This window comes from Nocardia sp. NPDC051832, from assembly GCF_040681285.1.
Lineage (GTDB): Bacteria > Actinomycetota > Actinomycetes > Mycobacteriales > Mycobacteriaceae > Nocardia.
This window is the reverse complement of record NZ_JBFAYL010000001.1, coordinates 341,117-398,787: the sequence shown is the minus strand read 5'-3', so window position 1 is coordinate 398,787 and position 57,671 is coordinate 341,117. Positions and strand designations below refer to the sequence as shown.

Sequence of the window (57,671 nt, the reverse complement as noted above, 5' to 3'; positions counted from 1 at the left end):
GTGCCGGATCCGGCGGATGACCCGGCCACCCCGGCCGGGAAGAACAGAAGAGTGCGGGATTGGCTGCGCTCGCACCTCGGCAGTCACGGCACCGGACGCCCGATTCAGTACGCCCTAGGGTCCGAGAACAACAGCGACCACTACAACGCTCAGGTCGCCTCGGCCGAGGTGCTCAGTGGCCAATCGATCGCCGACGTCGACGGGATGAATTGGGATCCTGCGTTCTTCGCGCTGCAGGCGAAGAAGCTGTGGGACGGACGTGAGCAGTTCATTACCATGCTGCGCCGGAGGTTCCCGGCGAGCACCAAGGTCGATGAGCCGCAGCCGGCCGCGCCGCCCGAGCGGGCCGACCTGCACGACGACGTCGCGCCGCCCGTCGACGACGCGACACCGCAGGGACCGGTTGCCGACGCTGAGTTCGCCGAACGCGCCGATGAGCTGGGCGTGGCGATCGACGATCGCAAGTCCGCAGGCACCGCGCTCTATGATGCCGCGGCCGCGCTGTCGCTGCCCTTGGCCGACCTGAGCCCGGACGCGGTCCAGCGGGCGGTCGACGAGGCACACCACCGAGCAGTGCGGCAGGCGGGTCTGGCCGTCGCATACGCGGAAGCCGCCACGCGCTACCACCACGAAAACGACCGCATGCGGTATCTGGCGACGAACTACAACCGTCCCGACCTGCTCGAACGCAACCGCAGCGAGCAAAACCGAGCCCAAGGGCTGCCCGAGCTCAGCGCCGACGCCAACAGCGTCAACAACAATCCGACGAAACTGAAGTTCTGGTGGGATCCGGAGGGCAATCCGAGCCCGGAGGCACTGCAGGCTTTCCGGGAGGCGTTGCAGCGCGACCAGGTTCGCGCCGAGAACAACTCGCTGGCGGAAGTGCTCGATCTCGATTCGACCGAGCACAGTCCGGAGCAGGTGGCGGCGGCACTGACCGCTCTGCACGACAAAGCGGCTGAAATGGCTGACCAGGCCGCCGCGTTCAAGCGCCTGGCCACGGCCTATACCGCCGCCGACACCGCCTTCACCGCGCTCGCCAACGAGATGGCGGTCGACGCCGGAAGCCGGTGGATCACCGAGGCCGGCGGCGAGGTGCTGGCTCCGGGCATCGGCCGGTTGCCCGGCAGCCCGGATCGCCTGGTGGTGATCAACGACGGTGGCGGCCACGATCAGCAGCTGGCGAGCCTGCTCGCCGATCCGGACCACGCCCAGATCGCGGAACAGCTCACCAACGGCGCATTGGAACTCGAGTACCGGGTCGCCTGGGCCGACCGCAACGGTGTCGTGCACGTGGGCGAGTTGCCGGCTCCGCAGGTGCGCCACTACTCCGGTACCGAGCTGGGCCGCGGACTCGAAATCACCGTGGCTCAGGACGCCGACGGCCGCTGGCGCGTCATCCCGACCGAAGTGTCGATGACACCGCCGGACAACCGGATTCCGGCGCCCGATCCGGCCACCCTGTCGACCGCGCAGCTCGTGGCCCGGGTGGAGGACGCCGCGGACCGCCTCGACTTGCCTCTCGACGAGCTCGCTCCGGACCGGGTCAATGCCGCCCTCGACGCGCTGCGTGCCGCGAACACGCTGCGTGCGGCTCGTATCGAAGCGCTCGCCGATCTCGCCCGCCTGCACTCGGAGGTGGCCCGCTACAACGCTTTCAACGTCGCGCTGCACGAAGCGAAGGTGCTGCGCGCCGACCTGCGCGGCCGCCCGCTCGAGGCATTGAAGGAATTGAAGACGGCGCATCCTGAGCGTGCGGCGAAGTACGACAAGCTGGCCGCGATGCTGAGCGCCGATCCGGATCTCGTCGATTTCGACCCGAATCTCTACGATGCGAACGACCGGCGCCGGCCGGGCGGCATGCCCATGTACCACCCCGACGCCTTCGACCAGGTTTCCCCGCTGACCGGGGAGCTCGCCGATTTCCTGGCCTTGGCGCGGGAGGGTCTGCCGCTCCCGGAGTCGTCGCCGGATATCCAGAACCCGGACAGCGACTGGATTCGCTTGCTCGGCGTCGATATCGACAACGCAACGCCCGCGGCGGCGGAGGCGATGTACAAGAAAATCCGGGCGGGCGATCTCGCGGGCGCGGCGCTGCGCAGCCCGGAACAGATCGTCCAAACGCTCCAGGAGCTGCGTAACGAGGTGCGGCAAGCCGCCACCGACATCGCCGCCCTGGAAGCGCTCGCTCCGGCATACCAGCGGCTGCCCACCGGTGGCCTGCCGGTCAACCACTGTGTGACAACGGCTTTCGCGCAGCTGCTGGCACGCCATCCCCGGCTCGCCGCGGCCTTCTCGGCCGACCCGGGTCGGCTCGGCGGTGTTCCGTGGAGCGAGATCGCGCAACACCTCGATGCCGAGCCCGCACCGTTCCAGGCGTCGGCACGCCGCAGTGCGCACGCGAACTTCCTGCTGGTACTGGCTCGGCAGGATCCCGGTGCTTCGGGGCTGCTGCTCGACCAGCGCTCGACGGTCGATGATTACGGCGTCGGCGGCCACCTGACCACGACCACATACCTGGGCCGCAAGCTCTACGAGGTCGACGGCCGGGTGGTGCTGTTCGACGGCGTCGACGACCAGGGCCGGGAACGGCTGTTCGAGATCGATCTCGACCCCGACGCCGCACTGCCCGCACGCATCGAGATCGATCCCGACGCGGTCCCGATGACCCTGGCCGAATTGACCGGCGGCACACCGCAGGAGACCACGGCGACCTGGGCGTTCATCGTCAAGAACAACGCCATCGTCTCGGGGCTGGGCCATGACGGACCGATGCCAGACGCCGCGCTGCGGGTCGGCCAGGATCCGCCCCCGGTGCGGCGGCCCAACGATCCGGTGCATCAAGCCGCGCGGTTCTTCGACGAAACCCCGTCGCTACGTACCGAACCGGACCAGGCGACCACCCCACCGGCGCCGGGCGCCGCCTATACCGCGGCGCTGTCGGCGCGCCTGGGGCTCACCGAAACCCTTGGTGCGCTGCCTGATCCACAGGCCGCACTGCTCGACATGGCGCAGATGGCGCTGATGCGCAGATTCCTGGACAGCACGGCCGGTGGCCTGGCCGACCAGCACATGGTATTTCCGCAGAACTTCGAGCCGCTGACGGCCGACGAGCGGCACCCCGGCGAACGCTACTGGCGTTATCCGCCGAACCGGCCGCCCGGCATGTCGGCGACGGATTACGTGGCGCTGCTGGACGAATTCTTCGCCGAGCGCGACGCGGCCGTCGCCTTCCAGCGCGCCGACCACACGCTGCCGGATGAGCAAGCGGCGCCGCCGCTTCCCGAGGCGGACCCGAAAGCGATCGCCGGACCGTTGCAGTCGCCGCCACCGGCCGGCGCCCCGCGCCCGCTGACGGCCGCCCAGGTGCAGGACTCGCTGGCGGATCAGCTCGGTTTGACCGCCGAGCAACGGGATCCGTCGAATCTGGCGACGACCGTCGCGCAGGAGCGGTACCGGATCCTGTTGCGGGCCGGGGCGATCGAAGCGCTGGAAACCGCCGTCAACCGGCACGAGGCCGCAGTGGACCGGGCTCAGCGAACCGAGATCGAGCAGGTCCGGGATCGCTGGAAGAATCTGCTCGGCGTACCCGCAGACGGTCTGGACCCCGCGAACCTCGGCGCCACGCTGGCCCGGCTGCGCGCCGAGACGCTGGCCCGCGCGCAAGCGGTAGTGGATCTGGCCGATGTCACCCAGCTGACGCAGGCGGGTTCCACCCCGGGCGACCCGGTGCGGATCGACCTGGAAATCGGCGGCGACCGGGTGCCGGTCCGGCTGACACCGGACGGTTCCGGCGGTTGGCGCGTCGAACCGGCCGAACGCCTGGCCGCCCCCGAGATTCCCGCCACCGAGGTGGCGAAGGCTCCGGGTAAGAAGCCGAATCTGTGGCAGCGCATGCGCAACCGCATGATGCAGCGGGACGTGACCAACCCGGTGCATCCGCCGTCCGAGCTGGTTCCGGAGGGGCAGTCGGCCGCGGTGCAGGGCGTCGGGCATGTGGTCGACAGTGACTTCTTGACCGGCTTCGAGGCCAACCCGGCACTGACCCTGCGCGAACTGGTCAACCTCAAGCGCAACTGGCCCAAGATCTGGAACTTCCTGCGTGGTCGCCACACCGGGGCGGAGTCGCAGGGGCCGGTCGGCCGGACCGGTGAGGTCTACGACTACACCCGCGACGACGTCGACCCGAATGCCCTCAGAGAGACCGACGCCGAACTCGACCGGCTCGGCCTCAAGGAGCGACTGGTTACCAAAGCTCCTGAGCGCCAGCAGCTTCCGGCCCCGCCAACGGCCCGTGTCGACGCCTCGCTGGAACCGGGTGTTGCGGCCGACGCCGAGCACGACCCGTCCGCGCGGGTGCACGACGAACTGGCCGAATGGGGCCGGGAAGTCCAGCAGGCCGCCCGGGAGCTGGACGACGAGGCAAAGGCGTTGCCGGCGTTGGCGGGTGCGCTGGGTATCCGGCTGCCGGACCCGCTGACGCCGGAGGCGGTGCAGGCCGCCGTCGATCAGGCCAAATATCTGCTGACTCGCCAAGCGGTTTCGACCGAGGAATTGCGGGCGGCACTGGCCCGGTACGACGCGGAGAACGCTGACATTCCGTTCCGGACCGACGTCGATCTTTCCCATCTGCTACCGGCGGCGGTCGTCAACCGCCCCAGTCCACAGGAGCGGTACGCGCTCGAGGTCGCGGCCAAGCTCGGCGGCCGGATCGGCACGCTCAGCTGGACCGGAGTCAACAACAACATGCAGGGCGGCCGTATGTGGTGGGACCTGTCCCATCGCGACACGCCCGAAGGCCGCAGATTCAACGAGGAAGCGCTGCGCCGGCACCACATTCGCACCGAGGTGGACCAGCGGGCCCACCTGCTCGGCGTCGACGCCACCGATCCGGACGCGCTGACCGAGTTGCAGACCCGGCTGGACAATCTACAACGGGATGTCGCGGCCTTCGAGCGGCAGGCGCAACGGTTCCTCGACGCCGGGGACAATTTCGGTGAGCACGCCGAGGTGATGGCCGGCATCGCCGCCGACGAATGGATTCAGGTCCACGGTGGCCGGCTGCTCGACCCGGTCAACCACCCGGGCGTCGGTTTGGTCGGTTCGCCGCTGCGGCTGGTGCTGATCGGCAATGACGGGACACACGACGCGGCGCTGGCGAAAGCGCTCGCGGATCCGGCGAACGCGCGGCTGATCGACCTGATCAACACCGGCCAGCTCGCGGTCGAGTACCGGGTGGTGTGGCCGCGCGAGGCTCCGGACGGCACCTGGAAGGTGGCCTCGGCCATCGTGGGCGCGCCGGAGGTACGGCACTTCTCCGGCGACTTCGACGGCCGGGACCTGACCGTCACCATGGTGCGCACCGGCGAGCAGCCGTGGCAGATCGTCACCGCCGCGGCGCCGGCGCCGCCCAGCGACCCGGCGGCCGAAATCGCCAAGCTGTCGCGGGCCGAAATCGAAACGGCCATCACGGAATTGGTCGGCAAGCTGCCGGTCGGGCGAGTCGACCTGACGCCCGGTCACCTCGACGCCACCCTGGAGCGGCTGCGTTTCGACAACCAGGTCCGCGCCGCCCAGATCGAGGCGCTGGCCGAATACGCGCGGATTCTGCACGACCTGGACGACTATCACAAACTCGACAGCACGCTGGACAAGCTGATGGTGACCCGGGACGACTTGCGTACCGACCCCAAGGCCACCCTCGAGGCGCTGAAGAAGGCGAAGCCGAAGCAGGCCAAAGAGATCGACGCACTGCTCGCCCGGCTTGCCGCCGACCCGAACCTGTTCACCCGGGACCCGCGCGTCGCCGACGACATCGCCCCGATCCGCCAGACCGACGCTCCCGCACACCTGGCCGCGCTGATCCCCGATGTCGACCTGCTCGTCCTGCAACTGCAACTGGGCGGCCCGGTTGTGGTTCCGGGACAGCCGGTGCCGGACCAGGATTGGATCCGGCTGCACGGCGCCGATATCTACGGCATGACCGACGCGCAAGCGAAGGCGGCCTTCGGAAAGTTCAAGGCGGAGAAGTTCGCCGACCTGTTCGTGCGCGACCGCGCCGCACTGGCCACGCTGCACGAACAGCTGCGGGCCGAGGTCCGCCAGACCGCCAAGGAGATCGAAGCCCTTGCGGCGCTGGTGAATCACTACACCACCGAGATCGACCCGCGCGGTCCGGCCGCGATCAGCACCTGTGTCTCGGAGGGGTTGAGCCGCCTCGTCGCCGACCAGGGCGACCTCGCCGATGTCCCGAACCCGTTGCCGGACAACCTTTCCGGTCTGGAGTGGCGTGAAGTTCAGGCGCGATTGCGCGGTGCGCGCCCCGGGGGATTCGACAACACCGACGCCCGCGGCCATGCCAGAGTCGTCGAGGCGATGCGCACGCAGGGACCCGGCACCTTCGTGGTGCTGATCGACCAGCGCTGGACCGTCGATCAGCATGATGTCGGCGGGCACCTGTCCACGGTGAAGTTCCTCGGTGGCACCCAATACGTAGTGAACAACCAGCGGGTCACCTACGACGAGATCGAATCCAGGCGGACCGGCCTGGAATGGTTCATCACCGCCGATGGCGACCGGGTATCGCTGGCGGAACTGACCGGCGGCACCCGGTCGGAAACCCGCGAAGTCTGGGCCATCGGGTACGCCAAGGGCGCCGTGCTGCCGAACTTCGGTGACCAGAACGCGGCGCTACCCGCCGACGACCTGCGGTTGGGCCAGACGCCTGACCAGAATCCGGCTCAGCCCCCGCACCGGCAGCCCCCGGCCAACGCGCCACCGGACGGCCGGCAGGTATTCGGGGAGATCCGCGCGGCGCTGGACGCGCGGATCGTGATCGACACCGAGGTCCGGGAACTGACGGCGCAGGCGCTGGCGCTCGGCGAGCTGGCCGAGGCCGGCGACCCGATCCCGGCGCGGCAGCAGGCCGATCTCGATCAGCTGGCCGATCGGATCGAGGCGCGCAACGCCGAGGACCGCGCCTTGCGTGAACATGCCGAAGCGCTGCGCAAGACATTTGTCGACCTGCAACTGTCGAACCTGGACGCGGCGCAGCAGGCGGTGCTCGACAACCGGCAGGCATTGCGGGACAGCCTGATCGAGGAATTCGGCGACACCGGCACGGTGGACCGATTCCGCGACGATCTCGAGCTGATCAATCGCATCGACGCGCTCACCCAGGACCTGGAGGGTGCGCAGATCGTCCGCGAGTACGCGCAGGACCTGCTTTCGGCCGCCGAACGGCAACTGGAGACCGGCCGCGAGAAGCTCGGCGACCTGCGGGCGGAACTGGAACGGGCACAGGACCTCACGCCCGCCGAACGGCGGACCGTCGAGCGGGCGGCCAGCGTGGCGAACTTCGAACTGACCAAGCTGGAGATCGCCCACTCCGACCTGACCACCAAGCAGGCCCAGGCGCAGGCACGGGAAGCCGAGCTCGCCGAACAGCTCGCCGAGAGCCGGCAGGCCGCTGATCGGGTCGCCGAACGGTTCGGCGACATCGACACCGCGGAGCTGAACCCCCGCTACCGTGGCGAACGGTCCGAAGGTGCCCAGCGGGTAGCCGCGCTGCGCGACGCCGTCAACCAGATCCGCCGCGACGACGAGCAACTGGATCGTATCGACGCGCGTGGCTACCAGCTCATCGCGATGGATTCCCTTGGACTGATCCCCATTACGGATCGCGTGGGTGTGCGTCCGGCCGCCAACCCGAGCACTGTCTTCCCCTACAGCGAGATCGTGGTTTTCGGCACGGATACCGATACGGTCGGCTACCGGCAAGCGTTGGGGCGCGCCATGCGCCCGGGCACCGACGTCCAGGGCCTGCTGAATATCGCCGCCGGAGCGAATATTCCGCTCGATATCAAGTTCGCGCAAGTCGTGCCGGATCCCGACGCTCAGCCGTCGACAGCCGATCCCCGCCCGGACTCGGCGGGCAACCCGAAGGGTCCGGGCGAGCACCCGCGCAAGCACGAGCGCACCGAGTGGAAGTACCAGCAGCCGCCGTTCCTGCTCAAATACGGCTCCGACGGCTTTTTCGACGGGGTGATGGCGCCCCTGCACGAATACGGGCCCGGCCAGCAGTCGGAACTGGGTTTCCCGCAGAACCTTCCGTTCTCGGAGGAGCTACGGTCGGTTCCCGGCGGCCTGGACGTCTACTCGTCCAGTCTCGGCGAGGACGTCTTCCAGATCCGCACCGTTATCTCGGTCGCCGGCCAGGCCGGGACACATCCGGCTTTGCTCCAGATGGTGCAGAACCGGCCGTGGATCGGTCAGGCGATGCTGAACATCGCCAAGGCCTTGCACGTGCCCGCCAATGTCGGGCCCAGAGCGGTCCAGGTCCAGCTGACGCCGGAGTTCATGGACCGCCATCCCGCGCTCACCCGGTCGATCGCCAATGTGACGCAATGGGTTCCGACGGTTCGCAACGGCCGCTGGATTCAGCTGGTTCCGCTGCTGCGCGGCATGCGCACCTACGCCTGGCTCGGCAGCGGTCAGGCCCGGCCCGCCCCGCTGATGGACGATCCGCTGCGGCCCTCGGCCCGCCCGCTCGCGCCGCATTTGGTGGACGGCACCGAGTTCCCGATCACCTCGGCCCAGTCCCTGCCCCTGTCGGACGCCGAACTAGAGCCGCTGCGTGCTCAGGAGGAGCAGGCGAAGCGAAACCGGGCGTGGACCGACAGCGAGTACGACCGCTTCGAAGCCGACCGGGTCGGCAATAACGACGCGATCCTGAACAAGATCGTCGACAACGCTCTGAAAGACCCGGACCGCTACTCCGGCGGCGACCCGAAGAGCTGGGTACGCGGCGCGGACGGCGCCTGGGTACAGGATCCCGACGGCTCCACCCTGCCCAAGAATTCCGACGGATCGACACTGCTGCGGAATCCCGATGGCAGCCTGCGCTCCAAGTCAGAGGTGCTCGCCGACTTCAGCCGGGTACGCGACTACCTGATGCGCGGTGATCTGAACCGCATCCCGGATGTGGCCGAGATGTGGAACCGCCTCGAATCCGGAAAACCGAAGCGCGGCGACATCATCGGAATCCGAGCCGCGCTGTTCGAACTGACTTTCCTGGCCGTGCACCCGAATGCCGACTGGCACGCCGCGCACGCGGCCGCCAAGAAGGCGGGCCTGGACTGGGATCAGCAACGTGAGCACCTGACCGGAGACCGTGCGGGCCGCAGTCTGCTCGGTCTGCTCACCGGGCGTCAGCCCACCACTTTCCCGTACAGCCACGAACCGACGGTGGCCCAGCCGGATCCGGCGGCGACCGGCCGGGTCAATATCGACTACAGCCCCGGTCGGCAGAGCATGGCGCAGGTCGAGCGCAATGTCGCCGCGGTGATGTCCGGCTGGCCGAGCGCCAAGGTCGCCCAGGCTCAGGCCGAGGTAGCGGCGGCCGCGCGCAAGGCGGTGAAGACCTATCGAGGCGATCACGAGATCTCGTTCCGGCGCGTTGCCGTAACGGCGAAGGTCACCGGCGAAACCGGCTCGCGCCAGGTGGAATTCACCGTTCAAGGTCGCCGGGGCGACCTGATCACCCGCACCGTCCGCGTCAAGGTGCCCGAACACGACAACGACTGCGCCCAGGTCGCCGGTAAGAACGTGCGCGCCATCCAGGGCGATGTCACCTGGGCGCATCACCTCACCCCGGACACGCTGGCGGGCGTCACCTTCGCCGAGGTGCAAGCGGCGATGGACGGCACGCCATTCCACGGCTTCCACCTCCCAGACGGGACACCCGCGCCCGCCCTGCTCGTTCAAGGCATGATCGATCAGGGCCCGCTCACCACCGCCTACGGCGTCGAGGTGCGCAGTACCGCGGACAAATACGGCGCCATCGGCCACGCCTTCGAGATCACCTACCTCGGCACCGATCGCGACGGCGCGCAGCGGTTCCTCGTCAACGGCGAAGAAGTGACGATGGTCGGCACCGATGAGGCCGGTCAAGCATGGTTCGTGCGCCCGGCCGACGCGGGTACGGAACCTGTGCGACTGTCGTTGTCGCAGTTGATCGGTGGTCATCACGCGGACTCGGTCGCGCTCTCCGCGGCGACCTGGCAGACCTCACGCATCGGCAAGCTCGGCCGTGCCGTCACGCTGAGCACCGCGGATGTGGACGCACCCCTGCCCGCCGCCCTCCAGGACTACATCGGCTCGAACCCGGCGAACCAGCCTGGCGAAACCTCCATAACGCCAGCGGAAATCGTGCGGAAGCACGGTATTCCGCTCGGCCGCCAAGCACAGATACAAGCTTTCGTCGAAGCCGAAAACCTGCATGTCTGGGTGCGTCCCACCAACGCCGACTCGGTGCCGTGGATCATGCGCGGTTCCGCGGACAAGCCGGAGTTGATGAAGGCCAAGACCATCAACAAGTACGACGTGGCACTGGGCGCGCCTCCGGGGGCGGTGGGGCTGGTGGGTTTCTTCCAGTTCCCGGAGGACGGGCCACACGACCTGCGAATGCCCCAGCGCACCAACGAAACCGCCGCGGAGTGGGCGAAGCTCGGGCAGCGCTACGACCAGCGCGTCGCGGAATATCTCGCGCTGCGCGAGAAAATGGCCGTCTACGGTCGCCAGGGCCGATTCGTGGTGGTCGACAACGTAGTCCAGGGCTACACCAAGGACGGTGCGCTGGAGCCGCTCACCGGTGATCACGATCTCTTCGACATCCGGCATGCGGACGGCACGCGACTGCGACCGGAAGAGAACTTCGATCTGTCCGACGACATGATCGTCTTGGACATGGGTGTGCAGCATCCGCCGCTCGCGTACTGGAACCCCACTTCCGCCGGGGACTGGGCCGCCTATGTCGGGATGATGAACAAGCACTCGGCGGAGGAGCCGCTGGTGCTGTTCCGTAAGGGCCGCATGCCGGTGCTGGTGTATGTCACGCCCGAAGAACGCCTGGCGATCGCGCGCGAACGGCACCGGGTGCTCGCGGACGGCCTGCGCGACGCGCAGAGCAAACTGGCCGAGCTGCGCGGCCAGGCGGGCACCGTGCCCAATCGCCGCGTCGCCGAGTTGCAGCGCCAGGTCGCCGAGATTCAGGCGATGCTGCGGCGCAACTCGGCAGAACTCGGCGGGGACGATCCGTACCCGGGCGCGTTCTTACCCGATCCCGGCCCCCGGTCCGACGGGCCCGTCTCCGGAGCGCGACCGGAAACTCCAGGCACCGCACAGCAGGTCACCGGCGCGGTCGACCCGGCCAGCACCAGGTTCTCCGGCTCCATCGAGTTGCATTCGCCGCAGTCGATCGCGGGGATAACCGGTCCGGTGCGTTATTCGGTGACCGGTCTGGTGACCGCCGTCGATATCGAGGTGGATGCGGACACCGCCGCATCGGCTATGCGGGCCGTTGAGGTCCGGGGGCCCAACCACAATCAGCTGGAGGCAGCCCTTGGCGGGCCCGGCCTGCTGAACATCGAAGTCGCCGGGCTACTGGTGAAATGCAAAGTCCTGTATCGGATCTTCGACAACGGGAACATCCGGGCCACCCTGATCTTCCAGCAGCCGGAGTTGGACGATCCCCGATTCGCCACGGTTCGCGCACTGATCGACGCCGCTCTGATGTCCCGGTTCCCGGGTGAGACGATCGAAGTCGGCGAGATGTACGACTACGGCGACCGGACCGATTTCGAGGAACGCGAGCTCGTCGCGCCGGAGATCGCCGAAGCGACGACTCCGGAACCGGATACGACCGCACCCGGCGAAACCGCTGCGACCGAGCCGGACGCGGACTTCGACGCCGACCAGTACGACTCGGTCGCCGCACTCGCGGACGCGCTGGGCGAGCTCCACGATCTCGACATCCACGGGTTCGACGATTCGATATCCCTGGACCGAGCCCGCGAATTCGCGCAGGCCGTACATGACCTCCTCACGGCGTACCCGGAGGTCGACCTGCACGAGATCGGTATCGCCGACCTGGAATCCGATGCCGAGACGGTGCCGGGCACCGAACCGGACGGACCGCTGTTCACCCAATCGATCACCCTTGCGGCGGATCTCGCGACGGACGCCGCGCTGCCGGCCGGCCAGGTGTACGACACGATCGTGCGTGAGTTCGGCCATGCGATGGTCTACGCCGGGCGGTGGCGCGCCGAGGTGCACGTGCTGCCCGAGCTGGAGCAGGCCTACGCCGAGGAGTTCGGCCCGGTCACCGAGCCGCAGTTCACCCGCTGGCTGCGCACCCAGTTCGGTCCGGATTGTTTCGATTCACTCGGTCAGTTCGATGTCCGGGCCGCGCTGGTGGAAGCGTTCGACGCGGTCGAGGGGGAGAGATCACGCGTCAGCGACGGGCATGAGTTGCTGTTCGACGTGCTGACCGAGCAGGCCGAGAAATGGCACGACCGTGGCCCGCACGATGCGGACGCGCCTCCGCCCAACCCGGCCGCCCGCCGTGCGATCACCGCGGCGATGGCCGAGCTCGGGGCCGAATTCGGTTTCGGGACAGCCGGATTCGACATTGCCGATGTGCATCCCGACGCGGTGCGGGAGTACGCCGCGGCGGTGCGCGACATGCTCACCCAGTACGGCGCGATCGACCTGCGCAGCGCAACGGTCGCGCCGCTCGCCGACAACGAGTTCGCCGAAGCACAGGGCATGATCGTGGACGGACGGATGAGGTACACCCATGCCGTCGTCCTCAACGAGCGGTACGCGATCAACCCGCGGCTGCACCGGGCGCATATGGCGGTGGAGATCGCCGACCGTCAACTGGCGGGCGATCCGCGCCGGGCGACCTACACCAGCCTGGTGCACGAAATCTTCCACGGCCTGCATTACGCCACCGGCTATGAGGATTCGGCCGCGGCCGCGCGGAACGATGAGCGCGAGGCCATGCGCGAGCTGGTGCAGGCGTTCGAGCAGCGGCATGGTCGCGGGGACCGGGACGCCTTCGAAGCCTGGCTCGATACCCAGCTGACCGGCTACAGCTTCCTCGCCGACGGCACCCTCGATCTCGGCGAGGCCTACGCCGAGGCCGGTGTCGCCAAGGTGTTCGGTCAGGAAACCGAGGCGACGCGAGTTCTGTTGCGCCGGTTGACGCGGCAGGTCGAGGCCGAGGCCCAGCGCCGGAGTGCCGAGCCCGCCGGCCCGGACCAAACCGGGCCCGACAATTCGCACCTGGACCGTAAGGCTCAGGCCCGTTCCGGTGACCACGCGACGCCGCCTCCGCCGGACGGGCCCGAGGCTGTCCTCGGCCGCGTCGAGATCACTATCCAGGGCCAGGAATTCGCCGATCCCCGCGGGGCCCTGCGCGAGCTGACCGGCGATTGGACGGATCCGGCTCAGCTGGATACCGCGCTGCTGGTCACGTCGGAGATCGCCGGAAACGTGCCCAAACATGCCAAGACCGACGGTCAGGTCCTGATCACTGTGGTCGAGCGCGACGGCCAGCGGGTGCTCCGGATCGAGGTCTCCGATCGCAATGCCGCCTTGCCCGCGCGTCGCGGTACCGCCCTGGGCTCGGAGTCCGGTCGTGGCATGGGGTTCCTGGAGACCCTGACTCACCGCTCAGGAATCCGAGTCGAGGACTCCGGGCCGTGGGCCAAGACGATCTGGTTCGAATTCGACGAGAACGGCGGCGATCCCGCCGCCGGTTCGGCCGAACCTCTCGCGCCGGCGCTGAAAGGTAAGGCGTTGGACGCGGCCCTGGCCGCGATCCCGGACGAGTTCGACATCCCCGAGTTCGACTTCTCCGACGATTCCGAAGCCGACCCGCCGGTGCACCAGCCCGGCCGCACGAGCACGGAGCTGGTCCTGCCGACCGGCCCGCTCGCCGAGGGCGACCGGTTGCGGGTAGCCGCGGACGGCTGGGATTGGCTGGGCCGCCAGCTGTCCGGCTGGCCCGCGGACAAGGTCGACGACGCGGGATCCGAACTCTCCGACCTCATCGACTCTGCCTTGGCCACCGCCGGAGATCCGGTGCGAGTGGTGCTGGAGCAGACCGGCGAACCAGGCGAACGCCAATTGCGAGTCTCGGTCGCGGACGCCGGTTTCGAGGTGAGCGAATCCGACGCGGCCGCGAACGCGGCGGCCGTCGCCGCGCTGTGGGAAGCGATCGCGTCGGTGCGGCATGTGCCTGTCGCGGTCGAGGGTGAACTCGCGATCGCCATCGACGCACGCAGGATTCCCCAGCTCGCAAAGGCTCTGGCGGCACACCATCCGCGCGGTCTTCCGGCGGAGGTAGCGCAGAACAACCGCGAGATCGCCCTCAATCACGCGGCCAGAATCAACCGCGGCCGGCTGCACGGCTTCCAGACCGACGTCGAAGGCGAGGACATCGAGTGCCGCTTCGGCGACACCACCGTGGCACTCACCGTCTACGCGTTCTGGGATCAGGACTTCCGCGACGGCAAACGTGAGCTCGGCCTGACCGGCCGGGATGACCGGACGGTGCCGCTCGGCGATCTGACCTCAGCGATTGTCGCCGAGCTAGAGCAGCGGCGCGCCAAATGGCTCGCGGCCCAACAGGACACAGCGGCGGAGGTCCCGCAGGCGCAGGCGAACCCGGAAGCCCCTGCCGTTCGGTCCGATTCGCCGCACGCCGAACTGGCGGCCGCGATCGGCGCCGACCCGGACGGTTTGCGCGATGGTTCGCTGCGCGAAGCCGTCGTGCTGGTGCAGAACCAGGTGCGGGAGATGCCGGAGTCGGCGTGGCCCGCGCTCGTCGAACCGGAGCAGCTGCGGCGGCTCACCGACTGGATCGGGCGTCTCATGGCGTGCGATCGGGACGCGCATGACTTGCAGATCCGCGCGCTGATCGAGGATGACCTCGACCCCGTGGCACAGCGTGAAGTGCAGAACCGCCGGATCGAGCTCGGCCAAGAGCTGTCGGGGCTGCTCGGCGTGCAGATCGAGTCGCTTATCGCCGCGCCGGGTGACCCGGTAGCGGTCTTCCGGCGCGTCGCCGCGGTGACCGGATCCACCGACCTGGCGCACTTCGCGGATCTGGTCGGCGCCTACCTCGATCCCCCGCAGTCGAATTCGGCGGCAGCGACACCATCCGGCACCGACGCCGACGTGCTGGATCGCCCGGCCCGGAAGTCCCGTGACCGCCGGGATCCGGGGACTGTCTTCGCTTTCGATCCGGAAGGCCCGCACGGGATCCACGCGCAGCGAGCGCCTGGCACGGGGAAGCCGGCGCCCGGCCCGCTGGACAGTTCGACTCCTCTCGCCCGTCCCAGCTCGGTAGCGCTGGGGCTCAATCCATTGCTGGACAGCCCCACTGATCCGGTGGCGGTGGTGCGGCAAGTGCTCGGGGCCGATCCTCAGCGGGTAGGCAACCTGCTGGCCTGGCTGAGCGTGGAGCAGCGCGTGGTCTTCCAGCTGCGCACGTTCGAAGGTTTGCCCGACGCGGCTATCGCTGCTCGGGTCAACGACGACGTGGATTCGGTGACGCGGGCCGGCGACAGCGCGGTGGAGCTGGTGGCGAGTTGGCTCACGGACACCGAGCACGGGCCGGCGATGCCGGAACTGGAGCTGCTACGTCGTATCCAGCACGCCGATCCAGGGTTCCTGGCCGCCAAGCTGGACGATCCGCGGATCAACGGGCTACTGTCCGACACCGAACAGCGGATCCTGCGGCAGCATTTCGTCGAAGGTCGTACTCCCGCCGACGCCGCGGCGGCGCTCGGTGTCTCGCCTGCTGAGGCGCTGAACCAGCTGGAGAACGCGGCGCGGCGATTCGCCGCGACCACGACGGCGATGGACCGGTACCTCCGGATCCTGGCGGACGCGGACCCAGCGCAGTTCGAACGCGCCCTCCAGGTGGTTACCGATCGGTCCGCGCGGATCGGCGAATTGCACTATCTGCACGGGCTTTCCATGGAACAGGTGCAAGCTGAACTGGGCTTCCGGCCCCGCTCCTTCCACACCGACCATCGGAACGCCGTCCGCGCGTTGTTCGACGTCCTGACCACCGGGGTATTCCTGTCGACCAGTGACGCGCTGTCGATGGTACGTGCCACACAGGCGGACCACGCCGAGATCTTGCGGGACGCCGTCGCGCGCATGCGCGGAGTGCACCGCGCCTTCGCGGCGCTGCGGTTCGTCGACATGCGGAGCATCGTCGAGGTCGCGGAGCGCCTCGGCCGGTCGCAATCGGACACCCAAGCCCTGCAACAACTCACGGTGCGCAGCGTCGTGGCGGCGTTGCGCGCGGAGGTCGGCGACCCTGATTGGGCGCCGACGCCTTCCGCGCTCTCGACCTCGTCGGGGGTTGCCGACGGCACCGCGCCCAGCCGGCCGAGCCCGTCCGGCGCCACCCCGGTACAGGCACAGGCGACGCCCGAAGCGTCTGCGGAAAGCCAGGTTCCGTACCCAGAAACCGGAGTCGACCCCCGAATCGCCTTGGCAGCGGTGCGAGACGCGCAGCGGGACAACTTCGTCGAGTTGCAGAACGCCATCGATGATCTGCCCGGTGCGTACCACGTCTTCGCGACGCTGCGCTTCCTGCAGGGGCGATCGGTGGCCGACATCCAGCACCGGCTCGGCCTCCGCCAGGATGAGATCGCGGCGCGGCAGCGCGCGGTCGTCCGTGCCCTTTTCTGGCCGTTGACGGTCGAACTTGCCGCCGCCGACCCGCAGCGGCCGCGTCAACTGCCGCTGCCGGACGACGCGGGACTGGCACCGCTGCGTCAGTTGCGGCGCGCACATCCCTCCACGTTCGAGCGGATGTTGGTGCGGCTGAGCCCCGATGAGCGGCGGTTGCTGCAGCTGCGCATCGTCGAGGGCAAGAGTCTGGCGGAAGCCGCACGTCCATTGCGCCGCAACATCTTCTGCGTCGCCGAATTGCAGGTCGACCTGCTCCGGCGGCTGCCGCAACTGATGCCCGATACGTTCGGTGAGCAGGGCTCGGCGCGGACAGGCAGGGCTATCCCCGGCTCGGCCGGTGCGCGCCCGGCGGAGAATGTCTGGCGACCGGATCCGGCGGCTCGCCCCAGCGTGGATCCGGCGGTTGGCGACGGCGGCGCCGGATTCCGTGCACCGGACGGCCCGCTCACCGCACCGGAGCCGGCCAGCCCGAACAATTGTGCCCCCGAAGCACAGCGCTTCACCCGCCTGATCACCGGCAACACGGGCATCCGCCCGCTACCCGATTCCGTCGAAACCGACTTGGCCGGCGTGGCTCCCGATCGCTATGCCCGCAGTATGGGCGCCGACTGGCACCGCGGCGGCTTCCCCTCGCTCGACGCGGCGGCCGCGCTGGTTCGTGACACCGGCGCGACGGTGAACGCGGTAATCGAATTCCGCAGCAAACTCGCCGATGGCGAGCTGGTCGGCGCCCACGCGCTGGTGCTCTACTCCGACGGCTACGGCCGGGTGATGGTGCACGAGAAGGTGGACGGTCAAGTCCTCGAATACGAGTACCAGCCAGGTCAACAGTCCGCCGATGTCGCCGGCGTATACGGCATCGTCTTCGACAACAACGGCGTCGCCGAGCGACCCCTCGCCGACGATCAGGATCCCGCACAGCGGGCGGGGGTGGATCGGCCGCTCACCAATATCGGTGCCCGCGAATCGGATTCGGCGGGCCTGCCCCCGGCGATCCGGCAAGCGCAGATCGAGAACTTCGCCACGCTGCGCAAGTCGGTCCGGGCGCTGGTCCCCGCGCACCTCCGTTCCTTCGCCGAACTGAGTGTGCTGCACGGCCGTTCGATCACCGATCTCGGCGAAATGCTGGATCTCGCATCGGCTCAGGTCGAACAGCGGCAGCGCGAGGTCGTCGCACTGCTGGAGCAGCCGCTGGCCGACGCCATCGCCGCCGAGACCGCGAAGACTCGGCCGTTCATGCACGGTGACCCGCTGGGGCAGGCACGGCAATTGCAGCGCCGGGATCCCGAGGCGCTCCAGGTGCTGCTGGGTCAGCTCAGCCCCGACGAGCGCACCCTGGTGGAATCGCTGGTAGTCGAGGGTAAGTCGACCGCCGCGACGGCTGCGGACATGGGTCGTCCCGAGAACACGGTCCGTGAGCTGGCGGAGTATGTGGCGAAGCTGCTGACGCCGCGGCTACCGACGCCCCGACCCGAGCCGGGGTCGCTGGGCGCACTGCTGGCCGGAACCGGGGTGCACGGCGTCGAAATCGTCGGTGTGGATCCGACTGCGCGGCTGCGGCCTGAGGAACTCGAGGCCCTCGGGGTCACAGATCCGGAGGCCGGCTGGGCCGTCGAATCGGCGAATGCGCGGACCGCGGCACATGTCGCGCTGAACGATCTCGGCGCACCGGACGTGCCGATCCTGCGTTGGCGCAAGAAGGCGCCGCTGTGGCCGCAGGGCGTTGTCGGCGCCATCACCCACAAGCGGGGCTACTACGCCGCGGCGGTAGCGGATGCGACGCAGGTGCGCTCGGTCGGCATCGACGCCGAGAGCAACGAGCCGCTGCTGCCGGACTCCCGGAACGCGGCATTGCGGCCGGAGGAGCGGGCCTGGCTCGAACAGGTCGGCACCCGTGACGGTGTGCATTGGGACCGAGTTATCGCCTCTGCCAAGGAAAGTGTCTACAAGGCCTGGTTCCAGCTGACCGGTAGTTCGGCGATCGGCTTCCAGGACGCGCTGCTGACCTTCGACCTCGACGCGGGAACCTTCGAGGTCCGTATCCTCATCGACGGCACCGCCCTCTCGGGCCCGCCGGTCGAGACCATGTCCGGCCGCTTCATCGTGCAGGACGAGCGGATCCTGACCGCGGTTACCGTTGCACACGAGAGCTTGGACCCCACACCGAATTTCGACGACCGGCGGCGGTCCGACTCGGACCTCGAAGACGCGGCGCAGCGGATATTCGGGCATACCGCGCGGATCGCGCGCTACGAGACCTCCGACGGCGCCACGATCTGGTACAGCGCGCAACGTCACCGGCCTGATGCGCAGGATCCGCAGTATGCCTTGATCAGGCGTGCCTTCGAGATTTTCGCCGAGGCGCCCGGCGGGCGTGAAGTCATCGCACTCAATGAAAAAGACGAGATCCCGGACGCCAAGGTACGTGACCTGAGCCTGGACGAGGTCATCGTATACAACCAGGACGGGGAAAAGGGCGGCGATCACTGGCATATCAAGCGCCTCGCCGTCGAGCACGGTGTTCGCGGTGAACGAGCCGATATCGATCCGCTCGATTTCGCGCTGTCCCTGGATCCCGGGCGGGAGCGGCTCCATCACCTCTACTCCTTCCTCAACTATGTGAAGCATTGCCAGATCAGGCAGTCGGTCGACGCGAGCCAGACGGACGCCGACACGCAGTCGATGCTCCAGGATTGGGTGGTCAGAGAAGAAGAACGTTTGCGGGCGACCGGGGCGTGGCCGCAGGCAGCTGGGCCGCAGCGGCTGACCTACGACGATCTTCTCGCCTGGCACGAGGAATACCTCGGCGTGCCTTTCGATATCGGCACCGATGTGCGGCCGATGCTGAATCCGAACAATATCGACCGCACGAATCCGGTGAACGAAATCTCGCGCTATCGGGCCGATGCGCGTGAACTGGCCATCATGGACGGGATTGCCGCTTGGACCGCCCGTGGTGCGGATGTATTCGCCGGTTTCGGTGCCAGTCACTTCACCTTGCAGCAACCGATCCTGCTCCAGCAGTACGGCGAACCGGTGATCTATCGACACGGGCAGATGAGTGGGGATCTGCTGCTGGGGCAGGCCGATATCACGCGGGCGGATATCCGCCGGCGGATCGCGGAGATCGAAGAGCAGGCCGCCCAGGCGGACGATCTGGAACGGCAGCTCTGGGCGGAGGAATTGCGCACCCTCCGGCACGAACTGGACGAGCGGGGCGGGCCACAGCTCTGGACGCCGCCCGAGGGCACGCCCGACGAGCGGGCCCTGATGCGGAATGCGCTGTCCCGCTTGGGTGCTGACGCTGAGCCGGCGATTCTGCTGCATCCGGCGCAGTTCTCCGATCTGCTCGGCGAAGCCGGCGACCGCGCCGCCCGCAACCGGCAGTGGTGGGACACCCTGGAACCAGCTGAGCGACAGGTGCTCATCAAGCTCGCGCCGCGTGAAATCGGCAACGCCCCGGGGATTCCCGGGCCGGTGAGTGATCAGGTCAACCGGGAACTCGTCGCGCACGACCTCCGTGTGCTCACCGATCGGGCTGACCTGCCCCCGGCTGCGGAGCGACTGCGGAAAGCACTGTCGGAATTGCGCTTCGACCTGCACGAGATCGAGGCGGTCAGCGCTGACCTGACCGGCGCGCCGCCGGTGCGGTTACACGCCTACGACCCGGCCCTCGACGGTGAACTGCGGAGCGTCGTGGTCGTCGGCGACCTCGACGCCGCCGACTCGGTCTCGGCGCTGGTATCCGCCCCCGATACCGCTGAGACGACCGCTACCACGGTGCCGGACAACCTGATCCACGCCACGCAGCTCTTCGATGCCGCGACCATGGCGGACGCGGAGCGCGGGTACGCCGTGGTGGCCTGGCGCGGGTACGGAAAGTCCGTGACCGCCGACGGCGAGCTGCTGGCACGGGACCTCGCCGCTCTCAACGCCGTTCGGGCCGGGCAAGCAGTGCCCGCGCAGGCCCACGTCTTCGGGCTCGACAGCGCCGGGTCTCTCATTGCCGCCACGGCATGGTCGAATCTCCCGGCCGGGCATACCCAGGTTGCCGATCTCGTGATCGTCGGCTCGTCCGGACTTCCGCTCGCGCATGCCGCCGAGACCGGTATCGACCCCGAAAACGTCTATGTCGCAGCGGCATCCCGCGACCAGCAGACCTGGTTGGGCGCGGACGAAGCGGGCGCGACGGGCCGATACGCCGGCTACGGGACCGGGCTGGACCCGGCGACAGCGGGTTTCGGCGCCAAGCGCCTCGCGGCGGAGATCTCCTCGGCGCAGGATTACCAGCATCAGGAAATGGTGCGCAGCAGCTACTTCGACTACGACCCGCGCACCGGCAGCCCGACCGAAGCACTGCGCAACTTCGGCCGCATCGCCGCAGGCAAGGTCGACGAGCTGACCCTCGACGAGCATCGCCCGGGCGTGCCCGACCCGTCGCCGATCGAGACCCGGACCAACGTCGACATGCCCATCGATCCCGCCAGCGGCCGGATCGTCGAGCTGGAGCAGGACCTCGGCTCCGACACCACCGAAATGATCCTGCAGGAGACGCTGCGCTGGGATCCGACGCCCGTCCAGCCCTTCGCCGGTGTCTGGTACGACGGGCATGTCGGCAATTGCGTCGACCTGTCGCTGCGCACCGGCCGGGACGACCTCGGCCTGAACGTAGACGTCCCCGATGACCGCGCCGGACTGGCCGGCCGCAGCGCCGACCAGACGGAGTTCTACGCCGGTGGCCGGCTGCGGGTGCACGCCGACCGGGACGCGATCGCCCAGCAGATCGGTGACCCGGACAATCCCATGACCGCGGCGTTCGTCGTCGTCGATTACGGCGGCGCCGCCCACATGTTCCTGCTCGCCAACGTGGACGAGAAGGGAAATATGGTCGAGTCGGGTGGCCGGCTCATGATCAGCGACCCGAATGTCGACAGCGGCGCGTGGCAGCCCTATCGCTGGAACGAGTCCACACCGGATGTCTTGTTCACGACCGCGATCGGATTCGGTGCCGACGGTAATCCGGTGCAGCCCAATGCCGATCATTCGGTCGACCCGGAAACCCGGACCGGCAGTCCGATCGCCGAGATGACGGCACAGCCGGGGACCGAGGCGGACGACCACCGCGTATTCCCGGCCGATCCCGGGTTCACCCCGGCCGACCGCCTGCGTGCGGATGAGATCCTCGCGATGCATCCGTCCGGCCGGGCCACCAGCCCGGCGGTGCTGCTGCATCCGTCGGAACCGACTGCCGACGTGGTGGGGGAGGCCCGCCTGCTGACCGCCGAGAACACGGCGTTCTGGACTTCGCTGTCGCCCACCGATCAGGACGTGCTGCTGCGGGTGTACCCGGAGGTGATCGGCAATGCCGACGGCCTGACCGCCGAGGTACCGATCCAGCACGACGCGCAGCGAACCGGTCTGCGCGACTACGCGAACCGGCTCGCTATCGCGCGCGAACTGCGGCAGCTCGGTGCGCTCCCCGCGACCGAACTCGACGGTCCGCAGCGGTCGCGGCTGACCGAGCTGCGCGCCACCGCCCGATCACTGCTGCGCGCGGAGGCGTTGGCGCGGACCGTGCACGGGTCGCTGCTGCCGCCGCCGGTTCAGGTTCTGTCCTACGGCGCGGGCCGGGCGCTGATCGCCTTCGGTGATGTCAGCGTCGCGCAGTCGGTGAGCTGGATCGTGCCGCCGGCGGGCACCACGCTGACCGGCTTGGATCCGGTACTGCTCGCGGCGCGCAATCACTACGACGTCACCACCAGGACGCTGCGCCACGCGGGACAGTCGAACGAGTCGCCGGCCGCGGTGCTCGCCTGGGTGGGCACCGATCAGCAGCTCGGTGCGCGCCCGGACACGGTCGCGTCGCGCACCGGGCAAGCAGGCGACCTGCTGCTGCGTGATATCGCCGCCTTCCATATGGGCCGGGAGATGAACGGCTCGGAGATGCCGTCGAACTACCTGTTCGGACATGACACCGGGGCGGTTGTCGTGAACGCGGCCGGATCCCACGGCCGGTTCCTCGCCGGGCGACTGGGCAGCGAGGATCCCGCGGCCCGCCTGGTCGAGGCCGTAGTGCTGGTCGATCCGGCGGGCACCGGTCCGGTCGGCAGCGCAACGGAATTCGGATTCGCCGACGCCGTCGCCGCCGAACTGGACATCGAGACCGAGCAGGCGGAATCCTTCGGTGCGCCGGTCTATGTGCTGTCGCGATCCGGCGACATGGTCGCGTGGGATGGCGGACGTCCGCCCGGTCTCGGTCGAATGGTGTTCCAGCCCCTGGGTATCGGAATGTCGGTGGAGGCATTCTCGGCGCAGCGGGTGGGCGTGGACCCGGCCGCCGCACCGCCGGTCGAGGCCCGGCACGGGTTCGCCGACACCGCGACCCGCGTCCCGAACTCGAGCCAGCGCAAGCTCGCACTGATCGCCGCCGGGCTGGGGCTGACCGTGACCGAGACGCCGCCCGGCTGGCAGGCGAACGCTGAATTCCGTACGCCGGACCGGGTTCTCGCCGAAGCCACCGCGCCGAGCTATCCGGACGGCCCGCCCGGTAACCCGCACCGCCCGCCGGAGGGCCCGGGCCCGGACACCTTTACCTGGCAGCAGGTGCTGCGCGACCTCGATGCGGAGATCCCGGACGAGTCGGAAGCCGAGACCGCGGTGCAGGCACTGCGAACACAGTTGCAGGTGGACAGTGACGCCGTTGGCGCCCACCCGATGCTCAACCTGGACAGCGCGACGCTGGCCCTGCGGCGCGCCCAGTGGTGGCATGGATTGACCCCCGCACAGCAGGTGCGGATGGTCCACGACCATCCGCAATTGCTGGGCAACACCACGGGCGTGCCCGCGGACGTCCGGGATCTCGGACATCAGCGGACGCTGCGCGGCATCCTGCACTACTTCGCCGCCGAGACCGGCCTGTCCGTGGACGACGCCGCCCGCTTGCGCTACGCCGAGGTCATGTGGAAGGCCCTGCACCGTGCCGAGCAACTGGCGGCGCAGGTGCGCACCGACCCGCCCGAGGTGCGGATCCGCTCGTACCAGGTGCGGGCGAATTCGGTCCGGCCGCACGCGGAGTTCTCGGTCGGGCCGGTGGACACCGCCGAGCATGTGCTGTGGTTGCAGTTCGGCGACACCGATCTCGCCGACGCGGACAAGTACCTGCACGCGATGATCAACCTGTACGAGGCGGCCATCGCCGAGCACGGCAGCAGCGCGGTCGCGGTGATCGCGGAGGTCGGCACGCCCACGGACGATCAGGCGCTGCGCCTGCGGGATCGCCTCAGCGGTTACAACGCGGTGCGTGCCTTCGCGAACCTCGCGGCCGGACAGCAGAACTCGATGCCGCGCAACCACATCGTCGCCATGGGCGGCGATGTCGCTACGGTCCGGGCCGCGGGCGCCGGGGGCGGTCTCTCGGGTGTCGTTGCCTCGGTGGTGGCGCTGGACCCGCCCCGCCTCGCCGATGTTCCCCCGGCTACCGAACTCGGCCTGCCCGGCCGGGTCTTCCTGGGCACGGGCCGGTTGAACCAATGGCTGGGCATGGGCCTGCGACAGCTGGCGGGCGGCTTCGACGCGCGCGTGCTGGGCGGTACCTCGATCGCCCGGCAGAATCTGCCCGCGATGGCGCTGGGTAGCCCGGCCGAACAGGGCCACCTGCGCTGGTTCGGGCACGCGGATCCGGAAACCCGGACACCCACCGAGGGTTTGGCGAATATCGCCAGAGTCGGGACCAGCCGATATGGGGCGGTCACGCCGGAATCGACCGTCAACGTCGACGGTACGACCACCGCGGTGCCCGCCGACGTCCCGCGGCCGCATGAGCCGGCCGACTGCGTCGACAAATCCCTCGGGGTGATCAAGAAGTCGACCAAGAGCAAGGTCATCGAGGACTTCACCGCACCGGCCGGGCTCGCGGGCCGCAGCGGCGCGACAACCGAAGCGCACGGCGGCGGTCGCCTGGCCCCGCTCGCCTCCCGGGACGCCGCGGCGCTGCGTCTGCTCGACGCTATCGATCTCGCCGCGGAAATCATGGTCGTCGAGCACTACGAGGACCCCGACGGCAACGGCGTCGGCGCGCATGCGTATGTGCTGGCGATGCGTGGCGGTCAGGTCATGGAGTTCGATCCGCGCACCGAGACGTGGAAGCCGTACGTGTGGGGTTCCACCCGCCCCGGCGTGGCCCGCTTGTCCGCGATGGTCTTCGACAGGGCGGGTGTGCCGGAACGCTCGGTCCTCCTGTACGAACCGGATTCCGAGGCCCTGCCCGAACACAATATCGGCTCGGACGCGGCCGTCTCCGGACGCCGTTTCGAGGTGGTCATACCCCCGGGCAGCGATCTCACGCACGCGCTCGACGGTCTGACCCAGCTCACCAGGGACCGCGGCGACGACCGGGTCGATGCGTTGCTCGACGCAGTCGCGCGAACCACGCTCGGTGCCGCCGGTGGACGGGTACGGATCGAGACCTCCGGCGATCCCGTGCGCGGGCGGGTTCGTCTCGAGGTCGAACCCGAGGGCAGCGCGGCCGCTGTTGTTCTCGAGGTGAGCGGCACCGCGAACGCGCCGGTCATCTCCTTGGAAACACCGGTGCGGCAGACACATTCGGCGGACATCGAACTGGCGGGCCGGTTGACGGTCGCACTCCTTACCGACTGGCGGCTCGCCGAGGACGCCGGTCATTCCGGCAGGCTGGCCGAAGAACTCGCCCGCAACGCCCGGGCCCACAGCGGCGGCGACGGCGTGCTCGCGGTGCGCGTGTCCGGGGCGCGGGGCGATCGCCTGCTCAGTGTCGAAATGACCGACACCAGTGCGCAACTCCCGATCGAGCCGCCTGGCGATGACATCACCGGGATCGCACTGCTGAAGTCGTTGACGCACCGCTCCGGCTGGGACCTGATCGAGGACGGCGACGAGCGGGCGGTCCTGCGCGAGGAGGACGAGGCCGGCGGCAAGACCGTGTGGTTCGAGTTCGACGAGAACCCGCCCGATCCGGTGCCCGCCCCGCAGCGTGAACGGGCGCCGGAGCCGCTGGCCGGGCCGGTGCCGATGCGCGACGAGTACGAGGTCGCGCAGCCGGACAAAGCCGAGGCATATAACCATCAGAGCTCGAGCGGGAAGGACTACCGGATCCCCCGATTGGGCGCAGACGGCCTGTTCCGCTGGGGACCGGGTAACGAGCTGTACAGCACCACCAACGCCGGTGGCGACGTGTTCATCATGGACCGGAACGGTGAATTCCGGACCTCCGCCGCCCGCAACCACGCCGACCTGTTCAGCACCTACGGTTCCAGGGACGAGGGCCCGGCTGCCTTCGGCGTCTGGAAGATCGTCAAGGGCAAAGTGGTCGCGATCGAGCCATACGCCGGGACCTTCTCGGAGGAGAACTTCGACCCGAAGTTCGCCGCGCAGCTGCGCTTCGAATTGGCTCGCCACAATGTGGATGTCGGAGCCATCAAGTTCGAAGTGGACGTCGTCAAGAAGGACCTGTGGTACGCCCGCGCCCCGCGGATGTCCGTCGATGCGATGCTCGACGGAGGCGCGGCGGCCGTCGCGCAGCTCGCCGGCCCGAGTGACGATTTCTGGACCACTGCCGAGCTCGCCGGCCGGCACGACATCCAGACCGACGCGGGCCCGGCCGAGGTGATCTCGGTGCGCATGTCGTTCGAGCTCGTGCGCGGCGCCGCACCCGGCGGGATCACCCTGGAATTCACCCGGGGCCCGAACGGCACCGAACTCCGGTACAAGGACCTCGATCTCGGTTACGCGGGCCGCGACACCAAGGATCCCGGCTTCCAGCCGGGGTCGGATCCGGTCCGCGTCGCCGACGCCGTCGCCGTCATGCACGAATCGGTGATCCTGCCCTGGCTCGAGCAGTCCGGTGCGCGCTTCATCGGCCACCCCGGCGGCCACGCCGAAACCACCGTGGGCGAGGTGGTGACCGACACCGAGCGACCCGCCGACCTGCACGAGCACGATCGGGTCCGCGAGGAGCGGCGCCGACCGGCCGGGCTCGCCCGGCGCTGGCTGAAAGCCCAACTCGCCGAGGCGAATTGGAGCACCAGCGCACCCCAGAACGTTTACGACACGCAGTTGCTGACCAGCGAGAGCGTCGCCAACGCCCTGGAGCACAGCACCGGCCGCGTGCGGCTGGTGCTACGCATCCTGCCCGGATCGGGTGATCTGGTAGTGCAGATCTTCGACAACGTCACCGATGCGCCGGTGACCGGTCCGATTCGCGCGGCGGGCAACGAGATGGGTAGGCGGGCGGACGCCGACTCGACAACGGAAACTGCGGCGCCCGAGCCGAATCCGCGGCAGCCCGCAGCGCTGAAGGGCGCTGCGCTGGATGCCGAGCTGGCGAACTTCGACGAAGACGCCATCGCCGGATGGGATCTGAGCGCTCTGGAGTCCGAGGAGGCCGACGACGGGCCGCATACGGCGCAACCGGAGCTGCTCACTGACGACGCGTTGGATGCCGCCCTCGACGGTTTCGACGAAAACGCCTTCGCGTCGATGGATCTGGACGCACTGGTCGCGGCGGCGGACGAGACCGGAACTCCGGCCCCCGCCGAATCCGAGACTCCAGCCAAGGCTGCCGTCGACGCCGAAGACGAGCGCGGTCGTGGCTTGAAGATCCTGCACCTGGATTGCGAGGCCTGGGATTACTCGATTCGTGCCGACGGCCAGGGTAAGGCGCTGTGGTTCGTCCGCCCGATGGCCGACAGCGATCCGGGGCCCGGCGCGGATCCGGCGACGCCTGCCGATCCACCCAGGCCGCAGGGCGGCACACCCGCGCCATCGGACGGGGCGCCCGACTACCCGTCACCGGACGATGTGCACCGCACCGAGTTCGAGAAGAAGGCACACGAAACCGACCTGTCGTCCCCGGACGCGGTCGCCGAGGCCCTCGCCGAAGCGGTGGCACGGGATTCGGTCACCGGCTTCTACGACGCGCGCGTCTCCGGCCTCAAGTCCGGCGAGGTGCTGCGGGCCCAGGCTTTCGTGGCGCACACCGGTATTCCGGCGTACTTCGTCTCCGCCGATATCGCGAACCTCAGTGGACTCAACGCCTTCGTCGGGAAGCGGGACGAGGTGGCGAACGCCTACTACAAGGGCATCACCGACGCGTTCCGGACAGCGCTGGAAGCATCCGGTGCGGTCGTGGTGCCGATGCGCACCGGTGGTGACGAAGTCGGCGCCGTGGCGGTCGGCATCGACGAGCGAGCGCTCGCCGCGGCGGTCGCGGAAGTCGAGCGCGCTGTCGCCGCCTATGTTGTGCGGGAGGGCTTGTCCGAGATCGAGCATCCGAAGCATCCCGGCGACCCGGCCTATCGAGGCGTCGGGCTGCATGTCGGAGTCACCGAGATCCTGCCCGGTCTGGACGTCAAGGACATCTTCGACGCCGCCGACCTGGGCGTCGACGCGAGCAAGAACGGGAGGACCGATGTCGCAGGAGAACCGCGACGAGCGACTGGGGCTGACCGGGCTGACGCCGGAACAACGGGAGCAGCGGATCCGGGAACTGGAGCGCGAGCACGCCAGGAAATGGGCGGAAGCCAAGGCGAAACTCCGCGCGGCACGGGACGAGGACCGGCCCTCGGCGGACTGAACGCCAACAGCGCGGCACTGGCCGCCTACGCCTCTCCGGACGAGGTCCGCCGGTTCGAGTTCGGGGAGCGGGTCCGTGCGCTCGGTGAGCTGACGCCGGAACTGGTGGCCCAGCACATGTTCCGGCCGCTGAGCCGGGACGAGGTCACCGATTTCTACGACGCCCGCGTCTCCGGGTTCAAGACGGCCGAGGTGACCCGCGCGCAACAGTTCGTCGCCGAGACCGGCACGACCGCCTTCTTCGTATCCGCCGAATTCGCGAACCTCGGCGGGCTCAACGCCGCCCTGAACAACCGTGCCGAAGCCGCCAACGCGCACTATCGCGGCATCACCGACCAGTTCCGCGCCGCCCTGGCCGCAACCGGCGGCACCCTCGTGCCGATGCGCACCGGCGGCAAGACCGTCGCGGCGGTGCTCACCGGGGTCGATGAACAGACTGTGGCCGCCGCCCTCGCCGATATCGAAACCCGCGTCGCCGCCTACGCGTCCGAGCACGGCCTGTCGGAGCTCGAGCACCCGAAGCATCCCGGCGACCCGGCGCACCGCGGCGTCGGCCTGCGTGTCGGCTCCGCCGAAATCCTGCCCTACCTATCGCTGACGAACATCTTCGACGCCGCCGATCCGCGCGCCCCCATCGACTCGGGCCTCGCGGTCGGCCTGGACGCCGCCGCCGTGCAGGGAGCCGTGGGCGGTGCGATCGGCGCGCAGCTGGGCCGCGGTCACACCGGCAACATGCCACAGTGGGACGGGGCGTCCCCTGATCCGCGGACCGCGAGCGAGCATCCCGCCACCCGGGCCGGCGACCCGGCCGGTCCGCCGGACGGCGGCCACGATTTCACCCCGCCGGATGACACCGCGCCGCAACAGGATCCGGATTCCGAGTCGCGGCGAACCTGGCGGCAGCGCCGCATGCAGGAGGAACTGGAACTCGCCCGCAGGCTCTACAACCTGCCACAGAGCCGGCAGGCGGCCGTCGCGGTGCTCGACCGCCTGCGCGAAGTTCTGGTGGGGCTGCATCCGGAGGCCACGCCGGCACAGATCGACGCCGCGTTCTACGCCCACGAGCGGCCGCGCTGGGGCGGGATGGTGTTGCCCTCGGTGCCGCTGACCGAGTTGCGCCACGACGGTAACCTGCGCGAGCTGATGTCGGCCATCCTCAACGCGACGATCCGCAACGCGGAGCTGGACAACCCGGCGGGCACCACGCTCAATGACGGCATCGCCAAGCTGTTCAACCAGCCGAACTGGCAGGCGCGGGCGGCTGAACTCGGTTTGAACGTGGACGAGCTGGCCCAGATGCGTGCACGCATCATGGCGGCAAACCCCGGCCAGGAGATCGAGGCCGAGCAGCTGCGCAACGCCGCCTATCAGATCGCGGACACGCCTGAGGCGCGCAGGCTGCTCGACGAATACGAGCGCAGCCGCGAGGACAACCCGTTGCGGCCCGACGGGGAGATGCTGCGACGGCACCTCACCCTGCACGACTGGGCGATGCTGGGAATGCCGCTGTCACCGCGGGAATTGGCGGCGGTGCCCGCCGAACTCGAAGCGGACCGGGAACTACCACGTGACGCTCGCGGCGACGTCGACATCGCCGCTCTGGAAGCGCAGTTGCGAGCCGCGGATCCCAGCGTCCGCCATGCCGTTCCGCTCTACGTGTCCGGACCAGAGGGTCGTGTTCGGGACGCCGAAGGAAACGCGGTTGTCGAGCGCGTCCTGGTGTACCCCGGCAAGCTCGAGGCGCTGCGCAAGGACCGGCTCGACCCGGATCGGGAACTGCCGCGCCGGGACCAGGGCCAAGATCGCAACCGCGGCCGCGTCGACGTCGACAAACTGGAAGCGCAGCTGCGAGCCGAAGATCCGAGCGTCCGCTACGCCCTGCCGCTGTACAAGTACGGTCCGGGTGGGCATGTCCGGGATGCCGATGGAAACGCGGTCGTCGAAGGCGTGCTGGTCTACCGCTTCGATCGCGTCGTCGACCCCGCGACCGCCTTGACCTTGGACCCCGATGTCTACGCGGTACCGCTGCCCTGGCGACCCGGGGTGGACCTGGTCAATTTCGGTCCGGAACTGGAGTGGTTCCAGCAGGCCGCCGCGAAGGGAATGCCGGTCGCCGCCGGAATCTCCGGCACCGCGGCCCGCATGATGGCGCGCCTGTCCTGGCTGCAGCCGGAAGGTGTCCCCGTCGGAGATTTCCTCGCCGCGGTCACCGCATTCATGCTGCCGCACCACCATTCGCTGTACGAGATCGCGCAGGGCGTCGGGATGGTTGGTCTCTCGATGACCGACCCGGCGACGGTCGGCGACGTCAACGATCCGGGCGAGTTCTACCGAGCGGTGGCCGCGTACTTCGAATCAGTAGCGCCACAGCCGGATCCACCGGCCGAGGACTGCGTTCTGCACACGATGCGCACCGCTCGGGACAGCGGGCTGGACGTCACGGTGCCCACCGAGGCGAAGCTCTCGGGCCGGACGCCGGCGGAAGTGGAGGAGCAGTACGCACACGGCCGGATGCGCTCGGAGGCTTCCCGCGACGCGCTCGCCCGGCGCCTGCTCGACGACACCGATTCGGCGACCGCGTTCCTGCTGGCCGAGCAATACCCGATCGGCGCCATGGAGGTCGCGCACCTGACGATGTGGCAGCTGCGCGGGGGCAAGGTCATGGTCAGCGATGCCAACATCGACGGCGGTGCCTGGCGCGAGTACGTCCCGGGCACCGAGACGCCCGGAGTGCGCAAGCTTTCCGCGATCGCCTACGGTGCGGACGGGACAGCGCTGCTGCCGAGCGCCGAGCACCCGGCCGACCGGTCCGCCCACCCGGACCAGCCCATCACCCAGATGGATCTGACCGCCCGCGAGGCCGAAGTGCTGGAACTGGTAGCGGCGGGCCTGACGAACAAGGCGATCGCCGAGGAGCTGGCGCTCGCCGACACCACCGTGCACAGCCACCTGACCAATATCGGCAACAAGCTCGGCACCCGCGATCGGGCCGGGATGGTGGCGATCGCCATCCGTAACGGCGCGCTGCCCGCCACCGACCCCGCGGTCACCATCAAGATCGAGGGCGGTCTGCACCCGGATGCCCTGGACCCCATTCAGCTCGAGGTGCTGGGTCTGGCCGCCGATGGCTGGTCCAACAAGGAGATCGGGCTGGCACTCGATGTCTCCGAGTCCGCGGCGAAGAACCACCTGGTCCGGATCGGCCGCGTGCTCGGCAACAGCAGCCGGGCGGGGATGGTGGCGACAGCCCTGCGCGCCGGCCTGCTGCCCTTCGCCGCCGCGGACGCCACCCGGCCGACGTCAGGTCTCGGGCACGGCAACCTGAGCGCCCGGGAGTCCGAGGTGCTCGTGCTGCGCGAGCGCGGGCTGGCGAACGCCGACATCGCCGCGGCGCTGGAGATCTCCGAGCACACCGTCGCGACCTATCTGTCCCGGATCGCGCACAAGCTCGGCAGCGTCGGCGTACACGACGCGGCAACGCAGACCGCGCTACCCGCTCCGGGCGCACCTGCCGCTCCGCATGCACCGACCATGATCGATACGAGCGCTGCCGACCAGAATCCGGATGTCTTCCAGACGCTGCCCGGGAATTCGCCGCAGCCCGCGCCCGACCCCCTGCAGCAGGCTGTTTCGGAACCGTCCGCGGACAGCAGCGATCCGGGGTTCCGCAGCCCACTGATCGATCCGACCATGATCATTCCGGCTGCCCTGGGCCCGGAGTACCTCGGGCCAGAAGCGACGATCCGCGACGACGAGGGTCTGGAGTATCTGGAGCCGGAAGCGACGATCCGCGACGACGAGGGCCTGGAGTACTTGGAGCCGGAGCCGGAGGCGGGGCTCGTCGTACCGGACCCGGCCGGCGAGATCGTCGAGGGCCTGGGCGAATTCAACGGCAGCTCGCGCACCGCCGCCGACGAGGCACTGACGCTCGAGGCGGCGCGGCAAGCGATGGAGAACATGCTGCGGGCGATCATGCCGCCGCTGACCACCTGGCATCGGGACGGCCACTTCCTGCTGCCCGACGGCCGCCACGTGTACGTCCAGGTCGGCTCCGTTGTCGGTGACGAGGTTGGCGCCTTCCAGTTGCGGTCCAGCGGTGCGGCTTTCGACATCACGCTTTCCGACGGTCTGCGCACCCGCGACGTCCCGCGCGCCGTCGCGCACATGCTCACCCGGATCCGGCAGGTCACCGACCCGAGCTTCCAGCATCCGGGCCCCCGCTTCGCGGAACTGAGAGTGCTTGCCACCCAACTGGATCAGTCCATCTTCGACCCGGCACGCGGCAAGCTGACCCCCGTGATCCGGGCCGACTTCGACGAGCTGATCGCCCACCTCGGAATCGATGCGGAGCTGGCCGGTCCGGCGGCTCGAGGTCTCGCGCAATATGATTCGGACCTCGCACGACGCATCCGCCTGGAATACGGTGGGGCGCTCGCCGAGCGGCCGGTCTTCGCGAAGACGCTGACGGATCCGGTCTTCCAGCACGCCGCGCTCAGCCACCTCGCTGCGCTCTCGCTGCACCTCGCCGGACCGAATGCCGCCGATATCCTGATAGCGGAAGGCCTTTCGCTGAACGCGCGGATGCGGGAAGAGCAGTGCCGCCGTCTGTTCGAGCCCATCTTCGCCGACCGCGATGTCAGCGCCATCCGCAAGCGGCTCGAGCAGGCCAAGCTGTTCACCGGCGACGACCTGGTAGCCGCCCTCAACCCGATCAAACGAGCCTTCAATGATCCGATGCCACCCGAGTGGCGGGCAGGCGCGCTGGCGGCCGCGATCTCCGAGGTGCAGAACACCCCCGGCCATATGCAGGCGATCAACGAGGCCATCGACTTCGACCGGATGCGTCAGGAGGCCCATGCCTACAGTCAGCTGACGGACCGGGTCGGCGGCGTGCTCGATCGATCGACCGGCCAGGTCCAGCTCCCGACCCTGGCCACCGATCCGCGTGGCCGGACCATGTCGTTGCTCGACTTCTTGCGCACGGTCGACCGAGCCAATCGCGGCGCCGAAATGTACGGCCTGGACGTCGAATACGTTGTGGTGATCCACGATCAGGCGAACGGCCGTTCCTCGGTGGACGTACTGTCCCGCCCCCGCCCGCAGTACCGGCTACCCGCGCAGCAAAGCCATCCGGTGTTGTTCGTGCCGCGGCCGTCGGTGCCCGCCGCGGTCGCGGGCGGCCACACCGTGGACGTCGGTGTCGGCCGTGGCGGCTTCGCCGTCGAATTGACTCCCGCACAGGACAGTTCGGGCGGCGGCCTCATTCTGCAGACCGAACTCCCGATGGACTACGCCGACGCCGGTCAGCGTCGCCGTAACCTGGGCATCCTCGATGCGGGACCGCTCACCCGCCCGGGCGCGCTGATGGTGTGGGCCGACCTCCTGCTGCACGGTGATGTGCTCAACGTCGGCGGCAACGGTGGCGTCGCCCGCTTCTACATCAACAACGTCAGCGCCCACTACGGCGCCGCCGACTACGACAACCTGGCCCGGCAACTGCCCCGCACCCTGGTCGCCGGTGCGCGTATCGAAATCCAGTGGGACATGAAGTCCGAGCTGAAGGTAGGCGGAAAACCAGGCGACCGCGGACACATTCAGGGCGACGAGCTCATGATCGCTATCAAGCGTGTCCTGCGGCCGTCGGTCGCCGATGCCTTCAAGATCATCGAACACACCGAGTTCCCCGGGGACGGCAGCGACGAATATCTGTTCACTATCGACACCGGCGCGAGCAATGTGATCAACCCTGCCGCCATGGCCAAATATTCGGCGCCACAACCGACCGACCGTATGGTGATTGTGTACAACCCTGCCGGCAACCGCCCGGCAACGGCGAATTCCGAAGGCGGTGCACGGTAATGACGGAGATCGAGGGCGTACGCCAGTGGCTGGATAGCGCCGCCGAATTCCTGCGCGGCCAGATGCGATGGTTCGGCGCCCAGCTCGTGCCCGGCACCGACCCGCACGTCGTCATCCCGAAACACCCTGGCCAGGTCGACCGGAGCGACCCGCCGCGGCACCGTTTCGAAGCCCTCGCCAATCTCGTGTGCTCACCCGACCCGGCACGCGCCGACCGGGCGGCGCACATCCTGCACGCCGCGGGCTGGGCGGTCCAGGTGCAGCGCGACCCGGAGCACCCGGCTGTCGTGACGGTGCGCGGTGACCAGGAAGGCTATCGCTTGCAGGCCCGCATCGAAGACGGCTATGAGGGCATCGTTCTGCTGGGACAGACCCCCGAAATTCAGCTGTACCAACCGGATCCACCCGCGGCACCGCCCGCCCCGGCGGTCACCCCCGGCACCGTCGGCCCCGGCGCGGTCCTCTGCTACGAATGCGACGGCCTCGGTCTCTGCCCTACCTGCCATGGCCGCGGTTCGGTTCCCGGTGGGCCGTCCGGTCGCCACCGCTGCCGCACCTGCCTGGGCGCCCGCGTCTGCCCGATCTGCGGGGGAGCGGGTGAGCTCCGCATCGCCGACCTCTCCGATGCCGACCGGGCCCAATACCCGCAAATTCCCTAACTGTTTCTTAGGGCTTTTCTTCGTCGCCATCATGTTCGGGTAGCAGTGGGAAAGCGATAATGACGGCAAGTCCGGATCTGGTGCGAGACTTCGTCTTACGGGTCGGGTCCAGGTGTTGTGTGGCCGGATTCGTGACAAGATGGAGCCGACCGGTAACGGGCGCAGTGACAGTCCCGGAGTTTCGGAGATAGTCGAGGAGTACGTGCATGCCACCCAAGCCTGATGACGGGCAGCCCAGCAAGCCGATGCCCGAGGAATTGGGGCTGGGGGGCAACCCGTGGCCCGCCTACAAGGATCGGATCGAGAACAACGCGAAATGGGTGACATTCGACCCGGAGGCTGCGCTCAAACTCGGTACGGCGATCTCGAACATCATCACCGGCGTGCGCTCGCTGTCCTGGGGTGCTAACGGGCTATTCCCCTTGGGGCCGTTCACGACTCCGGCCATCACATCGGGAGAGGCGCTCTCAACGACGTACACCGAGGGGGGTGAGAAGATGTACCAGATCCTCGACGCGCACGTGAAGATTCTCAATGAGATGTTGGATGTTGTAGTCGCGGCCGCCAAGAACTATGAGAACGCCGAGACGACCAACGCGAACGACCTGGCCGAGATCGAAAAGATCGCCTACCCCAAGATCAATTCCCCGGATTACGGTGGCGGTAAGTCATATTCCATTCCCAAGCCCTCTACCGACGAAAACGGCTTGAACGGAATGGCCCTCGACGGCAACGGTATCGATCGTTACAACGACACCCCCAAGCCGGATATGAAGGGCGCCCAAATGGACAAGAGTGTCCGTATCGATCGCCCCTCCAAAGATCAACCATGGAAAGTGCTGTACGACAACGGCGAGCATATTCGAAATAACTATGTATCCTCCATTCTCGCTGACAAAGCCGGGCAATGGAGCCACATCGAGTCGAAGCTCCGGGAGTACTACACCGGCTTCAACGACCAGGTGACAACCGCGATGAACGGGCGTTGGGAGGGGGATGGCGCGCTGCACGTCAAGGAGTCGATCAACAAGTACGTCGAAACCGTCAAGCCTCTTCAGGACACCGCTGGTCACTACAAGCGGGCACTCGAGTTCGCCGCCACCTTCCTGGACTGGACGCAAGCCGCGGCGCCGCCGGTGGATCCTGAACCGAAACGCGGCGTCGAAGACGGAAACGATTACCAGCGCCTCGGAAATTACCAAGACTTCTTCGATCAGACGTATGGCGAGGGCATCGAATGGGCGGCTCAGAATGTGCCGCTGCTCAGCGATCCGACCACGCAGTTCAAAGGTCTGACGCCGCTGCCGAAGATACCCGGCGACCACAACGGCGACGGCAAGGTCAACAAGGACGACCAAAAAGAGGGCGATACCAACAACGACGGCGTAGTCGACCCCGAAGAGGCGAGAGCGCTGGCGGAAAAGAAGGCGAAAGAGGCGGCCGCCAAGCAGACCCCTGGTGGCGGCCCGCCGGGCGGTGGCCCGCCGAGCGCTCGTCCGAAGACCACCAATCCCACCAACGGATTGACCGCGGCGCAGAAGAAGCAGCAGCAGCAGGCTGCCGAGCGCGCCAAGCAGGACGAGCAGCGCCGCCGGGAATTCGAAGAGAAGATGCGCAAGGAAACGGAGCGGCGCGCCAAGGAACAGGAAGCCTACGAGAAGAAGCAGCGCGCCGACAACGATCGCCGGCAGGCCGAAGCCGAGCAGCGTGCCAAGGAAGCCGCCGCGAAGCAAGAGGCTTCCCGCAAGGAGCAGGAAGCCCGCGCCGCGGCACGGGAAGCGGCGTCGTCGGCGCAGCAGGCCGCCCAGCAAGGTATGGAGGCTGCGCAAAAGGCTGTGCAGGAAGCGCTTTCCGCCGGTCAGCAGGGTGCGACCGAGGCACTGGCGGCCGCCCAGCAGGCCGCGCAGAACTCGCTGAACGGGTCCGGCCTGCCCAAGGCCGCCGACCTGGCCGCCAAACTCGGCGGTGGCCCCGGGCCCGGCCCCAGCGCGCTCGCAAAGGGGCTGGGACTCTCCGAAGCGGCCAAACTCTTCCCTCGCGTGGGCGCGACCACATCGGCGCTCACCACCGGTACCGGTGCCGGTCTCGGTGCGCTCGGCAGCCGTGCCGGGGCCGCTTCGCAGGCGATGCCCGGTTCTCCCGGACCTGCCGGTGCCGCCGGTCAGGGCGCTGGGCAGGGCCAGCAAGCTTACAAGCGTCCCGCGTACCTCGAGTCCGACGCCCATCTGGATGAGTTGCTCGGTGAAGCGCCGAAGGTGGTCAGGCCAGTGGTCGAGCAGTGAGCCGTTCGTGGACGTTCACGGATATGGAGTTCGTGGCCCTGTGGTCTCGAGCCCGGGGCGGCGCGTTGCCGCCGCCGTTCACCTTTGTCACCGACATTCCGTACTACGACGACTTTCAGCGGGAATTGCGTAGCGTCCGGAATCGATTGCAGGCCGACGTGGATCCGAGGGTCGACGAGTTATGCGCGGAGCTGCGCGATCCGGACCTGAGCGTGGAGGTGCGCGGGGGCAGCGGTGCGGATTGGACCGACGCGAAGCAGACCATTCGCCTGCGCGCGGTCCGCTGTGGTAGCCGGGGCTATCTGGCGAAGCAGCTGCCGGGCAAGACGTATGACGCCTCGGGCGGTTTCACGATCACCGAGTGTGATCCGCTGGGCTTGGCCGCCGTCGTCGTGGCCGCGCTCCCGAAGGCCGAGGCGGGTAAGGGCAAGAATGTGACGTTGCCGATGCCGGTTACCGCCAAGACCGACGAGGGGTTGGACCACAGCTTCGGGACGTCCAACCTCTGGGACTCCTTCGACGACGACAACTCTGCTCGCGCGGAGAAGTTCGAGCAGATCGTGCCGGTTACCGAGGGCTACATCGTGGTTCGCCAGGGGCGGTCGGTCTACGGCCCGCGCGGGCAGCTACGGATTCAGCTCGGTTGGCGCGACCTGCCGGACGACGGCCGATACGTCATCGGCCCCGAACTGCCGCCGATCGCCCAGCCCGCCGACGACAACAAGTTCGCGGCGATGATCAACAAAGAGATCGCCAAGGTGATCCAGACCATCAAGGACGAACGCGCGTCGCTGCGCGAAGCCTGACGGAAGGTCCGCGGAACCTCAAGCGGCGGCAAAGTTCTCGTCATTATCGTTTCAGCGGCCGCTGCCCCTGCCAAGATCGGGACAGTTCCGATGCCAATCGTCGAGGTTCGTGATGTCCGGTCAGCAAGTCGAGATCCATCCGGAAAAACTGCGCCAGTCGTCGGGGACGATGAGCGGGGTCGCGGAAGAGCTACGTGCGGCGCAGCAGGCTGCCGCGGACGCGATCGCGAAGATCAAGTCCGCGGCCGGGAACGACAAATTCGGTGATCAGTTCCGGTTCGGCAGTGCGGGCGAGCCGGGATTCGACGAGTACAGCGCGACGCTCGTCGACAGCACTTCGATAATGGCGGAGAACCTGGACGAGGTCTCCGTCGGCTTGAACGACTCGGCCGATGCCATGGACGAGGTGGAGTCGGCCAATACCGAAGTCTTGAGCACCGACGGCCTGGCCGGAGGCGGGGGCGGGGGCGGCTCCGCTGGTGGCGGTGCCCCTGCCACCAGCGCCGCGCCTCTGCCCGAAATCCCCGAGCAGAGCCCGGACACAAGCGATCCCGCTCCTGCCGAGTCCACCGTGGAATCGTGGTCGGCCGCAGATCCACTCGGTACGGGATCCGTGGGTCTCGATGGCTTGACCGGCGGTCCCGGTCTGCTGGAGGGTCTGGGGCTGACCGGCCTGACAACACAGTCGGCAGCTGAGCAGGCGGACGCGGGCCCGGTACTCGCTGGGGGGCTCGATGCGTTGACCTCCGGTGTCGAGGCTGTGGGCACAGGCATCGGTGAGCTGTTGGAAATCCCGGCCGAGACAGAATCGCCGACCGACACGGCACCCGAGTAGAAGCGAGCGCACGTCCATGGGGGATAGGGCAAGGGAAGTCATCAAGGAGCAGATGTTCGCGGGGATGCGCGAACAGATCCAGGCCTTGGGTGCGGCGCAGCGCGAGCGTGCCGAGCTGATCATCACCGGCACTGCTGCGGGTAGCCGGGTCGCGGTGACGGTGAACGCTGATGGCGAGATTTTGGACGTCCGCATCGAGCCCGCTGCTTCCGGCATGAGCTATCGGCAGTTGTCAGTTGCTGTAACCGAGGCCGCCAAGTCTGCGCAACAGCAAGCGGCGCAACGCAATGCGGAGATCTTCGCGCCATTCCTCGGCGCCGCGGGGCGGAAACGCAAGGATTTCGCCGATGTGCTGGCCGATTTCGATGAGATCGCCGATATGATTCCCGGTCCGCAGCCGGTGGCTGTCAAGGCGCCGACGACCGAAGACAGCACCGCCGAAGTCGATGGCACCGCTGAGGGATTCGAAGAGACTCGGCACCGCCGTCCAGGCGGCGCGACCGACCTTTCCTGGTAGCGGTGTTCGCACACGATGAGTGAGGACAATCCGAACATCCCGGCGTGGGCGTGGCTACTGGAATTCTTCGAGTTCGTCGTGGGTTCCGACTGGCCGGCCGGCAGTATCCCCGAGATCGAGAAGATCGCCGCCGAACTGCGTGACGTCCAGGCGAAGGTCGAGGCCGCGCTCGGCCCGCTCCAACAGGGGATCAGTGAGGCCGATGCGGGCTACCCCGTAGGCGACGGCGGCGAAAGTATCGCCGGCGCACTGCAACCGCTTGCTACTGGCGATGCCTCGGTCGAAGCGCTGGCGGCGGCCTACGGCGAACTCGCGGGGGCGCTCGACGATTTCGCCGGCCAACTGTATTCAGCGGATGTGGAGGCGAACATCAACCTGGGGTGGTTCGCCACCGAGCTCGCCATCTCCTACGGGATGGGTTATGGAAAGTGGGCGTACCAGGCGAAGACCGTCGTGACCACCCGTTTGCGGTATTCGCTGCTCGGCCGTTTCATGCTGCGGGCCATTCAGATTCTGAAGACCAGATTCCCCTGGTTGAAGATACCGAAGAGCCTGGTCGGCAAGATCGCCTACGAGGTAGTGCAGGAAGGTTTGGAAGAGGTCGTCCAAGGCTTCATCACCGACAACCTGGTGCATCAGTTCACTACCGCGGCGGGCTATAAGTCCGATTTCACCGGCGAAAAGGCCTGGCAAAATGCTCAATTGAACTTGGTCGGCGGTATGACCGGTGGGCTGACAGGCGGCCTGCTCGGCAGGCGGTTCCCGATGTCGTCGCCACTGAACCCACAGAAGTGGTCGGACGCCTTCAAGGGCTACTCGACCGGTTTCGCCGCCGGCTTCGCCGGGGCGGCCGCGGCCCACGCGGCGACCCCGATGGTGACGGGCAAGTATGCCGAGTGGGACTGGAAGGCCGCGCTCTCCGGGGCGAACGCCAGTGGTCTGCCCAGCGCGGTATCTGGTTACCACCACGGGCACAACGGATTCGCGGGATTGCTGAGCGAGAGGAGCTTCCTCAACGGACGTCACGTGAACGCGGTTCCGGTGATGGACGGCGGTGCGGTATCGAAGGCCGTCACTCCTGTTAGCGGTGGTGGGGGAGTTACCCACGGCCTGAAGAGCGTTCAGCCTGTGCAGGCTGCGCCGACGGACTCCGAGGCTCCGCGGCGTGGCGCCACAGGTGAGCAGCAACCCGGCAAACGAGAATCGCATCGCATGGAAGCTGCTGCCAGACAAGGACCTCTGGAAGCCGTCACAGCGGACGTCCCGTCGAGTCCCGAAGCCGGACAGGCCGCCGTGCGGGCTTCGTCGCCGGCCGATATCGGGCTGGTGGCTGGTCCGGTCGCGGAGATCGATCCACCGGTGGTGAACGAGACTCCATACACCCCAATAGAATCAGGCTTGGAGATCGCTGGTACCGAGGTTCCTGCCACAGCCGAACTGGTGACGGTCGACGACCTGGTGCCGACCGACGGACCCGCGACCACTGAAGCCGGTCGTGACCCAGAGACCTTAGCCGCCGCAGCCCCTGCGCCGCCGCTTCCGCACGACTGCGCCTCGCATTCCCTGAGTCGGATCGACGAGTATCACCGTTCAGTCGTCTCGGTGCCACCGTCCGACCCCACACGACTGAACGGCATACCGTGGTGGGAACTTCGGCAATATCTCAATGGCGCGCGCCCGGAAGGATTCGCCGACGGCAAGATCACGGCGCACGCGAAGCTGGTCGAAGGCCTGCTGGAACGTGCTCGGAAGCAACCGGGGGCGGGGAACCTGTCGGCGTGGGTGATGGACAAGCGCGCGACCATCGGGACGGAGAAGAACGTAGTAGGCGGTCATACCTATGCGATCCGGTATCTGGGCGCTGTTGACGGTGTGGCCAGGTTCGAGGTGGCCGATCAGGAAGTGGTCTACGAGGGAACCGACGAGCGAGGCCGGGAATGGTTCCGCACTACCGCGGGCCGCCGGCTGTCGGTCGCCGAATTGGCGGGCGGTACAAGGGATACCACCGTGGCAACCTGGGCATTGGTCTTCCACGCCGATGCGGTCATCCGCGACGTCGGTGACCCGTTCGCCGCGCTGCCCGATGACGAGGAACGGTTCGGTGCCGACGCTGGATCGAGTGCTGAGCTTCCGTTGCACGCGGCGAAGCGATTCTTCCGCGAGTACGCCGACCCAGGCGGGCACTCGCCGCGGCCGCTGACGAACGCCGAATACACCTACGTCGCGGCCTTGGCGGAGCATGCCGGTATGACCGGCGAGCTGACCTGGCAGCACGAGGAAGCTCCCGCGCTGCGCAAGGAATTCGAGCGGTGGCGCGCGCACGGCGCGAAACACGCTCCGTTGCAGGCGCTGGCCGGCCTCGCGCAGGAGTATGCGGGTGTCCCTGGAAACATCTGGGGTGCTTGGGATTCCACGATTGCCCCGGAGTCGGATCTGCAGGCGATGGACGCGCTGCGCGATCGGCTCGCCGCCCAGTTGGATGTGCCGGCATCCGAGCTGACCGCGGATCGTCTTGCGAAAACTATTGCGGAGCAGAACTTTCGAACTCTGATCCGGGCCGGGGCGGTCGAGGCGCTCGCCGAAGCCGACCGCAGCCTGGTTCGTGCGCAGCGGGAGCTGGAGCTGGAGCAGCGCTATCGAAGCCAGCCCATTCTTCCGCCGCTGGATACATTCGGGGGCGAATCGGCTCGGCGGGAGTATCTGGCCGAGCAGGTATTGCGCCGAGCCGTTGCCGCACGTGACGAATGGGCGCGCAGGCTGGGGGTGGACGACACCGGCGTGGCCTCGAACCGGATTGCCGAAACGATCAAAGATTTACGCCGCGACGTGCTGGCTCGCGCCGCGGCTGTTACGCACCTGGCCGATGCAGTGCAGGCGGCGGCATCTTCCAGCGCCACACAGCGCTTCGATCTGGAGATCGGAGGCCAGCGGCTACCACTGATCGTGCAGGACGACGGTGGTGGTGGCTGGACTAAGCGTCCGGCGGCGCGCCTGGCGCCCCCGGACGTGGGCGTGCCGGCCGAGCCGAAACGCATCCCGAAGCGGTGGCAACGTGCTGCGACTCGGTTCGGTTTCACCAAATCGAACTGGCTCGAGCACTACATCTCCCCGGAATATCCATTTGGTTCGGGCGGAAATGGCACCCTCTACGGGAGTCTCATCGAAGGTTTCTCCGGGGTGGACTTGGCAGATCCAGCAGAGACGCCGGATCCGTTCTTCTTGATGTTGCAGTCCAAGCGGCTACGAGCCGACGCGCCGGCGTTCTGGCGGTTCCTCACCCGGCGCGCAATCTCCATGTCGGGTTTCGATCCGGCCAGACCGGCGATCACCGGATCGGTGCCACCTGCCTTTGCGGACCAAGCTATAACGGCGGAACCGAGCCGGGCGGCGCACACCCCTTCGCATCCGGATTTCGTTGAGCAGCAGCAGGATTCCGAGAACGCGCTGCGGCACCGGCGCGACCTCGGCCTGGTGTTGCAAGAGCTGGCCGAAAAGCATGGTGTGCGGCTGCCCGACTTGAACGCCACTTCGCGGGGACAGGCGTTACAGGAACTGCGGTATCGCGCTTTGCGTCATACCGCCGCGGTCGAGGCCTATGTGCAGGCGCTCGGTCGCTTCAAAGCCGAGGACCTGGTCCTGCCGTATCGGGCCGTCACCTTGATACAGAAACCGAACCCGCCGCGCGACCTCGAGCGCCGCGATCCGATACAGCAACTGCTGGTGGAGATTCGAGCGAAGCTGAAGGTCAACCCAGATGCGGTGAACCCGGAGGCCGGCCTCAACATGAACCAGACCCGAGAGCAGACCAAGCAGGGCAACTGGTGGGATCTGGGGTTCAATCAAACGCCCTTCGCGTTGAAGCTATACCGCGCAGCGCTGCGCCGTGAACAGCTGAAGAATGAGGTGATCACATGGGCGGACTGGCTAGGAGTAGATCGGGCCCAACCTCTCGATCAGCAGCTGCGCGCTTTACGTGACACCGGACTCGGCTTATCGAGCGCTGTAGATTCTTTCGAAAGACAGGCAACAGAGTACGAACAGGCAGAATCGCATTTCGATGCAGCGATCGCCGAGCTGGCGCGCATTGTCGGTGCCGACTGGATTCAGGCTCAGGGCGGGCAAATGCTCACCGAGGGGGTCGGTGTGATCGGGGGCCCGCGACCGCGGGTGGTAGTTGTCGATGGCGGCACTGGTCACGACAGCATGCTTACGCGTGCCTTGGCCGACCCCCAGCACGCGCACTGGGCGCAGGCGCTTACCGAGGGCGCATCAGACCTCGAATATCGGGTGGTCCGTCCAGATTCTGTAGCCGGGCCTCAGCTGGTGCACGTTCCGGCACCATCGGTGCATCATTCGGTGACCGAGGTCAAGGGCAGGCCAGTCGCTGTTACCGCGCTGCGCGACGGCACCGGCCCATTGCGGTTCATTTCCGAGAGGGAAACCGCCGCGCCCCCGGCGATGGGTAGCGGTCCCGCTGCGCCTTTGCCGGACTCGGAGGTGGTGGCGCGCTTCGAATCCGCCGCCGCTCAGCTGGGCGTGCCCTTGATCGATCTCGCTCCGGATGCGGTCGATCGGATAATCGACGACCGGCGAAACCAGCTGGCTTTGCGCGCTTTACGGGTCGGCGCGCTTTGCGATCATATTGCCGCCGGCAGCCGGCATCTGGTGGCATCGACAGCACGCCGGTTGCTGCATACGCTGTCTCCGGTCATCCAGGACGTCGACGCAGCCACCTTCGCCGTCGATCGCGAAGCTGCCTTCACTCGGTGGGCCGAAAAACACCAGTCCAAGATGGCCGACGTCCGTGTGCTGCTGGAGCTGGTCCGGAAAGAACCCGGCCTGCTGACTTTCGACGCTTTGCGCGGATCCGGGCCCACGGTGATGTTCGAGGACCTCGCACTGAAGGCGACAGGGCACATCGCCTCGGCCCGCGATTTCGCGGCTCGAAACTCCGCACTCGACGAGACGGAAATCGCGAAGATTCACCTGCTCGAGTCGAAGACAGTCGCGGATCTGTTGCACTCCGATCAGGACGCGGTCGTGCGAGTTATGCAGACCGACCCCGCAGCGGTAGGCGAGATCCTGCAAGCCGACTGGGCTATCGCAGCGAAGGTCATGCGGCTCGGACCAGAAGAAATCGCCAGAATCCGCCGTTCGGAGCCGTCAGAGGTCGCGAGTCGTCTGCAGACGGAGCCGGACGAGAACGCGGAAATCCCACAGCCCGAACAGGATTGGGCCCGCCTGATCGGGGTCGATCCGAAGCTGGCCTTCCCCGATCAGATCGTACCCGGTCAGCGGCTCGCCGCATCGAACAAAGCGGCGGCACTCTACGGACAGTTCAAAGGCAATACGGTTTTCGGGCGTCTGCAAGATTCGCCCGAGCAATTGGCGAAGGTTCGTGACGAACTGCTCGCGGAGATCGATGCCGATGCCGCCGCGCTGGATACGCTCGCAGCGCTGGCAGAGCGTTTTCATCAGATCCGGGATCACAGTCTTTTCGCCCGCCTGTCCGCCGCACTGATCAATCACTGTGTGCCGGAATCCTTCGACCATCTCCGTACGCAGCAGGGTGCGGTGACCAACGCCTTCGAGGTCGACCCGAATCGGGTGGGCGGGGTGTTGTGGAGCGAGCTGAAACCGGCCTTTCGCGGTTCGGAACCGGAGCGGTTCACCGACGACGGGGCCCTCGGTGGCCGAGCCAAGGTGATCCACGGCCTCCTGGCGCAAGCCGCGAAAACACCGAAACGAACAAAGATTTCGGCATGGGTGCTGGAACGGCGCACTACCGCCGGCAAGTACGCGGCCGATGGACACGCCTACACTGTGACGCTGCTGGGTAAGAACTCCGAGGGCAAGCCGCTTTTCGAGGTCAACGGCCGGCGAGCCGGCTACGACGGCGTCGAAGACGGTCAGGAACGTTTCGTCACCGAATCCGGTGCGCGCATGACGCTGACCGAGCTCGCGGGTGGCATCAGCAGCGAAGTAACCGGTACCTGGGCTGTGGTCTACAGCCGGAAGCCGAGATCGGACGTCGGCGAGATCGTGCTCGGGGTGGGTGAATCGAGCCCACCGCCGAGCGAGCTGCGCATCGGCTCGAGCACGCCTTTGTCGGACGGTCCGGAAAACGACCGAGCCGCGTTGCCGCGCAGTCACTTACCTGAAGTCGACGCGTCCGGCGTCGCGGAAGCAGTGGCGCGCGAGATCCTCTCGGCTGTGGACACCGTGCAGACCGCGCACCCCGAGGTCGCGCTACGGGCAATCCGCATCGGCCGGCTGTCATGGAAAGAGTTCGCCGAGTTCGACGCGGGCACAATAACGATCAGTGACGCCTGTCGCTCGGACCCAACCGGCTTCGCGGAAGGGTGGGCCCAGCAGATCGTGCTCGAAGCTCAGGTAGGCGTGCCGGACCGGCCCTACTACGGCGCGGTACTCGGTGAACTCGGGCATGCATTGGACGCGGCCGGGGAATACCGCGCCCACGAGCGGATCACGGAGACACTGGTCGAGCGTCATCGGTCGGTAGCGCCGGAAGAGGCGTACCCCAACTGGGAGGCGCGCCAATTTCTTGCGGACAGCTACACCGGTGACGGCGCTTTGGTCCGCGAGCACGCCCTGGCTCAATCATTTGCCGCGGTCCTGCACGAAGGCATCGTGGCAACCGAGGGGCAGCAGGCGCTGTACGAACTTCTGACATCGGAGGCGCGGGGTGGTTCACAGCCGAGCTGGCTGGTCGAACTCCAGGATCTAGCAGCCGAATTCGCCGCGGATCTGCGGGTACAGGGTTTCCAGACGGCCCAAACCGGCGCATTGGCTGCCAACCACTACCGCGCCGAATTACGATCGACCGCGGATATCGACTTCCTGATCCGGCCGACGGCCGCCGCGACCTTCACTGATCTGGCGGACTACCTGACCGATGCCGGGTACAGCGTGCAGACCGAGCACCGCCGGTCGGACGGCGAACTGGTTCTCCTGCGCGTGGAAAGGGTCGGCGTTTCCATCGACCTGCTCTGCCTCGACACCCCCTTCATCAGGCAGGCCATGGATCGAGCCGCCGACGGCCGGCTGCGGGCCGAGGACCTGATCGTTTTCAAGCTGATGGGCGGGCGATCCCACGATGCCGACGACATCCGATCGATCATGGCCGGATCGGATTCCCTCGACCTGGAACATATCCGGGCCTGGAGTGCGGACCGGGGCGTCGAGCAGGAGTGGGCGGGGTTCCAGTCCAGCCCCGATATCCCATTCCAGCTGGGCGCCGGCGCCGGTGACCTGACCCGCGCTCGGTTGGACGCGGAATTGCTGCAGGGCACAGCGGGTTTCGATGACGAACAGGCTGGAGCCGCCTACGCGCGGCAGTACTGGAACTCATATGTCGACCACCTCGCGCCGGAGACGAAACACGCTCTGATGGCAGCCGACCGATTCGGGTACGGATCGGTCAACGCCGCCCTGGGCTCCGGGGGTGAATCCGCTCGCTCGAACGAGCTCGTCGCGATGGCGGACGCGGCAATGGCCCAGCGCCCGGTACCCGACACCATCGTGGTGACCGCGGGAATCGAATTGGACGACAACGATTTCGACCACCCGGACCGCATGACGGGGCAGACTCGCGTCATCCCGGCCTTCTTGCCCACCACACCCAGCATCTACGAACCGGACGACATCGGGATGGAACGAGGTGCTCAGCCGGGCGCGATCCGCGCCGACGCCATCCTGCACCTGCGGGTCCCGGCGGGCACCCCGGCGATCTGGACCGAGCGAATCTACGACCCACCCGCCGCCGCCCCCAACCTGCTGCTTCCGCCCGGCATCACCTACCGGGTCCGCGCTGTCGTCGAAGACGAGGACAGCCTGATCCATCTCTACGCCGACCTACTACCGGCCCTGCCGGGGCCCGATCCGAGGGGGAATTCGTGACGAGCAGATGGGAGCTCAGCGACCTGGAGTTCGTTGCGCTCTGGGAACCGTTCCGAGCGGGCACGGTGCCACGGCCTTTTCAGTTCACCAGCCGGATTCCCGACTATGACGACTACCAGCGAGAGAAGGAAGCGATTCGGGACCGCATGCGAAATACCTTGGGTCAAGAGCTCGGTGGGGCCCTCGAAGCCGCCGCGTGTCCCGATATTCGCGTGGTTGTCGCCGGGTACGACGGTGCGGATCCGAAGGATCCGAAAGCGCAGGTGCGACTGCTCGCGGTGCGTCGTGGCGGGTTGGGCTACGTGCTGGTTCAATTGCCGGGCGAAACGCAGTGGCACAGCGGTGGATACATCATTGCCGAGCACGACGCACTGGTGCTCGCCATGGCTGTTGCCGAGGCGCTGCCCGACAAGTCGGCGGGTCGATTAGGGCGGCTTGTCCTGCCTCGTCAAGGTGACGACATGGACCACTCGTATCAACGCTCCGTGGCACACGAACTGACTCATGACCCGGATCGAGATCGCGCAGTGGAGTTTCGCCGCTCGCAGATCTGCGGCCAGGGCAGTATTGAAATATCCCAAGGAAGTTCACGGTTCGGTCCTCGTGGCATCGTCCGGCGCGTCCTGAGCTGGCGCGATCTGGACCGGGACGGCAGATATGCGGTCACCGCCGCCAACCCGCCGGTGGCGATCGGAGCCGGTGCTGAACGCCTCGCCGGTCTCATCAACGCTGAAATCGCCGAAGTGGTTCTGGCTATCAAAGATGAGCGCTCCTGAAGCTACCTTAAATCGAGGTAAGGCTTACTAAATTCCGGCGCGGCATCGGAGCGGTCGTGCCATCATGTGCGAGATATGGGGGGAGGCACCCGCTTCCGGTGCTTCCAAGAGGGTCAGGAGCACAATCAATGGGCGAAGACTTCAAGTGGTGGCAAGATCTCGCGTCGAGTGGGTCGATCAGGCTCGAGGACGGTGCCGCATTGCGCTGCGCGAATGCCTGCGTCGCTATGGTTGATCGGATACTCGGTGTCAAACAGTATGTCGGGTATGTAGATAACCTTCCGCCATATACGCCGCTGCAATCCGGTACCGACCTTGCGGCAGCACTGTCGGAGAAGGGCACAGAGCTGAAGGAACGGCTCGATCTGCACATGGAAATTTTGAATGACATGGTGGATGCCTTCGACGCGGCGGGTAGGGCATATGCCTGGGCCGAGGGGGAGTCGGCCGCCGAGATCAACAAGGTCTTGGCTGAGTTCGACAAAATCGATGTGCCGAGCAGCCCGAGTAAAGATGCGCTCGACAGCGAGCTCGGGAGCACGCCTCCGAGCTCGGGTCCGGAGTTCGACCCATGGGACACCAGTGGTACCCCGGATAGTGGAGATACGGAAGCATGGTTTGCCAACTACAACGGTAAGTACCAAGACACCGACATACGAGGAGAGTACGGCGATAGTCTGACACATCAACAGTTGTACGACATTCGCACGCATATGGACGATCACCAGGTAATCGGCCAGGTCAACACTGCGAATGCGGTCTGGCACTGGATGTCGGGTCAGCTGGAGGAACAGTTCATCGATCTCCACAATGAGCTGGAGAAAGTCAAAGAAGATTGGGAGGGACCGGGCGCAGAAGCCGCTGTCGGAGCTGCCAAGGCCTACGCGAACAGTGTTGATTGGCTGCAATTCGAAATGGCCTGGACCGGAGCGAATCTGCGCTACACGGTGCATTGGCTGCAGCGGACGAAAGATGGAATGCCGATGCATCCCGAACCGCTGATGAACTCGCATTTCGACGGTGCCGAAACGACCGATGGAGCGAAGGAAGTGATCGATAACGTCTACCGGCCGAGTATCAATGAGACTTCGGCCTACATACCGATCCTGACTGTGCCACGCGACCCGACTGACGAGAGCGACGGCAACACTGGTGCGGACAGCTGGCCGGGTGCCGGCCCGGGGATCGGCGCCGGGCCTTCGGGGGTAGGGATGAAAGGGTCGAGAGTTGGAGCGGGTGGGTCGGAGCCGCTTTCCGCCAGTGCATCCCAGTCGAGCCCGCTGTCCAGCCTCGGTCAGCAGCTCGCTGACGTGCTGCAGTCCGGCGCGGAGAGTGGGAAAGACTTGGCCGGTGCCGGCAATCCAGTAACGCCGGGGAGCCCGGCCAGCATGATGACGGCAAGCGCGAGTCCAGCGGGAAGCGGTGCCAAGTCGGGTTCCGGCGCCGGAGCCGGGCTCGGTGCGAGCAAGGAACTCAGCCGTCCGGCGAATCAGTTCCCCAGGGTCGGGACCCTGAATCCGATCGCGGCGGCTGTCAATCCGGCGGCCGGCCGGGCCGGAATGGCCTCGACCGGGGGGGTGCCGGGATCTCCGGGAGCGGCAGGTGCGGCAGGGCGCGGCGCCGGACAGGACGAGCGGCGCGAACGGCCGGAGTATCTCAGCAGCGCCGAGAACACCGATGAGGTGATCGGCGCACCGCAAGTGGTGGCCCGGCCGGTCTTGGACGAGTGAGCATGCCCCCAGTACTCCCGGCATACCGCCCGCCCGGATCCCACTACACTGATCAACGAGCAACGAGGGGTTGATGCGATGTCCACAGCGGCGAACATCAGTGGCACCATCTCGGTGAAGACCACCGAACAGGGTCTGCCACTGGCTATTTCGGTCGAGCCGGGGGAATTGCGGCGTGACCCAGCGGAGCTCGCGAGTCAGATCATGCGGTTGTGCCGGCAGGCGGCGAACCGGGCCGGTCTGGCGCGGCGGGAGCAGTTGCAGGAGGCGGGGCTCAGTAGTCAGATGCTGGCGCTGACCGGGCTGCCGAAGCCGGAAGATGTCGCGGCGCAGGAGTGGGTGGAGGAAGAGGAGTACGAGGAAGAGCCGCAGAGCTGGTTGAGGGACGCTTGATATGAGTACCAATCCGGTGATGGACGAGATCGAGGCGCGGGCGCAGCGGGCGCTGAACCGGCTGCGCGATCTCGGGGACGAGATGGCGAAGGTCCGCGGGCAGGAGACGTCCGAGGACGGCGCGGTCACCGTCGAGGTCGACGGCAATGGGACATTGCGGGACTTACGATTTACCAGCGCGGTGTCGCGAATGTCACCGAGCGAATTCGAGCAGGCCGTAGTTTCCACTGCGCACCGGGCGGCGGCTCAGGCGATGGGGCGGATGGGTGAGCTCATCACCGACTTCAATGAAGAATCCGCAGCTCAGGCCTAGTGCAACACCAAAGATTTACTCTCCCTTAAGACATTCAACCCGAATATTCACTGCGCGACACAACACGTGATCCGGTAGATTCGGGGCAGACAAACCAATCGTTTTCTCGCAGAGGGTGTTTCCGATGCCTCACGGTCATGACATAAATCCCTGGCCTCATGTGGTCGCCGAACCTCATGCGATTCGGGCCTATTCGGATGCGGCCGCGGGGATGGCGGCCAGCGTCGCGAGCGCGGGTGCGGTAAACCAGGCGGCCACCATGGCCGCGGCCATCCCGGTATTCGGTTTGATCGGCCAGGATTTCCTCGCTTCCTTCGCGGTGGCCCAGGCCAACCACCTCACCTCCGTCGCCGAGCTCGCCTTCGTGCACGGCATGACCGCGGTCACCTTGCAGCAGGCCGCCGCCGAATACCAAGGGACGGACGCGCTTTCGGGCGCCGACATCGACGTGGCCGGTAAAGCCTGATGACGGAACTGGTCGATCAGTCGGTACTGGGCATGCTGCGCGAGAGCGCGCTGGGCCCGATGCTGGACCGGCCGGTCAACGATGTCCTCAAGGACATGGGCCTGCCGCAGCTGCCCGAAATCCCGCTGCTGCCACCGATGCCCGGGCTCCCGCCGCTGCCGGTGATCGACCTGTCCTTGCTGGCCAAGCCGCTCACCGACTTGGCCGCGACCTTCGGCACCGGCATCTTCCCGGCCGCCGCGCCCGCGCCTGCGCCCGCGAGCACCGGTGACCCGGCGCAACCGGCCGCCCAGCCGGCCGCCGCGCCCGCCATCGATCCGACGGAGGTGCTGTCCCAGGTCTCCAGCGTCGTGTCGACGGTGGTGCAGCTCGGCGGCAGCGCGCTCACGATGGCGATGCAGCTGTGGCAGAGCCAGGCCGCCGCCGAAGCCGAGAACAAGGGCAAAGAGGCCCAGAAGGACGGCGGCAAGATCGCCACCCAGGCCGCGCAGGAATCGGCCGGCGTCGCCTCGGCCGCGAGCTCGGTTTTCACCGGCGGCGCCATCATGGCGGCCATCATCGCCAAGTACATGGCGCAGGTCGCGGCCTCCGCGCCGTTCCTGTCGCTGCCGGGCGGGCAGGCGTTCCTGGTCGCCTCCACGATCGAGACGATGGCCGAGGCCACCGCGACGGTCGCGAAGACACGCGCCGAAATGACCGTGCACAGCGCGGAAATGACGGCGACCGGTCAGAAGGTGCCGGTCACCGATGCCCCCAAGGGCATGGACCAGATGCAGATGCTGCAGATGCTGATGCAGATGATCCCGACGCTGACCACCGCGGTGAAGACCGGCATGGACTCGGCTATCTCGCTGCACAAGACCCTGAACCCGGCGTCGACCACGAACCCGGCCAAGGACAAGGACAAGCTGGAGAAGCCGGCTTTGGACAAGAACGCGGCCAAGGCCGGAGCGGGCGGTGGCGGTGGCGGTGTGGGCGGTCTCGGCGCCGCCGCGGCGCGCCAGCTCGGTCCGTGGGTCGACGGCCGCACCGCCGGCAATTTGGGCGCGGCGGGCACCCAAGGCCTCGGCAACCCGGCCTCGGCGATGCAGGCCGGAGCCAGCTCGGCCGCGCGCGCCAGCACCACCTCTGCGGCGAGTTCGCCGGGCATGATGCCGATGTCGCCGATGGCGGCCGCGGGCATGGGCCGCGGCGCCGAAGACGCGGCGAACGGGCTGCGTGACGAACTGGTGTCCGCCCAGCACGGCAACGAGGTCGTGGGCGACATCGAAGGCGCCTCGCTGCCCGTCGTCGGCGCGGCCAACGCCGATGGACTCAACGAACCGCCGGACCAGGCACTCACCCTCTGATAGGAGGACGTCATGGAATTCGATCGCGCCGGGGCAGTCAAGTCCGCCACCGCATTGGACGCCCTCGCAGACCGGCTGGAAGCCGATCTGAAGGCCAACACGCCGGCCCTCGCCGTGGAAGCCGCAGGGCTGGACGAGGTTTCGCAGCGCGCCGCGCAAACCCTGCGCGGTGTGGCCGCCTCTTATGACGAAGCCGCGACCGCGGGTGTACTCGAGCTGCGCAAACTGGCGGCCACACTGCGTTCGCAGTCGCAGCAGCTGGTGGCGATGGATACCGAGAACGCCGCCGGTCTCGGAACCCAGGTCTAGCGCGAGGCGGACATATGGTCGAACCGCCGATCCCCGGTTTCACCGGCGTGGTCTGGGAAGCCAGGCCCACGGAGAAACTCGCGCAGGATCTCAGCACCGGACGTGGCGCGGTGCCGATGGCCGAAGCGGCCGCGGCATGGACGCGCCTAGGCGCGAGTTTCGGTGGCGCCGTGGTCGAATACGACCAGATCATCAAGGCTATCGGTGGCGCCTGGAGCTCCCAGACCAGCCCGGAGATCATGGACCGCATCACCAAGTTGCGGGAGTGGTTGCTCGAGGCGGCCGGGAATGCGGGCCAGAACGCCACCAAGACCGGAGCCCAGGCCCTGGCCTATCAGGTGGCCCAGCTGGCGATGCCGCATGTCACCGAGGTCGCCGCGCTGGAGCAGGCGAAGAAGACGGTCGAGGCGATCGGCGCCGGACTGGGCGCGCCCCTGGTGGGCGCGGCCGCCGATATCGACGCCGAACAGGATCTGGCCAAAGCCAATGCGGCGCGGGTCATGCGTGTCTACGAGGAGGCGACCAAGCCGCTGGAGACGCCGTGGGCGCAATCGCAACCACCGGTGATCGCCTCCAACGCCGCCCTCGAAGCCGAGCGCGCCGCCACCGAGGTCCGCCCGTCCACCTCGATGCCGGGGATCGCGCTGCCCGCCTCGTTCGCTGCGGCACTGGCCCGGGCCGCGGCGCAGCCGCGCGCGAAGTCCGCGTTCACCACCCAGGCAGTGGCCGCGGCTGCCGCGGAGCCGAAACCCCTGCCCGTGGAATCGGCCCCGGTGCCGGGTGAGTCGTCGTCCGCGAGCCGGATGGGCGCACCGGCGGCCATGGCCCCCGCCTCGGCTATGCAGGAGGAAGAACGCACGCTGCGCGCGGGCGCCGCTTCGGCCCAGCCGGACAAGCCGTTCGAGGTCGAAGCCGGATTCGCCGCTGCCCCACCGGTTCTCGGCGGACCGGCGGAGCCCGCACCGAGAGCTACGGCACCGGGGGCGGCATGACCACGATGACCAACGACGGGCTGCTGGCGGTAGCCGACCTGCTCGGCGTTCAGACCTTGCCGTTGGTGCTGGGCGTCGGCCCGCAGCAGGATTCGGCCGAGGCCTGGCAGGCGGCGCGGCAGCAGGCGATGGCGGAGCTGCGCGGCGCAGGTCTGGTCACCATCTACGACGATGTCGCCACCGATCTCACCGAGGCCCTGTTTGTCCTGGCCAATCCCGAGCGCGAGCTCGCGGCGCGGATCTACACCGAGTCGGGCGTGCGTCAGGTTTGTGTGGCGCGCAAGGGATCTCGACATGCGGTCGGCACCAGAGACGGCGACAACTTCGAGGTCGGCACGATGTGGTGCGATGGCGGCGGCGCGGCCCTGGCCCGTCCGGTGCTCGAAGTGCTCGGCCGCTCCGCGGCCGCGGATATCCCCAGCATCAGTTCGCCGATCGACGAACTGCGCGAAAGATTGGACGAGGCAACACGGTCCAGCGATTACGCCGATGTCTTCTACGGCCGCGGCGTGGCCGAACGCGATGCCATCGAGTTCGGCCTGGCCATGTCCAGCTGCTACGGGCACGCCGAAATCGTCGCCTATGCCTACGACGAGGGCGTGACCACCAGAACGTCCGGAGCGGTAGCGATCTATGACACCTCGCGGGGTCGGATCGCCGCAAGCCCCGGCGCTGCGCCGGACCTGCGGGTCTGGTCGACCTTCACCCCGGGTACCGATCACCGGATCGCACAGGCGATTTCGGCGCTGATCGAAACCCTGCCCGGAGGAAGGTGGATGCCCTAGTTAACGCATCGGAACTCACGAACCGACCGAACCACCGCGGCGACAGCGCAGCGGATGACGAAATACCGAAATGAAGAGGTGAACAATGACCACTAGCTTTACCGCAGCCGAAGCCGCCGCCGTCGTCGAGGAGTACCACGATGCGGTCGCCGGTATCAAGAAGACCATCGGTGCAGTTCAGGAAACCTTCGACGCGGCCCGTGCGGGCTGGGAAGGTGCTGCCGCGGTCGCGGGCCAGAAGGCCTCGACCTCCTGGCAGGAGGAGACCGAGCGGATCAACGGCAAGATCGATCTGCTGAATCAGACGATCCAAGAGGGCAACAAGACCCTCGAGAACGTCGATCCGGAAAACGTCGACGCCCTGACCAACCTGATCTGACGATTTTTTCTCTCGAAAGGAGTCCCTGTCATGGTCGATGACCGGATGAAGTATGAAAAGGCTACCCAGGATCGTCTGATCGGCGAGATGGATCAGTACTACAAGGATCTGGACGGGTACAAGGACGCGTTCGTCGCCGCCCGCGACAAGCTGATCGCCAAGGCGTGGGAGGAGAACTCCGCGCTGGAGACCTTCCAGACCCGGGCCAACGATCTGCTCGAAGAGCTCGGTGACACCCACACCAAGCTGCAGGCGCTGCGCCACGCGATCGACGGCGCGTTCACCAACGCCTTCGACGCCGACAAGAAGGTCTACAACTCCTTCTGATCGGGCTGAGCCCGACGACCCCGGCCACCCTCGCGGGCGGCCGGGGTCGTCGTCATCTGGCGGCCGCCAAAGCCGTATGCAGATACTGCATTTCGTCTGGTGTCGCCACCATGTGCACGCGGGTGGTGACACCGGCGGTCCGCACGGTCACCAGGTTCGCCGACTCTGGATCCTCGGCCAGGGTGACATCCGGATCGAAGTGGTCCTCGATCACCGCCGGCGCGCCGCGCAGCAGCACGATGGTCGCGTCGGAGTGATGTCCGGTCGGCTGAATGCCGTCGTAGACAACGACATTCGCGAAGCGGTGCGCGCTGGCCTGCTGGCCGGCCGCAGACCACGCCGCAACTGTCAGCGAATGCGGCACACCCACGTCGGCGACCATCTGCCGCCAGGCGTCGTGCCGGTTCGTGTGTACCACCACCGACGCCCCGAGCGCGATGGCGCGCAGAATCATCTGCTGCGCGACCAGCAGCGAGCCGATCACCTCGACTCGTCGCACCTGATGCCCGACCAGCGGCAGCGCCACACCCTGACCGGAGGTGTCGGCCCCGATCAATTGGCCGCACCCGGCGATCGGCATCGGCAGGGCCGACAGCGAATCCGGCTTGCCGAGATAGGTTTCGGGGCTGAACTGCCGGCCGCGCTGAGCGATCGGGAGGGTGTACAGCAGGGCGCGGAATTGCTTGCCGGGCAACGGGACCAGGCCCTCCGCCTTTACCTCCGCGGGCTTGTCCCGGGTATCGAAGCGCACCACGGCGGTCACCTCGATGCCCGCGGTGCCGGGTTGCGCCTCGGTCTCCCGCGGCGCCTGCTCGCCGGCGCGCTGTAGCCGCATGGTCACGGTCGTCGCCAGCGTCGGCGTGGACCACACCGCGGCGAATCCTCTCGGCCCCAACGCTTCCGGCGCCATCCGATAAGTGGTGTAGTGGATGCCTTCTCGTTCCACACTGTGCGGGGTCTCGGTGAACTCCTCCAGCGGCGTGTGCCGGGTGAGCTGGTTGACCGTCGCGGTGATCTCGGCGGCCGACAGCACGGCCGTGGAGATGCCCTGGGCGGCAAGCCGGTTGGCCACCCGCCGGGTCGCCACGATCGCCGTGCGCAGGGTGCCGGCGGCCCCGCCGCCGCGCCGCGCCACCGCGGCCGCGTTGGCCAGTGGATCCAGCCGCAGCACCACCCACACCGTGCGGTGCGCGACGGCCGGCAGCGGACCCAGGATCTGTTCGTACAGATGCGAGACCCGGCCAGGCCCCGCGGTGCGCGCCCCGGTGCTGATCACGTCGATCGACGCCAGCTCGATGTCGAACTGGTTGAGGCAGTGCGCGATCTCGGGCAGCGGCATCATGTCGTCGGAGATCAGCGACTGCGGACTCAGCAGCGTCACCGTGCGTGGATGCGCTTCGATCCGCAGCATGATGAGCAGTCGCGAGCCGTCCCAGCGCATGCCGTAGGTGCCGCCCTCGGGCAGCGGGACGTCGAACGGCGCTTGATTAACTGTTGCCGAACGATTGCGGAACGCTCGCCAACGGAACGTGAGTTCTTCATCCATCCAGCCAGCCAGGGACTTGCGGCGCGGCAGTGGCGCCAGACCGAGCAGGAGTACGCCCGCGCACACCCCGGCCGCTACCCACACCGAGGCGTCGAAGATCACCGCTACCAGCGAAGACGCGACCGCGCAGAGGGCGACGGGAATTACCCAGCGCAGCGGGAAGATTCGGAACAACCAGAAGTACGGGGAATGCAGCGGCGGCGCTGTTTCGCGGTTTTCGCCGTCGGCTGTGGTGGAACCCATGCGGACATAATGGACCGAACTCGTTCGGCTTCGCTACTGTAAGCCGCACCGAGTGAATCACTGGATCCGCTATACCCGCGTCAGTTCGGAGGCGTTCGTGCCCGCACAGTTGACTACCAAGGCGCAAGTCAACGGCTACCGCTTTCTGTTGAAAAGGTATGAGCACGCGCTGATCCGCCGCGATATCCGGATGCTGCACGATCCGATGCGTTCGCAGTTCCGTTCGCTGGTTGTCGGAGCCGTGCTCGGCATCCTGGTGGTCGCCGGCGCCGCGATCCTGGCGTTCCTGCGCCCGGTCGGCTCGATCGGCGACGCGAACATCGTGATGGGCAAGGAAACCGGCGCGCTCTACGTGATCGTCGACGGGACCCTGCATCCGGCGCTGAACCTGGCTTCGGCCCGCCTGATCGCCGCCAGCAACGAGAAACCCGCCTCGGTCAAGGAATCCAAGCTGACCATGCCGCGCGGGCCGCTGGTGGGCATTCCCGGCGTTCCCGCATCGCTGCCGGGCGCCTCCTCGCCCGACTCGATCTGGAGCCTGTGCGACACCGTGGAACTGTCCGCGGCGGGCAGCGCGGAACACTCGCCGGGCTCGAAATCCACTGTCATCGCCGGTGCGCTCAACACCGGCGTACCCGGCGCCGCCCGCCCGCTACAGGCCGACGAGGCTCTGCTGGTGAGCCGCGGCGGCAAAACCTTCCTGATGTTCGACGGCAAGCGCGCCGAGGTGGACCCGAAGGATTCGGTGCTTTCCCGCTCGCTCGGCCTCGAGGAGTACAACCCGCGTCCGGTCAGCGCCGGGTTGCTGAATTCCGCCACCCAGGTTCCCGCCCTCACCCCGCCCAAGATCGATCGCCTCGGCGAACCAGGCCCGGGCCGGCTGTCGGGTGTGCCGATCGGCGGCGTGATCCGGGTGCAGCGGGTCGGCTCCGAGGAGCTGTACGTCGTGCTTTCCGACGGTGTGCAGCGGCTTTCGCCGTTCTCCGCCGAAGTGATCCGCAACGCGAACTCGCAGGAG

At 67.6% G+C, this 57,671-nt stretch carries 20 protein-coding genes (2 of these 20 running past the window's edge); 19 read left to right on the top strand and 1 reads right to left on the bottom strand.

The window, feature by feature from the left end; translation table 11 throughout:
* The 18 genes from AB0M14_RS01690 to AB0M14_RS01605 all read left to right on the top strand — a co-directional run.
* Positions 1–34,026: the 3' portion of a LuxR C-terminal-related transcriptional regulator gene (locus AB0M14_RS01690; protein WP_364987188.1), read on the top strand. Its footprint begins 5,499 nt before the window's first position; only the last 34,026 of its 39,525 coding nucleotides appear in the window; its start codon lies off the left edge, out of view; it ends in the stop codon at positions 34,024–34,026.
* Positions 34,026–34,685 (top strand): hypothetical protein, encoded by a 660-nt coding sequence (locus AB0M14_RS01685; RefSeq protein ID WP_364987185.1) that lies wholly within the window; start codon positions 34,026–34,028, stop codon positions 34,683–34,685. Before AB0M14_RS01690 ends, AB0M14_RS01685 begins: the two co-directional genes overlap by 1 nt.
* 206 nt (positions 34,686–34,891) lie before the next feature.
* The gene (locus AB0M14_RS01680; protein ID WP_364987182.1) at positions 34,892–36,967 is read left to right on the top strand and encodes a hypothetical protein; all 2,076 of its coding nucleotides are present in this window, start codon (positions 34,892–34,894) and stop codon (positions 36,965–36,967) included.
* 23 nt (positions 36,968–36,990) lie between these two features.
* Entirely contained in the window at positions 36,991–37,773 is a 783-nt protein-coding gene (locus AB0M14_RS01675; RefSeq protein ID WP_364987178.1) for an ESX secretion-associated protein EspG, read from the top strand.
* 112 nt (positions 37,774–37,885) lie between these two features.
* Positions 37,886–38,608, top strand: a complete 723-nt coding sequence (locus AB0M14_RS01670) for a hypothetical protein (RefSeq protein WP_364987175.1) — start codon at positions 37,886–37,888, stop codon at positions 38,606–38,608.
* A gap of 52 nt (positions 38,609–38,660) precedes the next feature.
* Entirely contained in the window at positions 38,661–39,125 is a 465-nt protein-coding gene (locus tag AB0M14_RS01665) for a YbaB/EbfC family nucleoid-associated protein (RefSeq protein ID WP_364987172.1), read from the top strand.
* Between the two features lie 15 nt (positions 39,126–39,140).
* Entirely contained in the window at positions 39,141–47,045 is a 7,905-nt protein-coding gene (locus AB0M14_RS01660) for a hypothetical protein (RefSeq protein WP_364987169.1), read from the top strand.
* Positions 47,042–47,821 (top strand): ESX secretion-associated protein EspG, encoded by a 780-nt coding sequence (locus tag AB0M14_RS01655; RefSeq protein WP_364987166.1) that lies wholly within the window; start codon positions 47,042–47,044, stop codon positions 47,819–47,821. The genes AB0M14_RS01660 and AB0M14_RS01655 overlap by 4 nt, the downstream gene beginning before the upstream one ends.
* 128 nt (positions 47,822–47,949) lie before the next feature.
* Positions 47,950–49,551: a hypothetical protein gene (locus tag AB0M14_RS01650; protein ID WP_364987163.1), complete on the top strand. Its 1,602-nt coding sequence runs from the start codon at positions 47,950–47,952 to the stop codon at positions 49,549–49,551.
* Positions 49,552–49,629: 78 nt separating this feature from the next.
* Positions 49,630–49,944: a hypothetical protein gene (locus tag AB0M14_RS01645; protein WP_364987160.1), complete on the top strand. Its 315-nt coding sequence runs from the start codon at positions 49,630–49,632 to the stop codon at positions 49,942–49,944.
* 1 nt (position 49,945) lies between these two features.
* A complete protein-coding gene (locus AB0M14_RS01640) occupies positions 49,946–50,257 on the top strand; it encodes a YbaB/EbfC family nucleoid-associated protein (RefSeq protein WP_364987157.1) in 312 nt (103 codons plus the stop codon).
* Between the two features lie 124 nt (positions 50,258–50,381).
* Positions 50,382–50,723 carry a type VII secretion target gene (locus AB0M14_RS01635; protein WP_364987152.1) on the top strand — a complete coding sequence of 114 codons (342 nt, stop codon included), beginning with the start codon at positions 50,382–50,384 and terminating at the stop codon, positions 50,721–50,723.
* Positions 50,723–52,072 (top strand): hypothetical protein, encoded by a 1,350-nt coding sequence (locus AB0M14_RS01630; protein WP_364987148.1) that lies wholly within the window; start codon positions 50,723–50,725, stop codon positions 52,070–52,072. Before AB0M14_RS01635 ends, AB0M14_RS01630 begins: the two co-directional genes overlap by 1 nt.
* 12 nt (positions 52,073–52,084) lie before the next feature.
* On the top strand, positions 52,085–52,381 hold the full coding sequence (locus AB0M14_RS01625; protein WP_364987145.1) for a PE family protein: 297 nt from the start codon (positions 52,085–52,087) through the stop codon (positions 52,379–52,381).
* 14 nt (positions 52,382–52,395) lie between these two features.
* A complete protein-coding gene (locus AB0M14_RS01620) occupies positions 52,396–53,373 on the top strand; it encodes a PPE domain-containing protein (protein WP_364987141.1) in 978 nt (325 codons plus the stop codon).
* The gene (locus tag AB0M14_RS01615) at positions 53,370–54,158 is read left to right on the top strand and encodes an ESX secretion-associated protein EspG (RefSeq protein ID WP_364987138.1); all 789 of its coding nucleotides are present in this window, start codon (positions 53,370–53,372) and stop codon (positions 54,156–54,158) included. Before AB0M14_RS01620 ends, AB0M14_RS01615 begins: the two co-directional genes overlap by 4 nt.
* 85 nt (positions 54,159–54,243) lie before the next feature.
* Positions 54,244–54,537 carry a WXG100 family type VII secretion target gene (locus tag AB0M14_RS01610; protein ID WP_364987135.1) on the top strand — a complete coding sequence of 98 codons (294 nt, stop codon included), beginning with the start codon at positions 54,244–54,246 and terminating at the stop codon, positions 54,535–54,537.
* Positions 54,538–54,567: 30 nt separating this feature from the next.
* Entirely contained in the window at positions 54,568–54,864 is a 297-nt protein-coding gene (locus tag AB0M14_RS01605) for a hypothetical protein (RefSeq protein WP_364987132.1), read from the top strand.
* A gap of 52 nt (positions 54,865–54,916) precedes the next feature.
* On the opposite strand, the gene eccE is transcribed toward AB0M14_RS01605, so the two are convergent.
* The gene (gene eccE / locus AB0M14_RS01600; RefSeq protein WP_364987129.1) at positions 54,917–56,653 is read right to left on the bottom strand and encodes a type VII secretion protein EccE; all 1,737 of its coding nucleotides are present in this window, start codon (positions 56,651–56,653) and stop codon (positions 54,917–54,919) included.
* Positions 56,654–56,750: 97 nt separating this feature from the next.
* Between eccE and eccB the strand changes: the two genes are divergently transcribed.
* A protein-coding gene (gene eccB, locus AB0M14_RS01595; protein WP_364987126.1) for a type VII secretion protein EccB crosses the window boundary here: on the top strand, positions 56,751–57,671 show its 5' portion. It continues 525 nt past the right edge of the window; 921 of the gene's 1,446 nt are visible here — the first part of the coding sequence; its start codon is at positions 56,751–56,753; its stop codon lies beyond the right edge, outside the window.

Coding starts and splice junctions, on each gene's coding strand:
- AB0M14_RS01685 (WP_364987185.1), top strand. CDS start 34,026: ATGACGGAGATCGAGGGCGTACGCCAGTGGCTGGATAGCGCCGCCGAA.
- AB0M14_RS01680 (WP_364987182.1), top strand. CDS start 34,892: ATGCCACCCAAGCCTGATGACGGGCAGCCCAGCAAGCCGATGCCCGAG.
- AB0M14_RS01675 (WP_364987178.1), top strand. CDS start 36,991: ATGGAGTTCGTGGCCCTGTGGTCTCGAGCCCGGGGCGGCGCGTTGCCG.
- AB0M14_RS01670 (WP_364987175.1), top strand. CDS start 37,886: ATGTCCGGTCAGCAAGTCGAGATCCATCCGGAAAAACTGCGCCAGTCG.
- AB0M14_RS01665 (WP_364987172.1), top strand. CDS start 38,661: ATGTTCGCGGGGATGCGCGAACAGATCCAGGCCTTGGGTGCGGCGCAG.
- AB0M14_RS01660 (WP_364987169.1), top strand. CDS start 39,141: ATGAGTGAGGACAATCCGAACATCCCGGCGTGGGCGTGGCTACTGGAA.
- AB0M14_RS01650 (WP_364987163.1), top strand. CDS start 47,950: ATGGGCGAAGACTTCAAGTGGTGGCAAGATCTCGCGTCGAGTGGGTCG.
- AB0M14_RS01645 (WP_364987160.1), top strand. CDS start 49,630: ATGTCCACAGCGGCGAACATCAGTGGCACCATCTCGGTGAAGACCACC.
- AB0M14_RS01640 (WP_364987157.1), top strand. CDS start 49,946: ATGAGTACCAATCCGGTGATGGACGAGATCGAGGCGCGGGCGCAGCGG.
- AB0M14_RS01635 (WP_364987152.1), top strand. CDS start 50,382: ATGCCTCACGGTCATGACATAAATCCCTGGCCTCATGTGGTCGCCGAA.
- AB0M14_RS01630 (WP_364987148.1), top strand. CDS start 50,723: ATGACGGAACTGGTCGATCAGTCGGTACTGGGCATGCTGCGCGAGAGC.
- AB0M14_RS01625 (WP_364987145.1), top strand. CDS start 52,085: ATGGAATTCGATCGCGCCGGGGCAGTCAAGTCCGCCACCGCATTGGAC.
- AB0M14_RS01620 (WP_364987141.1), top strand. CDS start 52,396: ATGGTCGAACCGCCGATCCCCGGTTTCACCGGCGTGGTCTGGGAAGCC.
- AB0M14_RS01615 (WP_364987138.1), top strand. CDS start 53,370: ATGACCACGATGACCAACGACGGGCTGCTGGCGGTAGCCGACCTGCTC.
- AB0M14_RS01610 (WP_364987135.1), top strand. CDS start 54,244: ATGACCACTAGCTTTACCGCAGCCGAAGCCGCCGCCGTCGTCGAGGAG.
- AB0M14_RS01605 (WP_364987132.1), top strand. CDS start 54,568: ATGGTCGATGACCGGATGAAGTATGAAAAGGCTACCCAGGATCGTCTG.
- eccE (WP_364987129.1), bottom strand. CDS start 56,653: ATGGGTTCCACCACAGCCGACGGCGAAAACCGCGAAACAGCGCCGCCG.